Origin of the sequence: Streptomyces sp. NPDC051020, from assembly GCF_040683105.1 — a bacterium.
GTDB lineage: Bacteria > Actinomycetota > Actinomycetes > Streptomycetales > Streptomycetaceae > Streptomyces.
The window spans coordinates 1-56,894 of sequence record NZ_JBFBCG010000018.1; the positions used below are offsets into that span (position 1 = coordinate 1).

The 56,894-nt window shown below is 70.3% G+C and carries 49 protein-coding genes and 1 pseudogene (1 of these 50 running past the window's edge); 26 read left to right on the forward strand and 24 right to left on the reverse strand.

Annotated elements, in window-relative coordinates; all coding sequences use genetic code 11:
- Positions 1-451: 451 nt before the first annotated feature.
- The gene (locus AB0N06_RS12330; protein WP_366134611.1) at positions 452-1,696 is read right to left on the reverse strand and encodes a HAMP domain-containing sensor histidine kinase; all 1,245 of its coding nucleotides are present in this window, start codon (positions 1,694-1,696) and stop codon (positions 452-454) included.
- Between the two features lie 79 nt (positions 1,697-1,775).
- A pseudogene (locus AB0N06_RS12335) lies at positions 1,776-2,189 on the reverse strand (response regulator transcription factor); the annotation flags it as partial.
- 386 nt (positions 2,190-2,575) lie between these two features.
- Between AB0N06_RS12335 and AB0N06_RS12340 the strand changes: the two are divergent.
- The 4 genes from AB0N06_RS12340 (at position 2,576) to AB0N06_RS12355 (ending at position 7,817) form a co-directional block, all read left to right on the forward strand.
- On the forward strand, positions 2,576-3,829 hold the full coding sequence (locus AB0N06_RS12340; RefSeq protein ID WP_366134612.1) for a glycosyl hydrolase: 1,254 nt from the start codon (positions 2,576-2,578) through the stop codon (positions 3,827-3,829).
- Positions 3,830-4,081: 252 nt separating this feature from the next.
- Positions 4,082-4,675: a WHG domain-containing protein gene (locus AB0N06_RS12345; protein ID WP_366134613.1), complete on the forward strand. Its 594-nt coding sequence runs from the start codon at positions 4,082-4,084 to the stop codon at positions 4,673-4,675.
- The gene (locus tag AB0N06_RS12350; protein WP_366134614.1) at positions 4,672-5,508 is read left to right on the forward strand and encodes an alpha/beta hydrolase; all 837 of its coding nucleotides are present in this window, start codon (positions 4,672-4,674) and stop codon (positions 5,506-5,508) included. Before AB0N06_RS12345 ends, AB0N06_RS12350 begins: the two co-directional genes overlap by 4 nt.
- 482 nt (positions 5,509-5,990) lie before the next feature.
- Entirely contained in the window at positions 5,991-7,817 is a 1,827-nt protein-coding gene (locus AB0N06_RS12355; RefSeq protein ID WP_366134615.1) for a protein kinase, read from the forward strand.
- 63 nt (positions 7,818-7,880) lie between these two features.
- Here the strand turns inward: AB0N06_RS12355 and AB0N06_RS12360 are convergent, their stop codons facing one another.
- Entirely contained in the window at positions 7,881-8,093 is a 213-nt protein-coding gene (locus AB0N06_RS12360; RefSeq protein ID WP_366134616.1) for a DUF4287 domain-containing protein, read from the reverse strand.
- A 118-nt stretch (positions 8,094-8,211) separates the two neighbouring features.
- Between AB0N06_RS12360 and AB0N06_RS12365 the strand changes: the two genes are divergently transcribed.
- Positions 8,212-9,039 (forward strand): inositol monophosphatase family protein, encoded by an 828-nt coding sequence (locus AB0N06_RS12365; RefSeq protein ID WP_366134617.1) that lies wholly within the window; start codon positions 8,212-8,214, stop codon positions 9,037-9,039.
- Positions 9,040-9,379: 340 nt separating this feature from the next.
- Here the strand turns inward: AB0N06_RS12365 and AB0N06_RS12370 are convergent, their stop codons facing one another.
- On the reverse strand, positions 9,380-9,784 hold the full coding sequence (locus AB0N06_RS12370; RefSeq protein ID WP_366134618.1) for a VOC family protein: 405 nt from the start codon (positions 9,782-9,784) through the stop codon (positions 9,380-9,382).
- A 44-nt stretch (positions 9,785-9,828) separates the two neighbouring features.
- Positions 9,829-10,602 (reverse strand): nucleotidyltransferase domain-containing protein, encoded by a 774-nt coding sequence (locus AB0N06_RS12375; protein ID WP_366134619.1) that lies wholly within the window; start codon positions 10,600-10,602, stop codon positions 9,829-9,831.
- A gap of 137 nt (positions 10,603-10,739) precedes the next feature.
- Here AB0N06_RS12375 and AB0N06_RS12380 point away from each other — a divergent pair, with 137 nt between their 5' ends.
- The 4 genes from AB0N06_RS12380 (at position 10,740) to AB0N06_RS12395 (ending at position 14,922) form a co-directional block, all read left to right on the forward strand.
- A complete protein-coding gene (locus AB0N06_RS12380; protein ID WP_366134621.1) occupies positions 10,740-12,155 on the forward strand; it encodes an NAD(P)/FAD-dependent oxidoreductase in 1,416 nt (471 codons plus the stop codon).
- Between the two features lie 177 nt (positions 12,156-12,332).
- A complete protein-coding gene (locus AB0N06_RS12385; RefSeq protein ID WP_366134622.1) occupies positions 12,333-12,869 on the forward strand; it encodes an O-acetyl-ADP-ribose deacetylase in 537 nt (178 codons plus the stop codon).
- 49 nt (positions 12,870-12,918) lie between these two features.
- A complete protein-coding gene (locus AB0N06_RS12390) occupies positions 12,919-14,391 on the forward strand; it encodes an AlkA N-terminal domain-containing protein (protein ID WP_366134623.1) in 1,473 nt (490 codons plus the stop codon).
- A gap of 12 nt (positions 14,392-14,403) precedes the next feature.
- Positions 14,404-14,922 (forward strand): methylated-DNA--[protein]-cysteine S-methyltransferase, encoded by a 519-nt coding sequence (locus AB0N06_RS12395; protein WP_366134624.1) that lies wholly within the window; start codon positions 14,404-14,406, stop codon positions 14,920-14,922.
- Between the two features lie 152 nt (positions 14,923-15,074).
- Here the strand turns inward: AB0N06_RS12395 and AB0N06_RS12400 are convergent, their stop codons facing one another.
- Positions 15,075-15,659: a TMEM165/GDT1 family protein gene (locus AB0N06_RS12400; RefSeq protein ID WP_366134625.1), complete on the reverse strand. Its 585-nt coding sequence runs from the start codon at positions 15,657-15,659 to the stop codon at positions 15,075-15,077.
- Between the two features lie 349 nt (positions 15,660-16,008).
- Here AB0N06_RS12400 and AB0N06_RS12405 point away from each other — a divergent pair, with 349 nt between their 5' ends.
- Positions 16,009-16,419 carry a (2Fe-2S) ferredoxin domain-containing protein gene (locus tag AB0N06_RS12405; protein WP_366134626.1) on the forward strand — a complete coding sequence of 137 codons (411 nt, stop codon included), beginning with the start codon at positions 16,009-16,011 and terminating at the stop codon, positions 16,417-16,419.
- A gap of 173 nt (positions 16,420-16,592) precedes the next feature.
- On the opposite strand, the gene AB0N06_RS12410 is transcribed toward AB0N06_RS12405, so the two are convergent.
- Both AB0N06_RS12410 and AB0N06_RS12415 read right to left on the reverse strand, forming a co-directional pair.
- Positions 16,593-17,342 (reverse strand): Sir2 family NAD-dependent protein deacetylase, encoded by a 750-nt coding sequence (locus AB0N06_RS12410; RefSeq protein WP_366134627.1) that lies wholly within the window; start codon positions 17,340-17,342, stop codon positions 16,593-16,595.
- A 511-nt stretch (positions 17,343-17,853) separates the two neighbouring features.
- Positions 17,854-18,348, reverse strand: coding sequence for an NUDIX hydrolase (locus tag AB0N06_RS12415; protein WP_366134628.1), 495 nt, complete (start codon positions 18,346-18,348; stop codon positions 17,854-17,856).
- Between the two features lie 151 nt (positions 18,349-18,499).
- Between AB0N06_RS12415 and AB0N06_RS12420 the strand changes: the two genes are divergently transcribed.
- Positions 18,500-19,615 carry a glycerate kinase gene (locus AB0N06_RS12420; protein ID WP_366134704.1) on the forward strand — a complete coding sequence of 372 codons (1,116 nt, stop codon included), beginning with the start codon at positions 18,500-18,502 and terminating at the stop codon, positions 19,613-19,615.
- Between the two features lie 128 nt (positions 19,616-19,743).
- Here AB0N06_RS12420 and AB0N06_RS12425 read toward each other — a convergent pair whose 3' ends face one another.
- From AB0N06_RS12425 to AB0N06_RS12435, 3 genes are all read right to left on the reverse strand, one after another.
- On the reverse strand, positions 19,744-20,502 hold the full coding sequence (locus AB0N06_RS12425; RefSeq protein ID WP_366134629.1) for an SDR family oxidoreductase: 759 nt from the start codon (positions 20,500-20,502) through the stop codon (positions 19,744-19,746).
- A 50-nt stretch (positions 20,503-20,552) separates the two neighbouring features.
- Complete coding sequence (locus AB0N06_RS12430; protein WP_366134630.1) at positions 20,553-21,521, reverse strand: alpha/beta hydrolase; 969 nt, start codon at positions 21,519-21,521, stop codon at positions 20,553-20,555.
- Positions 21,522-21,623: 102 nt separating this feature from the next.
- The gene (locus tag AB0N06_RS12435; RefSeq protein ID WP_366134631.1) at positions 21,624-21,941 is read right to left on the reverse strand and encodes an antibiotic biosynthesis monooxygenase; all 318 of its coding nucleotides are present in this window, start codon (positions 21,939-21,941) and stop codon (positions 21,624-21,626) included.
- Positions 21,942-22,085: 144 nt separating this feature from the next.
- Between AB0N06_RS12435 and AB0N06_RS12440 the strand changes: the two genes are divergently transcribed.
- Positions 22,086-22,991, forward strand: coding sequence for an AraC family transcriptional regulator (locus AB0N06_RS12440; protein WP_366134632.1), 906 nt, complete (start codon positions 22,086-22,088; stop codon positions 22,989-22,991).
- Positions 22,992-23,147: 156 nt separating this feature from the next.
- The gene (locus AB0N06_RS12445; protein WP_366134633.1) at positions 23,148-23,783 is read left to right on the forward strand and encodes an SAM-dependent methyltransferase; all 636 of its coding nucleotides are present in this window, start codon (positions 23,148-23,150) and stop codon (positions 23,781-23,783) included.
- On the opposite strand, the gene AB0N06_RS12450 is transcribed toward AB0N06_RS12445, so the two are convergent.
- A complete protein-coding gene (locus tag AB0N06_RS12450; RefSeq protein WP_366134634.1) occupies positions 23,741-24,625 on the reverse strand; it encodes an AraC family transcriptional regulator in 885 nt (294 codons plus the stop codon). The two genes, AB0N06_RS12445 and AB0N06_RS12450, sit on opposite strands and share 43 nt — an antisense overlap.
- A 190-nt stretch (positions 24,626-24,815) precedes the next feature.
- Here AB0N06_RS12450 and AB0N06_RS12455 point away from each other — a divergent pair, with 190 nt between their 5' ends.
- From AB0N06_RS12455 to AB0N06_RS12475, 5 genes are all read left to right on the forward strand, one after another.
- Positions 24,816-25,358: a 2Fe-2S iron-sulfur cluster-binding protein gene (locus tag AB0N06_RS12455; RefSeq protein ID WP_366134635.1), complete on the forward strand. Its 543-nt coding sequence runs from the start codon at positions 24,816-24,818 to the stop codon at positions 25,356-25,358.
- Positions 25,355-26,341: a xanthine dehydrogenase family protein subunit M gene (locus AB0N06_RS12460; protein WP_366134636.1), complete on the forward strand. Its 987-nt coding sequence runs from the start codon at positions 25,355-25,357 to the stop codon at positions 26,339-26,341. The genes AB0N06_RS12455 and AB0N06_RS12460 overlap by 4 nt, the downstream gene beginning before the upstream one ends.
- Before the next feature lie 39 nt (positions 26,342-26,380).
- Positions 26,381-28,537: a xanthine dehydrogenase family protein molybdopterin-binding subunit gene (locus AB0N06_RS12465; protein WP_366134637.1), complete on the forward strand. Its 2,157-nt coding sequence runs from the start codon at positions 26,381-26,383 to the stop codon at positions 28,535-28,537.
- Positions 28,538-28,610: 73 nt separating this feature from the next.
- Positions 28,611-29,696 carry an XdhC family protein gene (locus AB0N06_RS12470; RefSeq protein WP_366134638.1) on the forward strand — a complete coding sequence of 362 codons (1,086 nt, stop codon included), beginning with the start codon at positions 28,611-28,613 and terminating at the stop codon, positions 29,694-29,696.
- A 148-nt stretch (positions 29,697-29,844) separates the two neighbouring features.
- Positions 29,845-32,319, forward strand: a complete 2,475-nt coding sequence (locus AB0N06_RS12475) for a SpoIIE family protein phosphatase (RefSeq protein ID WP_366134639.1) — start codon at positions 29,845-29,847, stop codon at positions 32,317-32,319.
- A 78-nt stretch (positions 32,320-32,397) separates the two neighbouring features.
- Here the strand turns inward: AB0N06_RS12475 and pssA are convergent, their stop codons facing one another.
- The 10 genes from pssA to AB0N06_RS12525 all read right to left on the reverse strand — a co-directional run bounded on the left by pssA (position 32,398) and on the right by AB0N06_RS12525 (position 44,342).
- The gene (gene pssA / locus AB0N06_RS12480) at positions 32,398-33,252 is read right to left on the reverse strand and encodes a CDP-diacylglycerol--serine O-phosphatidyltransferase (RefSeq protein WP_366134640.1); all 855 of its coding nucleotides are present in this window, start codon (positions 33,250-33,252) and stop codon (positions 32,398-32,400) included.
- A complete protein-coding gene (locus AB0N06_RS12485; RefSeq protein ID WP_366134641.1) occupies positions 33,239-33,886 on the reverse strand; it encodes a phosphatidylserine decarboxylase in 648 nt (215 codons plus the stop codon). Before AB0N06_RS12485 ends, pssA begins: the two co-directional genes overlap by 14 nt.
- Before the next feature lie 181 nt (positions 33,887-34,067).
- Positions 34,068-35,273 (reverse strand): acyl-CoA dehydrogenase family protein, encoded by a 1,206-nt coding sequence (locus AB0N06_RS12490; RefSeq protein WP_366134642.1) that lies wholly within the window; start codon positions 35,271-35,273, stop codon positions 34,068-34,070.
- A gap of 2 nt (positions 35,274-35,275) precedes the next feature.
- Positions 35,276-35,836, reverse strand: coding sequence for a MaoC family dehydratase (locus AB0N06_RS12495; protein ID WP_366134643.1), 561 nt, complete (start codon positions 35,834-35,836; stop codon positions 35,276-35,278).
- 2 nt (positions 35,837-35,838) lie between these two features.
- Positions 35,839-36,858 carry a CoA ester lyase gene (locus AB0N06_RS12500; protein WP_366134644.1) on the reverse strand — a complete coding sequence of 340 codons (1,020 nt, stop codon included), beginning with the start codon at positions 36,856-36,858 and terminating at the stop codon, positions 35,839-35,841.
- A complete protein-coding gene (locus AB0N06_RS12505) occupies positions 36,855-38,867 on the reverse strand; it encodes a protein meaA (RefSeq protein ID WP_366134645.1) in 2,013 nt (670 codons plus the stop codon). The genes AB0N06_RS12500 and AB0N06_RS12505 overlap by 4 nt, the downstream gene beginning before the upstream one ends.
- Position 38,868: 1 nt before the next feature.
- Positions 38,869-40,230, reverse strand: a complete 1,362-nt coding sequence (gene ccrA / locus AB0N06_RS12510) for a crotonyl-CoA carboxylase/reductase (RefSeq protein ID WP_366134646.1) — start codon at positions 40,228-40,230, stop codon at positions 38,869-38,871.
- A gap of 390 nt (positions 40,231-40,620) precedes the next feature.
- Positions 40,621-41,418 (reverse strand): GNAT family N-acetyltransferase, encoded by a 798-nt coding sequence (locus AB0N06_RS12515; RefSeq protein WP_366134647.1) that lies wholly within the window; start codon positions 41,416-41,418, stop codon positions 40,621-40,623.
- Positions 41,419-41,545: 127 nt separating this feature from the next.
- Positions 41,546-42,361 carry a TetR family transcriptional regulator gene (locus AB0N06_RS12520; RefSeq protein ID WP_366134648.1) on the reverse strand — a complete coding sequence of 272 codons (816 nt, stop codon included), beginning with the start codon at positions 42,359-42,361 and terminating at the stop codon, positions 41,546-41,548.
- A 199-nt stretch (positions 42,362-42,560) separates the two neighbouring features.
- Positions 42,561-44,342: a 3-hydroxybutyryl-CoA dehydrogenase gene (locus AB0N06_RS12525; RefSeq protein WP_366134649.1), complete on the reverse strand. Its 1,782-nt coding sequence runs from the start codon at positions 44,340-44,342 to the stop codon at positions 42,561-42,563.
- A 358-nt stretch (positions 44,343-44,700) separates the two neighbouring features.
- Here AB0N06_RS12525 and AB0N06_RS12530 point away from each other — a divergent pair, with 358 nt between their 5' ends.
- Positions 44,701-45,288, forward strand: coding sequence for an adenylosuccinate lyase (locus tag AB0N06_RS12530; RefSeq protein ID WP_366134650.1), 588 nt, complete (start codon positions 44,701-44,703; stop codon positions 45,286-45,288).
- A gap of 57 nt (positions 45,289-45,345) precedes the next feature.
- Here the strand turns inward: AB0N06_RS12530 and AB0N06_RS12535 are convergent, their stop codons facing one another.
- A complete protein-coding gene (locus tag AB0N06_RS12535) occupies positions 45,346-46,938 on the reverse strand; it encodes an alpha/beta hydrolase (RefSeq protein ID WP_366134651.1) in 1,593 nt (530 codons plus the stop codon).
- Positions 46,939-47,065: 127 nt separating this feature from the next.
- Positions 47,066-47,218 (reverse strand): hypothetical protein, encoded by a 153-nt coding sequence (locus tag AB0N06_RS12540; RefSeq protein WP_366134652.1) that lies wholly within the window; start codon positions 47,216-47,218, stop codon positions 47,066-47,068.
- A 149-nt stretch (positions 47,219-47,367) separates the two neighbouring features.
- On the opposite strand from AB0N06_RS12540, the gene AB0N06_RS12545 reads away from it, so the two are divergent.
- From AB0N06_RS12545 to AB0N06_RS12575, 7 genes are all read left to right on the forward strand, one after another.
- Complete coding sequence (locus tag AB0N06_RS12545) at positions 47,368-47,811, forward strand: SRPBCC family protein (RefSeq protein ID WP_366134653.1); 444 nt, start codon at positions 47,368-47,370, stop codon at positions 47,809-47,811.
- A gap of 187 nt (positions 47,812-47,998) precedes the next feature.
- Complete coding sequence (locus AB0N06_RS12550) at positions 47,999-50,467, forward strand: MFS transporter (RefSeq protein WP_366134654.1); 2,469 nt, start codon at positions 47,999-48,001, stop codon at positions 50,465-50,467.
- Positions 50,468-50,510: 43 nt separating this feature from the next.
- Positions 50,511-51,554, forward strand: a complete 1,044-nt coding sequence (locus tag AB0N06_RS12555; protein ID WP_366134655.1) for a chitinase — start codon at positions 50,511-50,513, stop codon at positions 51,552-51,554.
- 638 nt (positions 51,555-52,192) lie between these two features.
- Complete coding sequence (locus AB0N06_RS12560) at positions 52,193-53,026, forward strand: M55 family metallopeptidase (RefSeq protein WP_366134656.1); 834 nt, start codon at positions 52,193-52,195, stop codon at positions 53,024-53,026.
- Complete coding sequence (locus AB0N06_RS12565) at positions 53,019-54,362, forward strand: M20/M25/M40 family metallo-hydrolase (RefSeq protein ID WP_366134657.1); 1,344 nt, start codon at positions 53,019-53,021, stop codon at positions 54,360-54,362. Before AB0N06_RS12560 ends, AB0N06_RS12565 begins: the two co-directional genes overlap by 8 nt.
- Before the next feature lie 20 nt (positions 54,363-54,382).
- On the forward strand, positions 54,383-56,371 hold the full coding sequence (locus AB0N06_RS12570; protein WP_366134658.1) for a prolyl oligopeptidase family serine peptidase: 1,989 nt from the start codon (positions 54,383-54,385) through the stop codon (positions 56,369-56,371).
- On the forward strand, positions 56,368-56,894 hold the 5' portion of the coding sequence (locus AB0N06_RS12575; RefSeq protein WP_366134659.1) for an LD-carboxypeptidase. The gene runs 418 nt beyond the window's last position; the window shows 527 of its 945 coding nt (coding positions 1-527); its start codon is at positions 56,368-56,370; its stop codon lies off the right edge, out of view. The genes AB0N06_RS12570 and AB0N06_RS12575 overlap by 4 nt, the downstream gene beginning before the upstream one ends.

A 56,894-nucleotide genomic window follows, 5' to 3' on the forward strand; every position in this document is an offset into this window, starting at 1 on the left:
AGGGGAGACCCCACCCAAGGACTTCCGGCCGCCTTACGACCGCACGCACTGGACGACGCTCCTCACAGGGCAAACATTGCCGGTCACGGCACTGGGCCCCGGCGCCACCTCGTCCCGTCGAGCCACCGCAGTAGGTGGCTCGACGTGACGAAGGGAGGTCGTCACGGCGGACCGGCTGGACGACTGCGTGGAGGAGTGGACCGAGGACCTGGTCCGCAGCGCACCGCTCTCGGTTCGGGCCATCAAGGAGGCCACGCTCAAATCCGTCTACCTGTCCTTGGAGGAGGCTTTCACCACCGCATACGGCTGCGAGGAGCCGGGAGGTCGCGGCGAGCATTCCCGGCAGCGCGTACACCGAGATCCCCGGATGCGGGCACTACGGATACCTGAAGCAGGCGGCCGCCGTGAAGACGGCGCTCATCGATTTCTTCGGCGGTCGGCAGCCCTGATCTCAGCGGATCGGCGCGACCGCATGCTCGGACCCGTCGGCGGCAGGCTGGGGGCGGCTGCTCATGGCGGGGAACGTGACCGTGATGGACAGACCGCCCTCGCGCCGTGCCCGGGTGCTGATCGTGGCGCCGTGCGCATGGGCGATGGCCTGCACGATCGACAGCCCGAGCCCGAGCCCGAGCCCGAGCCCGAGCCCCTCGGCGCGCGCCTCCCGGGTGGCTTCCAGCCGCTGGAACGGCTGGAAGAGCCGGTCGACCGCGGGCGGCGGAACCACCGGGCCGGTGTTGGTGACCACCAGCGTCGCATGACCGTCCACCGTCCCTGTGGCCACGTCGATCCGGCCGAGCGGGGCGTTGTGACGGAGCGCGTTGTCCACCAGATTCGTCACCAGACGCTCCGTCAGATTCCGGTGGCCGGCCGCCATCGCCGGGGAGATGGACGGATGCAACGTGATGTTCCGGTACTTCGCATCGTCCCACCTGGCGTCGATCACCTCATGGGTCAGCCGGGCCAGATCGAACGGCTCACGGACATCGATCCCCGCATTGCCCCGGGTCAGTGTGAGTAGAGCCTCGATCAGCCGCTCCTGCTGACGCCCGGCGACCAGGATCCGCTCGTGCGCCCTGCGCAGCGAATCCACCGTCGCATCCGGGTCGACCAGCGCGACCTGCCCGAGCGCCCGCTGACGGGCCAGCGGCGTACGCAGCTCATGGGACGCGTTCGCGACGAACTGGCGCTGCGCCTGGAACGAGTCCTCCAGCCTGCCGAGGAGCCTGTCGAAGGTGTCGCCGAGCTCCGTCAGCTCATCACCGGGACCCTCCAGCGCCAGCCGCTGATGCAGGCTTGTCGCCGAGATGTCCCGCGCTGTCGCCGTGATCGTCCGCAACGGACGCAGCATCCGGCCGGCGACGACCCACCCCAGCACGACCGAGATCACCGACATCAGCGCGAGCGCTATGCCCGACTGGACGAGCAGTTGATGTATCACCTCGGACTTCTGATGCGCCAGAGCCTTCTCCTGCTGGGCCGACAGCACGTCCAGCGCGCCCTGCCTACCGCCTCTCTGCCCCGATCCCGGCGACACGAAGGGCCCGACGGCCCCACTGGGCGGCTTCACGCCCCCGCCGGGTGCGAAGGCGTAACCCTCGGCGGGCGCCCCCGAGACCGCGTGACGCACCAGGAAATATGTGGCCGCCAGCAGGGTCGCCCCGGAGACGAGGAACAGCACTCCGTACAGAAGCGTCATCCGAAGCCGTACGGTGCGACGAGGCAGATGCGGACGGGTCATGCGGCTCGTGAGCCGGGCGATGACAGGCATGGGCTCCTCAGATCCGGTAGCCACGCTTGGCGACGGTCTCGATGACAGCGGGATCGCCGAGCTTGGCCCGCAGCCGGCTGATCGTGATCTTCACGGCGCTGGTGAACGGGTCGGCGGCCTCGTCCCACACTCGTTCCAGCAGCTCCTCGGCCGACACCGCCCGACCCTTCGAGGCCAACAGCAGCTCCAGCACTCCGAACTCCTTGGGCGCCAGCTCCAGCGCCCGATCCCCCCGCCGGGCCTTGCGCCGAGCCGTGTCGACCTCCAGGTCACCATGGCGCAGCACCGGCGGAACAGCCGGATGGGCCCGTCGCGCCAGCGCACCGATCCGCGCCACCAGAACCGGGAAGTCGAACGGCTTGGGCAGATAATCGTCGGCCCCCAGGCTCAGCCCGTCCACCAGATCCTCCGCCGTGGACGCCGGCCCGGCCCGAACAGGCGCGCGGAGCGAGGAAGCGGTCCGAAGCCTCTAGGTGCTGTCCTGACGATCTTCGTGGATCAGCCCGGGGCGTCTGGTGCGGTGCATCGCAAGGCGGAGGATCGTCCTCGTACTGGACGTACTTGGGCGACGCAACGATCGCCGCCATGGCACCCGCATCGTCCATTGACTTTGCGCCGCGGGCATTGGAAAGTCTGCTGAGCGTACGCAGCCGGTGAGTCCACCCATGACCCGGCGCACCCCGCATCCTGCTCTTCGCCTGCCTGCAGCGCTCCTTCTTCCGGGGCGTCGGCGAAGGCGCCGTCAAGGGCTGCCTGCCCCCGAGCCGCGGCCACCCCGCACCACGAGAACCTGGACACCTGTACCGTATGTCTCACTCCCCGCTGCGCTTCGGCGTCAACTACACGCCGACCCAGGGCTGGTTCCACCACTGGCTGGACTTCGACCTCGACGCGGTCCGCGCCGACCTGGACTCGATCGCCGCACTCGGCCTCGACCACATCCGGGTCTTCCCGCTCTGGCCGCTCTTTCAGCCCAACCGCACCCTGATCCGGCCGCGCGCCGTCGAACAGCTGGTCCAGCTCGTCGACGCCGCCGCCGAGCGCGGGCTCGACGTCAACGTGGACGGACTGCAAGGCCACCTGTCGAGCTTCGACTTCCTGCCCGCGTGGACGCAGACCTGGCACCGGCGGAACATCTTCACCGACCCGGACGTGGTGGCGGGCCAGGCCGTGTATGTGCGTACGCTCGCCGCCGCCCTCGCCGACCGCCCGAATTTCATCGGGATGACCCTGGGCAACGAGATCAGCCAGTTCTCGGGCCCTCCGCACCCCGACCCGGACCCCATCACCCCTGCGCAGGCGAGCAGTTGGCTGCGTACTCTGCTCGACGCCTGCGGGGAGGGGGCGCCCGGCAAGATGCACCTGCATGCCGAGTACGACGCCGCCTGGTACCAGGACGACCACGCGTTCACCCCCGCCCACGCCGCCCGGATCGGCGCTGTCACCGCCGTGCACTCCTGGGTCTTCAACGGCACCGCCCAACGGCACGGCCGCACCGGCACCGCCACCGAGCACCACGCCGCCTATCTGATCGAACTGTCCAAGGCGTGGGCTGCCGAACCGCACCGGCCGGTCTGGCTGCAGGAGGTCGGTGCCCCCTCCCCACTCATCCCCGCGGAGCACGCTGCCGAGTTCACCGAGGCGACTGTTGCGAACGCACTGGACTGCGAGGACGTGTGGGGTGTCACCTGGTGGTGCTCCCACGACGTGTCCCGCGCTCTGGCCGACTTCCCCGAACTCGAATACGAGCTGGGTCTGTTGACCAACGATCGGCAGGTAAAACCGGCCGGGGAGGCCATCGCCCGGATGGTCGAGGAGCGGCGGGGGGCGGCCGTACGGCCGGCTCCCCGCACCACGGCCCTGGTGGTCGACACCGGCGACGACGAGACCGCGCCCCGTCGCTCGACGTGCGCTCCCGGCGGCGCGTTTTTCGAGGCGTTCGCCCGGCTCACCGCGGACGGGGTCCGGCCCACGGCCGTCCTCGCGAGCCAGGCCGGGAACACGGAGCACTTGGCCGCGCGGGGTATCACCGACGTCCTCACCCCGGACCAGGTTCGCTGAACCCTCCCGGTGCACCCCGCGCGCCCGGCATCCTGGCCAAGTTCGAGGCCTGCAACCACCGCTTCGTCCACGTGGTGGAGCCGGGCTGGGGCGTCGCGCTCGTCAACGACTCGACGTACGGCCACGGCCTGACCCGTCCCTCACCGCCCTTCGATCTGCTGCGGCACAGGCCGAGCCTCGTGTGGAGGCGTTACCCGATTGCAGATCCTAGGGTGCTTAGATTAAAACTAATATCCCTAGGAAGAGGTGTGCATGGCGCGGGCCGGACTGACGGCGGAGCGGGTGACAATTGCGGGCGCTGAGCTGGCGGACGAGGTCGGGTTCGATCACTTGACCATGTCTCAGGTGGCGCGGCGGCTCGGCGTGAGAGATGCGAGTCTCTACGCGCACGTTCGCAGTCTCGAGGATCTGCGTGGGCGGATCGCGCTGTTGGCGGCGGATGAGAAGACCATCCGTATCGCGGAGGCGACGGCCGGGCGGGCGGGTAAAGACGCGCTGGTCGCGTTTGCGGACGCCTGGCGGAACTACGCCCGCCGGCACCCGGGCCGCTATGTGGCGACGCAGATCCCCATCGAGATTGATCCTGAGCTGGCCGCAAACGCGCCCGGGCCGCGGCGTGCAGTCGAGCTGACATACAGCATGCTGCGCGGCTACGGATTGGCCGAGCCGGATCTGACCGACGCGGTCCGATTGCTGCGCAGCACGTTCCACGGATTCGTGGCTCTGGAGGCTGCGGGCGGCTTCGCGCACAAGCGTTCACCGCAGGAGTCCTGGGCCCGCGCCCTCGAGGCCCTGCACACCCTTCTGGAGCACTGGCCCCACTCCACAGAAGGAGACTCCGAATGACCGAGTCGACCGTCCAGACCTTGCGCGTGAACGGCGCAACCCTGCAGTACGAGGTGCGTGGCCAGGGCCCGCTCCTGCTTCTGATCCCCGGAGGAACGGGCGGTGCCGCCTCCATGGAGGCTGTTGCCGCCGACCTGGCCGACGCATACACCGTGGCCACCTACGACCCTCGCGGCATCTCCCGGAGCACGCTGGACCACCCCGAGGCCGAGCAGCGGGTGGAGGAGCACGCCGATGACGCGTTCCGGCTGCTGGAACTGCTGTCGCCCGGTGAGCCTGGCCGGGTGTTCGGCGCCAGCTCGGGGGCGATCGCGGCCCTGCATCTGCTCATCGCCCACCCGGAACGCGTGGAACGCGTCGTGGCGCACGAACCGCCAGTGGTGGAGGTTCTCCCGGACGCCGCCGTACACCGCGCGCTCCTCGCGCGTGTACAGAAGACGTTCCGAACCCAGGGGCTCATGCCGGCGATGGCCGTGTTCGCCGCAGGCATGCAGAAGGACGGTGACACCACCGAGCCTGAGGCCGAGGTCGAGCTCCCGCCGCAAGCAGCGGCGCGGGCCGAGCAGACCATGGGCGACCTGTCGTACTTCGTCGGACGGATCGTGCCGAGTTTCATGTCCTACGCCCCGGACATCCACCGGCTCAAGGCCTTGTCGGATCGGCTCGTACTCGCCTGCGGGCAGGACTCACGCGGCGAGCTGCCCTACCGGCCGGCCGCTTTCCTGGCCGAGTGTCTCGGCACGGAACTCCTGCACTTTCCCGGCGGGCATATCGGCCTGACCACGCATCCCGCCGAGTTCGGCGCACTCCTGCGCAAGGCACTCCGCGCCTGAAGAGACGAACCGCGGCCTGCCCGGATGAGCCTGCGCGCGGCGGCGCGGAGCCGGCCGGGGGTGGCATCGCTGACCGGGCCGCGGCCGCGGCTGCGTCCGAGACGTCCGTCGTGCAGTACGTCTGCCGCAGCCCGACCCGCGCGAGCATCACGTCCTCGGTGCGGACACCTGGTGGCGCTCGTGCCGTGATTCGCGGCGGCCCCTGGCCGGTGTGAGGCGGGTTCTCGCACGGCGGTCGAGCGCACGACATGCTCGCCCGCCGCACCGAGGGCCCGCCGCCTGCTCCGGCACCCCGGTGCGAAGCGTCAGAGGCGGGCCAAGGGGCGTCGGGCGATCGATAGTTTGCTCGATGGTCAAACGATCAGTAAGAACCGCCCCGCTCGCACAACGCGTCCCTCAACTTCGCCAGGTGCATCAACGGCGTCTATTCTCAGCGAGTTACGCCGTTGACCAGGCGGGAAGAGCGGGGGATTCACACCATCATGAGCGGTACGAACGGGGACGGACGCGACGAGCGGGACGACGGCGTCGACGGGGGTATCAAGCCGCTCGCCGTGAGCGATCCCGCGCGCATCGGGCCGTATCTGCTGCTTGGGCGGCTTGGTGCCGGTGGCATGGGGCGGGTGTTCCTCGCGCGGTCGGACAGCGGGCGGACCGTGGCCGTGAAGGTGGTGCACGAAGAGCACGTGTCCGACGAGCAGTTCAGGGCGCGGTTCCGAAGGGAGATCGAAGCGGCACGGAGGGTCGATGAGCGGTACACGGCGCCGGTGCTCGACGCGGGTCCGGGCGACGAACCGCCGTGGGTCGCCACGGGGTATGTTCCCGGGCTCTCCCTGGAGCAAGTCGTCCGAATGTACGGGCCGTTGCCGACTGCGTCCCTGCACTGCCTCGCCGACGGGTTGCTGAAGGCGCTCAAGGACATTCACGGCGCCGGGATCGTGCACCGCGACTTGAAGCCGTCCAACGTGATGCTCACCGTGGATGGCACGAAGGTCATCGACTTCGGGATCGCGCGGGCGCTCGAGACGTCCGTCGAGTCCTTGTTGACCAGTACGGGGATGGTCATCGGCTCACCGGGGTTCATGTCGCCGGAGCAGGTGCGCGGGCAGCGCGCGGGGGTCAAGAGCGACGTGTTCACCCTCGGGTGCGTGCTGACGTATGCGGCGACGGGGCAGCTGCCGTTCGGGCAGGAGGCAAGCAATCAGCACGCGGTGATGTTCCAGATCGTGGAGGGCGAGCCCGACCTGACGCGTGTCGAGGACGCCGCGCTGCGGGCTCTCATCGCCCGGTGCCTGACGAAGGGCATCGACCAACGGCCGGACGTCGACCAGCTGTTGGAGGACCCCGAGCGGCCGCGTCCCCGCGCCGCGCGCGGTGCCTGGCTGCCTGCCGGCGTCGTCGCGCACCTCGCGCAGCAGTCCGCACGGCTGCTCGACGCCGAGGCGGCGCCGCTGCGGGAGGAGCCCGTGGACCTGGCGACGGTCGGGCTGCGGCCGAAGAACGGGCCTCCCGAAGCCGTCCCGGCGGACAACGACACCACGACGCGACGGCGGGAGCAGGAACGGCGGCCCCGTCGGCGCCGCAGGCTCATCGTTCTGCCCATCGTTGCCGTCATCACCGTCGGCGGCGGCTCGATCGTCCTGCTCCAGACCTTCGGGGGCGATGGCGGGGACGGAACACACGCCCAGTCACCGGGCAGCAGCGCGAGCGCCACTCCGGACGGCAGCAACTCACCGAGCACGCCCAGCAGTTCACCTTCCAAGGAAGGGAAAGGGAAGGGCGGGGGTGACGGCAAGGGCAAGGGCGGCGAGAAGGGGCAGGACAGCGAGAAGGGGCCGGGTAGGCCGAACGCCCAGGGGAGCGTCAGCAGTTCATCCGGTGGCAGCAGTGGCTCCGACAGCGGCGGCGCCGGAACCCGCGGGGGGACCGGGTCTACGGGGTCGTCCGGCTCTACGGGGTCGGGCGGCGGAGATTCGTCCGGCTCCGGCGGCTCGTCCTCTGGCTCGCGGCCGCCCGCCCTGAAGAGCTACAAGGCTGCGTACACCAACTCCTGTGTCGGTGCGTGTGACATGCCGATCAAGGTGAGCTGGTCGGCGATCTCCCGAGCGACCAGGTACGACATCCACTACACCAACACAGGCAGCAACTTCACCAAGAAGAACGTCGACACCACCTACTCAACCGGCAACACCAGCTACACGATCAAGGGTCCGTACTCCGGTGACGAGATCTGTGTCACGGTGCGCGCGGCCAACGAGCACGGCGCCTCCGCCTGGGCGGAGACCTTGTGTGACACGGTGCCCTACTGACCGATCGGCCAGACCGTCGAGGCGAGCCGTGAGCGTCGAGGCGTTTCGGCGATCACGGCGCCATTACTTGCCCTTGTCTTCCGCGAGGGTGTGCGCGACGAGGGCGTTGGCGTGGCCGTGGCCGAGGCCGTGCTCGGCCTTGAGCCAGGAGACCAGCTCCATGTGCTTGGTCAGGGGCGAGGAGCGGATGAGGTCCTTCCACTCCGGGATCGGCCGGCCGTACGTCTTCTCGATCGACGGAAAGTAACTGGCGGGGCCCTTCGCGGTTTCAGTCATGATCATAGTCTGCCACGGTGCACCGGTCGTTGTCGGGTACGCCGTCGGTCGCTGACCGGCCACCTCCGCGTCATGACCAGGTCGTCGGGTTCCCGATGGACCGTGCTTAGCTGGAGCCATGATCGATGACTTCCTTGCCGGGGACCTGACCGAGGTCGAGGAGGCGGTCCGCGCAGCGGCCGCCGCCGAGATCATGCCGCGCTACCGACAGCTCGCCGCACACGAGATCGTCGAGAAGAGCGGTCCGCATGACCTCGTCACCACCGCCGACCGCCTTGCGGAGGAACACCTCACCGCGTCCCTGACGCGGCTGCTCCCCGGTTCAGTGGTCGTCGGTGAGGAGGCGGTCCACGCCGATCCGAAGGTGTACGACGCCCTGGGCGGCGACGCACCGGTCTGGATCGTCGATCCGGTCGACGGGACCCGCCAGTTCGTCCGCGGCGAACCCGGCTTCTGCACCCTCGTCGCCCTCGCCCACCGCGGCGAACTCCTTGCCTCGTGGACGTACGCCGCGGCCCTGAACGAGATGGCGGTCGCGGTACGCGGCCGGGGAGCCGTGCTCAATGGTGTGCCGATACGCTCTGGATCGCCCGCGCCCGGCGCCGCACTCGACGTCGCGATGTCGCACCCGGACTACACCACCGACGCCCAGAAGCAGGCCCTGCTGGGCCTGTTCATCGACGGCATCCACGCCCGTCCGTGCGGCTCCGCGGGCCTCGAATACCTGGCCGTCGCCCGCGGCGACCAGGACGCGGTCGCCTTCAGCTGGGAGTACGCCTGGGACCATGCGGCGGGCCTGCTCCTGGTCACCGAGGCGGGCGGCGCCCAGGCCACGCTCTCGGGTGCCCCGTTCCGCATCGCCGGGGGCAACGACCTGCCGTTCACGGCCGCCCGCGACAAGGCGACGGCCGAACGGATCCTGGCGGCGCTGCGTGCCGGGGGCTGACCTTCCCTGGCGGGGCCCCGGTCAGGCGATGAGCGCGCGGGTCACCGCGGCGAGCCGGGCCCGAGCCAGCGGGTCGTGCGGCTGCTCATGGGCGGTGGTGTCCGTGAACCGGTCGACGTACTGCCCGGAATGGGGTCCGGTGGCCCGGTCGGCACACCCGTGGCATCAGAGGATGCCTGGAATCCTGGCTCAGCAAAGCCGGCCGGAGAGCGCTGCGGATCGCCGACGAGCAGGCGGTACGGATCGAACGCCGGTTTGCCGACCCCGGAGGAACGCGACACCCTGCGCGACCTGCTCGCACGCTGCGTCACCGCCATCCGGAACGACTGAGCGGCAGCGGCTACGCCACTCGGTGCAGCACCAGGCAGAACGGGTGCCCAGCCGGATCGGCGTAGATCCGCCACGGCCGCTCGGCGTCCGCCTCCCCGCCCCCGCTCCCGTCGTCGAGCACGGCCGCGCCCGCCGCGACGACCTCCGCCTGCGCCGCGTCCAGATCGGGCACACCGAAGTCCAAGTGGAACTGCTGGGGCCGCGCCGGATCCGGCCACTGCGGCGGCCGGTGGTCCGCCACTCGCTGGAACGCCAGGACGAGACCGGCGTCTGTGTGCAGCGTCGACCAGTTCTCGTCGAGCGCCCACCGCCGGTCCGGCTCGTTCACCCGGCCGCCGAGGACCGACCGGTAGAACTCGGCCAGGCGTACGGGATCGGGGCAGTCAAGCACCACGCACTGAAGTTCGGCGATCATGTCAGCATCCTAAAATGCGCCCGGTCCGCGGCCGAACCCCTTTTTCACCCGAGAACCGCCCGCACGTCGCGGACCACGGACGCCGCCGTCTCCACCGCGGCCGAGTCCAGGCCGCGCAGTGCCCCACCGACGCGCTCGGCGAAGTCCGCCGGAGTCTGCGGCAGCAGCGCTGCCGCGGCCAGCGCCCCCTTCTCGTTCAGGCACCAGGTGCGGTGGTGGGCGTGGAGAGCCTGCGCCAGAATGCCGAATGCCCGCGACAGACAGAGCGCGACATGGAGCGTGTCCCCGGAGGACGCCGACTTGCGTGCCGCCGTGACGGAGAAGTCCGCCTCCCACGCGGCGTCGCAGAGCGCCCTGCGCAGGGGCTCCGGACAGTCGCGCGTCTGCTGTTGAAGTTCCGTCAATTCGCCGTAGGGGTCGGCAAGTACGCGGCCCAGGGCGACCTCGCCCGGATAGCAGGGCGACCAGAAGCCCAGCGGGTGGCCGGGCTGGACGCCCACCTCGAAGCGGCCCTCGCGGCAGTCGGACCAGACACTCTCGACCCGGTCCAGATCGCGAAGGATCCAGTCCACCGCCGTGCCGTCCACCCGCAGCCAGGCGCCGCCGTTGACCCATGGACCCCAGCCGCCCGGACCGGCCACCTCCACCGGGGAGCCCTGCGCCTGAAAGGCGAGTGCGGTCAGGGCGACCAGGTCGAGTGTCCCGCGGTAGTAGACGCCGAGATCCCAGTCGGAGTCCGGGCGATGCGTCGAGCGGGCGCGGCTGCCGCCGATGGCGACGGCCCGGACGCCGGACACCGCGGTCAGCCGGGCGGCCATGCCATCGACCATCGATGCGCCAGCTCGTTCTTCTGCCGATTCCGTATTCATCGGCCCGGACGGTACCCGCGGTTCGGCTGTCGGCGCAGCGGAATATCCTGGAGTTTCTTGCCGTCGGCTGACGAAGGAGTCCGAAGGTGCCATCGATGCTCGATGCCGTCGTCGTGGGGGCGGGCCCCAACGGACTGACCGCCGCAGCCGAACTGGCCCGCCGGGGCTTCTCCGTGGAAGTGTTCGAGGCGCAGGAGACGGTCGGGGGCGGCGCCCGCACCGAGGAGCTCACACTCCCCGGCTTCCGCCACGACCCGTGTTCAGCCGTGCATCCGCTGGGCATCGGCTCGCCCGCGTTCGCCCGGATGCCGCTCGGCCGGCACGGCCTGGAGTGGCTCCAGCCGGAGCTGTCGCTCGCTCACCCCTTCCCGGACGGCTCCGCCGCCGTGCTCACCGGTTCGGTGGGGGAGAGCGCCATGTCGCTCGGACCGCAGGACGCGGGGGCGTACCGCAGGCTGCTCGCCCCGTACCTCGGCCACTGGGACACGCTCGCGGAGGACTTCCTGCGCACGCCGTGGATCGGGCTGCCGCGCGATCCGTACCGCTGGGTCCGGTTCGGGCTGGACGCGATCCAGCCCGCCACGCTCCTCGCCCGCCGGTTCCGGGGCGCGAAGGCGCGCGGCCTGTTCGCCGGGCTCGCCGCCCACGCCATAGCCCCCACCAGCGGCCTTGCGACCGGCGGCATCGCGCTGCTCTTCGCCGTCGCCGCCCACGAGAACGGCTGGCCGGTGCCGCGCGGCGGCTCACAGGCCATCTCGGACGCCCTCGCCTCGTACGTGGGTGAACTGGGCGGCACGATCCGTACCGGCACGGAGGTCAAGCGCCTCGACGAACTCCCGCCCGCCCGTGCCTATGTCTTCGACACCTCGCCGACCGCCCTCGCGCGGATCGCCGGACTGGGTCAGGCCTACCGCGGCTACCGGTACGGCGCCTCCTGCTTCAAGATCGACTATGCGCTGTCCGGCCCCGTCCCCTGGACTGCGAAGGAGGCCCGGCGGGCCGGCACGGTCCACGTCGGGCCCACGGCGGGCGAGATCGACAGCGCGATGCGGGCGGCCGTGGCGGGCCGCGACCCGAGCGTGCCGTTCCTGATCACCGCACAGCCCAGCCTGGTCGACCCGTCCCGCGCGCCCGAGGGCCGTCACATCTTCTGGGTGTACGGACATGTCCCGGCGGGCTGGGAGGGCGACGCCACCGAGGTCATCGAGAGGCAGTTGGAGCGGTTCGCCCCCGGCTTCCGTGATCTGGTCCTCGCCCGCGCTGTCGCGGGCCCTCCCCAACTCGCCGCGCGCAACGCCAATTACGTCGGCGGCGACATCGCGTGCGGTGCGTTCGCCGGTCTGCAGACGGTGATCCGGCCCAAGCTCGCCCGCGTGCCGTACGCGACGGCGCACCCGGCGGTGTTCCTGTGCTCCTCGGCCACCCCGCCCGGGCCCGGCGTGCACGGAATGTCCGGCCACCACGCGGCGAAGGCGGTGTGGCACAGGCTCCGCGCGACCTGAGGGCAGGCCGAAGAGGCTGCGGGGCAAGCTGCCCGAGCACACCGCCCGGCGAACCTCGGCTGCCACCGGCGTCCTGCCCGGCCGGTCATGCGGCACGCCTGGCGCCTTGCAGGTGAACGTGCGGTACGGCGCAGCTCCTGTCCCGCGGAGCAGCCCCGGGAACGGCATGATGGGAGCATGCAGACACCCCCGCCCGTCACGGTGACCCTGGTCCGCGGCGACATCACCCTGCAGTCCGTCGACGCCATCGTCAATGCCGCGAACTCCTCGCTGCTCGGCGGCGGCGGAGTCGACGGCGCGATCCACCGGCGCGGCGGCCCGGAGATCCTCGCCGCCTGCCGCGAGCTGCGCGCCTCGCACTACGGAAAAGGGCTACCGACCGGTCAGGCGGTAGCGACCACGGCAGGGAAGCTCGACGCCCGATGGGTGATCCATACGGTCGGGCCGGTATGGAGCAGCGCCGAGGACCGCTCCGCGCTGCTGGCCTCCTGTTACCGGGAATCACTGGGGGTGGCCGCCGAGCTGGGTGCGCGGACCGTCGCCTTCCCCGCGATCTCGACCGGCATCTACGGCTGGCCCCTGGACGACGGCGCGCGGATCGCCGTCCGCACGGTCCTGGCGGAGGCGGGAGCTCCGGTGGAGGAGGTGCGATTCGTTCTGTTCGACGCACATGCGTACAGGGAGTTCGAAGAGGCCCTGGCAGCGGAAGGCTGATGTCGGATTTCCGCCAGCCCGGCGCTGTCGGGTGGCTCATGCTTGAGCCATGTACACCGACACCGAGCGCTGCGTACGGGCCGTCCAGTCCAAGGACGCCCGCTTCGACGGCTGGTTCTTCACGGCGGTCCTGACCACCAGGATCTACTGCCGTCCGAGCTGCCCCGTCGTGCCGCCCAAGGTCGAGAACATGACCTTCTATCCCAGCGCCGCCGCCTGCCAGCAGGCCGGGTTCCGGGCGTGCAAACGGTGCCGGCCCGACACCAGTCCCGGCTCCCCGGAGTGGAACGCCCGCGCCGACTCCGTCGCCCGTGCGATGCGGCTCATCGGGGACGGGGTTGTCGACCGCGAGGGCGTGCCGGGGCTGGCCGCCCGGCTCGGCTACTCCGCCCGGCAGATCGAGCGGCAGCTGCTCGCCGAGCTGGGTGCCGGTCCGCTCGCCCTGGCCCGCGCCCAGCGCGCCCAGACCGCCCGGCTGCTCATCGAGACGACCGAACTCCCCATGGCCGACGTGGCGTTCGCGGCCGGCTTCTCGTCCGTCCGTACCTTCAACGACACCGTCCGTGAGGTCTTCGCGCTCGCGCCGAGCGAGCTGCGCACCCGCGCTGCCCGGTCCGCGAAACCGCCGGCGACGCCGGGAGTGATCACGCTTCGGCTGCCGTACCGGGCCCCGCTCAATCCCTCCAACCTCTTCGGTCATCTCGCCGCGACCGCGGTCCCCGGCGTCGAGGAGTGGCGCGACGGCGCCTACCGCCGGACGCTCACCCTCCCGTACGGGCACGGCATCGTCGCCCTCACTCCGCGCCCCGACCACATCGCGTGCCGGCTCTCGCTCACCGACCCGCGCGATCTCACCCTCGCCATCAGCCGCTGCCGCTGGCTGCTCGACCTGGACGCCGACCCGGTGGCCGTCGACGATCAGCTGCGGGCCGATCCGCTGCTCGCCCCGCTGGTCGACAAGGCGCCGGGGCGGCGAGTGCCGCGTACCGTCGACGGGGCGGAGTTCGCTGTACGGGCGGTGCTCGGCCAGCAGGTCTCGACCGCTGCCGCCCGCACCCACGCGGCCCGCCTGGTCACCGCCCACGGCGTCTCCGTCGACGACCCCGAGGGCGGTCTCACCCACCTCTTCCCGACGCCGGAAGAGCTCGCCGGGCTCGACCCCGAGCAGCTCGCGCTGCCGCGCAGCCGCCGCACCACCCTCACGACCCTCGTCGGCGCCCTCGCCGACGGCTCGCTGCCACTCGGCACCGACACCGACTGGGAGAGGACCCGGGCCGAACTGATCACCCTGCCCGGCTTCGGCCCCTGGACCGTCGAGGTCATCGCGATGCGGGCGCTCGGCGACCCGGACGCCTTCCTCCCCACCGACCTCGGCATCCGGCGGGCGGCGGAGGAACTCGGTCTCCCGTCGACCCCCGCGGCGCTGACCGCGCGCGCGGCGGCCTGGCGTCCCTGGCGGGCGTACGCAGTCCAGTATCTTTGGACCGTCGACGATCACCCCATCAATCACCTTCCCGTATAAGGGAGTTCACTCATGACTGCGACACGCGCCGCGACCCGGCAGCACACGGTCGTCGACAGCCCGTACGGTCCATTGACCCTCGTCGCCACCGACGGCGTCCTCTCGGGCCTCTATATGACCGGGCAGCGGCACCGCCCGCCCGAGGAAACCTTCGGCGACCCGGACCCGCGCCCCTTCACGGAGACGGTCCGCCAGCTGGACGCCTACTTCGCGGGCGAGCTGCGGGAGTTCGACCTGCCTCTGCACCTGGACGGCACCCCGTTCCAGCGCAGCGTCTGGGAACAGCTCCGGTCGATCCCGTACGGCGAGACACGCTCGTACGGGGAACTCGCCGAAAACCTGGGCAAGCCGGGCGCCTCCCGCGCTGTGGGCCTGGCCAACGGCAAGAACCCGGTCGGGATCATCGTCCCCTGCCACCGAGTCATCGGAGCGTCGGGCAGCCTCACCGGCTACGGCGGCGGACTCGACCGCAAGCAGCGGCTGCTGGCCTTCGAGAACGGCACGGAGGGCGACACACCGGCGCTTTTCTAGGGCGTGTTTCGAAAGTAGCGTCCTCCGCCCGTAGGGCGGGCCAGACGCCGCCTGGCAGACGGGGCTTTCGAAACACGCCCCGGGCACGCCGAAGCCCGGCGGACGCACGGGGCGGCCGTCGGGCTTCGTGGTGGCTGCGTCATGGAACCGGCTCAGGCCATGAATATCTCGACGACCGACCAGATCGCCAGCCCCAGCATGCACAGGCCACCGATGTGCTGCACCGTCTTGAGCGGCACCCGCTTGGCGATGAAGCGCCCGGCGACCAGCGCCAGCGCCGAGACGGACATCAGAGCGGCCGCGGATCCGATGGCCGTGGACCAGGTGCCGTTGCTGGCGGCCAGGTTGGCGGTGGTGATCTGGGTGAGGTCACCCCATTCGCTGATGAACACCGCCATGAACGCGGTCGAGTAGACCGGCCAGAAGCCGGTCACGGTCTTGGTTTCGCTCTCCTCGTCGCCGTCGCCGCCCCCGTTGCGCAGCAGCATGAACGCGCCGAACCCGAAGAGGGCGGCCGAGACGAGCTTGACGATCCAGTCGGGCAGCAGCCCGATCAGACCGCCCGCGCCGACGGCGATCGCGACATGCACGAGGAACGCGGACGAGGTGCCGAACCAGACGTAGAGCGGCCGCATGCGCGTGCCCATGGCCAGCGACGCGAACATGGTCTTGTCGGGGAGTTCCGCGAGGAAGATCAGCCCGAAGGCGGTGACGATCGCCAGGGGGTCGAGATGCATTCCGGGTGGCTTTCTGTGAGAGCCGGGCCCGGGCCTTTCCGCGAAGCGCCACTCGGGCTTTTCGGAGGACCACTCGGCCCGGCATGACCGCAGCGCCCACAGGGTGTGGGCGTGTCATACCTGACCGAAGGTCTCGCCCGCCCGTAATGATCTACGAGCCCGGCCACCGGGAACCCGGGGGTTCCAGTGTGTCGACGACCGGTTTGCGGGGCTACTCCCCTTCGCAGCCACCCACCTTACCTCACCGGTTCACTCGGCCGCCGAGAGAGGGGTGCAGGTGTTCGATTGCGGAGAGTGCTCGATAGGGTCCCACGGTGATCATCCGCGCCACCACCTGGAGCGTTCCCGCATGAGCCGCCGCACGCGCAAGGCCTCCGCGCCCGCCCAGGGCGCGCCCCGCCCCACCATCAGCGTATGCCGCGGCTGCTGCTGCGGTACGCCGAAGATCCCGGACGTGGACCATGCCGGACAGCTCGCCACGCTGCGCCGGTCACTCGGCGAGGTCGCCACGGTGCGGGCCGTTGAATGTCTGGACGCGTGCGAGCAGGCCAATGTGATGGTCGTGCAGCCGTCGGCCGAGGGCAGGCGGGCGGGTGGCCGCCCGGTCTGGCTCGGGCTGGTCAACGACCCGGATGCCGTCGCCGACATTGTCACCTGGGTCGAGGCGGGTGGCCCCGGCCTCGCGGACGCCCCCGACATTCTCGACCTCTACACGTTCCGGCCCTCGCGCCGCATCGCGCAGGAACTGGACAGGGCCTAGGGCGTGTTTCGAAAGGAGCGTCGTCCGCCCGTAGGGCGGGCCGGGCGGCGTCTGGTGCGTGCGATCGCACGGCGGAGGGTCGCCCCGATACTGGGCGTATCGGGGCGGGCCCGACAACGCAGCGAGCGTGCGTGCCAGACGCCGCCCGGCAGGCGGGACTGTCGAAACACGCCCTAGCCGTCGGTCCCCGTGGCTGCCTCGGTGGACAGCCGCGCGAGCAGCGACGGCAGCGCGGTCCCGATGGGCTCGCGGATCGTCTCCTGCGCCAGTTCGTCGTACGGCGTCGGCTCGGCGTTCACCACGATCAGCCGCGCCCCGTGCTCCGCCGCGATCCCGGCCAGCGACGCGGCGGGCTGTACCTGCAGCGTCGTACCGACCGCGATGAACACGTCGCACGCCTTCGCGATCGACATCGCCTCGCTCAGCACCACAGGATCGAGCCGCTCACCGAACATGACGGTCGCCGACTTCAGGATGCCGCCGCAGACTGTGCACGCCGGGTCCTCCTCACCCGCCTCCACCCGGGTCAGCGCCGCAGCCATCGGCGAGCGGGCATGGCAACGGGTGCAGACCACCTGACGCGCGGTGCCGTGCAGTTCCAGCACCTTACGAGCGGGCATGCCGGCGAGCTGGTGCAGGCCGTCCACGTTCTGTGTGATCACCCGAACCGGGATGCCGGACTTCTCGAGCTCGGCGACGGCCCGGTGTGCGGCGTTCGGCTCGGCCTTGAGCGTGCGGTTCTTGCGCCGCATCTGCCAGGACCGACGCCGGATCTCCGGATCGTTCATGTAGTACTCGTACGTCACGAGCTTCTCGGCCTCGGGATCCCGCCGCCACAGCCCGTTCGGACCGCGATAATCAGGGATCCCGGAATCGGTGGAGATACCTGCGCCGCTGAGTATGGCTACGAGAGGGCTGTTCATAGGCTGAGAGTAGGACGCCTGCCTGCTCGGAGCGAGTGGGTATCGGGTGAGCCTGTTGGGTGTCGGTGATGCTGGTTACCGAGGTCGACTGCGCCGTCTGCCCGCAGAAGGATACGGCCATACAAATCGGCCCGACCGGCAAGTAGTTGCTCCCTTTGGCAGTCAAGAACGCAGGTCCGACGCCCGCTTCGAGTGGTCACGCGCACTGACGTGGGCGAGGCACTCGATCGGGTGATGGAGGCGCTGGCGGGGGTGAGCGAGGAGCAGCTGGTCGCCGAGCCGGCTGCGGCTGGTGCTTCTCGCTCTCGTCCGTCGGCGCCGTTGGCGGCTACCCGGGACGCCGCTACCGAGCCCTGTCGGTAGCTCTCGGATCGTCTCCAAGGTGGAGTGGGTGGTGCTGACAACTTCCTTACGGACGATTACTGTGACGACCTGTCGGAACAGCGGGACGCAGCGGCACACGATGCCGATACGGGATGAATGACCGTGAGTCAGGAGGTCTCAGGAGGTCTCAGGAGGCGACGGGTCTGCCGTCCTCCAGCTCCACGGCGCCCGCTCCGGAGTCGACCACCTCCAGCGCCGCCCGGACCCGGTGTCCGAGGGGACCGGGCAGATACCGGTCGAGTGCGATGCGTTCCACCAGCTTCCAGGAGAGGAGTTCCTCCTCCTGCAGCCGGATCGCCGTCAACTGCGCCTCGTCCAGGACCCCGCCGTCGTACAGGTAGGCGGCGATCGGAGGACGCTCGGGGCTGCGTGCCCAGTCGATCGCCAGCAGCCGTCCCGGCTCCAGATCGAGACCGATCTCCTCGACCGTTTCGCGGCGTGCGGCCTGCCGCGGTGTCTCGCCCTCGTCGGACTCGATCGTTCCACCGGGCAGGGCCCAGCCGTCCCGGTAGTTCGGCTCGACGAGCAGCACTCGTCCTTCCCTGTCCCGGAAGACGGTTGCCGCGGCGGCCAGCACCTTGGGCAGTCCTGCGATGTACGTGGCGTAGTCAATGGTGGTCACGTGCGCAGCGTAATGGGGGCCGGCACGTCCGCCGTTCCGCAGGTCCAGGGCCCGGACACCCATGGGCAGAGGGCCGGTGCTCCGGATAGGGTCGGGGCGGCGCGACTGCCTGTTCGAAAGCAAGGGATGCAAGGTGACGGACGGAGCAGTGATGGAGACCGCCCGCGTGCTCGTCGCGGCGGACAAGTTCAAGGGTTCGCTCACGGCGGTGCAGGTCGCGGAGCGGGTGACGGCCGGGCTGCGGCGCGTCGTACCCCAGGTGCAGGTCGAGACCCTGCCCGTGGCAGACGGCGGCGACGGCACGGTGGCGGCGGCGGTGGCCGCCGGATTCGAGCGGCGCGAGGCGCGGGTGACCGGGCCGCGCGGGGAGACCGTGACCGCGGCGTACGCCCTGCGGGGCACCACCGCGGTGGTGGAGATGGCCGAGGCCTCCGGCCTCCAGCATCTTCCGGTGGGGGTGTTCGCCCCCCTGACGGCCACGACGTACGGCTCCGGCGAGCTGCTGGCCGCGGCGCTGGACGCGGGCGCCCGGACCATTGTGTTCGGGGTCGGCGGCAGTGCCACCACGGACGGCGGCGCGGGCATGCTTGCCGCACTCGGCGCCCGCTTCCTGGACGCGGACGGCAAGCCCGTCAGCCCCGGGGGCGGTGGCCTCGCGGAGCTGGCCGAGGCGGATCTGACCGGCCTCGACCCGCGGCTGGCCGACGTGGACCTGATCCTTGCCAGCGACGTGGACAACCCACTGACCGGCCCGAAGGGCGCCCCGGCGGTCTACGGGCGGCAGAAGGGCGCGACCGAGGACGACATCGCGACCCTCGACGCGGCACTCACCCACTACGCGTCCGTCCTCGGCCCGGAACACGCGAAACTGCCCGGGGCGGGTGCGGCAGGCGGCATCGGTTACGGGGCGCTCATCGCTCTCGGCGCCCGGTTCCGCCCCGGCATCGAGGTCATGCTCGACGTCCTCGGCTTCGCCCCGGCGCTGGCCCGTGCCACGCTGGTGATCACGGGGGAGGGCTCCCTCGACGGGCAGACCCTGCACGGCAAGGCTCCCGCGGGCGTCGCGGCGGCGGCTCGCGCGGCTGGCCTGGAGGTGGTGGCGGTTTGCGGCCGCCTCGCCCTGCCCCCGGAGGCGCTGGGACGTGCGGGCATCCGGCGCGCGTACGCCCTCACGGACCTGGAGCCGGACCCCGCCGTGTGCATGGCGCAGGCGGGGCCACTGCTGGAGCGGGTGGCGGAGGGGATCGCGCGCGACTTCCTGTCGTGAGCGAACCCCGGTCGTGCTGAGCTGATCGGGCGGGGCGACGCGGGGGCGGGGCGACGCGCACCCGTTCCGGGGCCGGAACGGATGCGTTCCGGTTCCGTCGCCTCCCCGTCGCTCTTCCCGCCCCTCTCCTAGAGGTTGTAGCCGCCCGATACCTCAATGTTCTGGGCGGTGACCCAGCGGCTCTCGTCGGAGACCAGTGTGGCGATCATCGCGCCGATGTCGCCGGGTTCGCCGACGCGGCCGAGCGCGGTCTTCGCGACGAGGGCCGGAACGACCTCGGGGTAACGGGTGAAGGCGTCGTCGGCGATCCGGGTGCGGGTCGATCCCGGCGAGAGAGCGTTGACACGGATACCCCGCGGGCTGAATTCCTTGGCCATGTACCGGGTCAGCACGTCCAGGCCGCCCTTCATCGACGCGTAGGCCGAGTAGCCGGGCTCCGGGCTGGCCGTCGCCGCCGAGTTGCTGCTCGTGTTGACGATTGCCCCGCCGTCCGCCATCAGGGGCAGCAGCCGCTGCGTCAGGAAGTACGGTCCCTTGAGCAGGACCCGCATGAGCCTGTCGAACGTCTGCTCGGTCGTGTCCTCGATCAACGACGTCTGCGCGAAACCGGCGTTGTTGACCAGGTAGTCGAATGTGTCGCGCTGCCAGGTGTCGCGCAGCACGGCGGCCACCGTGTCGCGGAAAGCCGCGAAGGTGCCGGTCTCTCCCACGTCCAGCGGCAGCGCGACGGCAATACCGCCCTCCTTCTCGATGGCGGCGGTCGTCTCCAACCCTCCTTGCGGGTTGTTGCCGTAGGTCAGGATGACTCCGGTTCCGCGCTTGGCGATCTCGATCGCGGCGCTCTGTCCGATGCCGGAGCTGGCGCCCGTGACGATGGCGACCTTCATGGTGTTCCTCCTGGGTGCAGTCGTGTGTGTGCGTGAGTGAGTCGGCGGCGCTATGCGGCGGAGTCCGGGTGCAGGACTCGGGCGAGCCAGTCGGTGCGGGTCCGGCGGGCCGTGGCCGAGATGCGCGCCTGCGGGTACAGCGCGTCGAACCCGTGGAAGCCGCCCGCCCAGACGTGGAGTTCGGCCTGGCCGCCGGCCGCCCAGATGCGGGTGGCGTAGTCGGCGTCCTCGTCGCGGAAGACTTCGGCGGAGCCGGTGTCGATGTAGGCGGTCGGCAGGCCCGAGAGGTCGTCGGCCAGCGCGGGGGAGACGTACGGGGGTACCTCGTCGTCGGTGAGGTCGCCGAGCACACAGCGCCATCCGAACTCGTTCATCTCGCGGGTCCAGACACCGGGTCCGCCGGAGTACTGGCGGCTGGAGGCGCTGGTGTTGCGGTGGTCGAGCATGGGGCAGATCAGCATCTGTGCGGCAAGCGCCGGTGTGCCGAGGTCGCGGGCAAGCAAGGTGACGCCGGCCGCGAGACCGCCGCCCGCGCTGGCGCCCGCGACGACGATCCGGGCGGGATCGATGCCCAGTTCGGCGGAGTGTTCGGCGACCCAGAGCAGCCCCTGGTAGCAGTCGTCGACCAGGGCGGTGCCGGTGGCATCCGGCGCAAGTCGGTAGTCCACGGAGACCACAATCGCGCCGAACCGGTCAAGCCATTCCAGCGGGATGTCGATCTGCGAGAAGCGGTCGCCCATGACCATCCCGCCCCCGTGCATCCAGTAGACGCAGGGTGCGGCGGTGGTGCGATCGGTGTTCGCGGGACTGAACACCGACATGAGGATCGGGGCACCGTCCTTGACGGGCACGGTGACCTCGCGCCGGTCGACCTGTCGGTGGGCGAGAAGGGACTCGACGGGCGTCGACGGAAGCCGGCGCAGTTGCGCGAGAACTTCCGGGCTGAGCTGGGACATCAGTGGCATGTCGGCCAGTAGCTCACGCAGTTCGGGGTCCAGGTCGGGTCGTGCCGTGGTCATGCTTGCTGCCTTTCGTGGGGTGGTGCCGGAGGTCGGGCGAGGAGGGGGCTGCTCGGCAGGCGTCGAGGCGGCAGGGGGCCGGGGCGAGGGACGATCGCCGGATCAGAAGGCGGCCTTGCCGCAGACCGGCACGTAGTCGGTGTACTCGGACCCCTTGGCCAGCAGTCCGTCGATCTGCGCCACGATGGCCTGGGCGGCCTCACCGGCGAAGATCCGGTGGTGGTCCTCCTCGCTGGTCCAGCCCTCGGTGACGTGGACGACGTCGGGGTCGGACGCGGAACGGGAGACCAGGTAGACGACGCAGTGTTCGCTCGCGCCCGGGCTGCCCTCGTTCAGGCCGGTCAGCAGCAGGTCGACCAGCCGGTCGCCCATTCCGGGCCTGGCGGTCAGAGTGGCGTTGAAGCCGTAGTTGGCGATCATGGATGCCTTCTTCTTCGGTGATGGAGTGAGGTGATTCCATTCAACCGACGTGACCTGCGAAAACGTTAGAACGATGCTCGCTCGTACTTGCACGATCCTCGCGGGCACGGGAGCCGCAGCGTGGAATGGTGCTGCAATGGACGCATGTACCTGGAAGAGCTCCGCACCCTGCTGGCCCGGCATGCCCGGCCCGACTGGACCACCGCCATCGACGGCGTCCTCATCTCGAAGGTCGACCGGTCGGATCCGCCGGCGCCCTCGATGTCCGGCACGGTGCTCGCGGTCATCGCCCAGGGCGCCAAACGACTCGCCCTGGGGGAGCGGGTGTACGACTACGGGCCCGGGCAGTACCTGGTCGCATCCGTTGATCTGCCCGTCACCGGGCAGTTCACCCAGGCCGAACCCGAGCGGCCGGCCCTCGGCTTCGGTCTCACGCTGGAACCGTCCGCCGTCGCCGAACTGCTGCTTGAGGCCGGGCCCGGAGACACCCCCCGCGCCGGTGGGGGCGCGCCATCGGGCATCGCCGTCAGCGATGCTCCGGCCGCACTGCTCGACGCGGTGGTCCGTCTGCTGCGTCTGCTCGACGAGCCCCGCGACCGTGCCGTGCTGGCCCCGCTGGTCAAGCGCGAGATCCTGTGGCGCCTGGTCACGAGCGAGCAGGGTGCGACGGTTCGCCAGCTCGGCCTGGCCGACAGCGGCCTCAGCCACATCTCCCGGGCCGTGCGCTGGATCCGCGAGCACTACGCGCAGCCCTTCCGGGTCGAGGACGTCGCGCGCCTTGCCGGCATGAGCGTCTCCGCCTTCTACCGCAACTTTCAGGCGGTGACAGCGATGAGCCCCATCCAGTTTCAGAAGCAGATCAGGCTGCAGGAGGCCCGGCTGCTGCTCGCCACCCACCCGGGTGACGTCACCGGAGTCGGCCTGCGCGTCGGCTATGACAACCCGTCACAGTTCAGCCGGGAATACCGCCGCCAGTTCGGCGCGCCCCCCAGCCAGGACGCCGCCCGTCTGCGTCATACCGTGCGCACCCCGGCAGGTGTCCTTCCCTGAGCCGGGTGGACCGGGGTGGAGGATCGTGCAAGGGGCAGCGAGGATCCTTCTACGATTTTGGCAGGTCACATGGGTTCAATGGGGTCACAGACTCTCCCGCGGAGCATGAGATTACCTGTCCGCCCGCGGGCCCCATCGCACCGCAAGGATCCCAGCATGAGTGAAACCGCGCTCTTCGCCCGCGAGTTCCTGCGCAATCCGTTCCAAACGGCCTCCCTGATCCCGAGTTCGGCCCGCCTGGTCGAGCGGCTCGTCGCTGTCGTGCCCGAGCGGGGCGAGCCCGTGGTGGTGGAGCTCGGGCCGGGCACCGGGCCTGCCACCGAGGCGATCCAACGCAAACTGGCAGGCCGCGGCCGTCACATCGCGGTCGAACTGAATGAGCGGCTCGCCGCGCATCTGGTTCGGCGTTTCCCCCGCGCGGAGATAGTCACCGACTCCGCCTGGGAACTGCCTCGCATCCTGGCTGAGCGGGAGCTGCGCACCGCGGACGTGGTGGTGAGCAGCCTTCCTTGGTCGGCGTTCACCGGCCCGCACGGCAGCGCTCTCGTGCCGAAGATCGCCTCGGTTCTGTCCGAGAGCGGTGTGTACACGCAGTTCACCTACGCCTGGGCCAACTGGGCCTCTCCGAGCCGCCGCCGGCTCGCACAGCTGCGGCAGGCGTTCGAAGAAGTGGTCACCAGCAGGACGGTGTACCGCAACCTGCCTCCCGCCCTGGTGTATTCCGCCCGCCGGCCGCGTGTGGGAGCCGGTCAGTTCCCTGCGCCGGCGGCCGCGAATCGCGTCGCGTCCTGACTGGGTGGCGCGCCGAAGAGGCGCCGGTACTCCCGGCTGAACTGGGACGGGCTGTCGTATCCGACGCGGTATCCGATGTACGCGATGTCTTTTGGATGTGCCGCAAGGAGAAGGCGAGCCTGATGAAGTCTGATCTTCTTCTGGAACTGAATCGGACTCATTCCGGTGACGGCCTGGAAATTCCGGTAGAAGGCGGAAGTGCTCATTCCGATCAGCTCTGCCACGTCGTCCACCCGGAACGGCTGTCTGTAGTTTTCCCTGATCCAGTGCACGGCTCTGGCGATGTGCGAGAGCTTGCTGTCGGCGAGACCGATCTGGCGGACCGTCGCCCCCTGCTCGCTCGTGATGAGGCGCCACAGGATCTCGCGTTTGACGAGGGGGGCGAGCATGTCCCTGTCCCGCGGGCGGTCGAGCAGGCGCACCAGGCGCACGGCAGCGTCGAGGAGTTCGTCGGAAGCGGTGCTGACGGCGATGGCCGGGGGTGCGGTGCCGTTCGCCGGAAAACTGCCGGGCGCGGCCCGCAACATCATCTCGGCGACCTCCGAAGGCTGCAGGAGCAGGCCGAGCCCCAGCGCCGGCCGGCCCGCCGTGGCCCCGACGAAGTGACCGGAGACGGGCAGGTCCACCGATGCGACCAGGTACTGGCCGGGGCCGTACTCGTGCACGTACTCGCCCAGCGCGAGACGTTTGGTGCCCTGGGCGATCAGCGCCATGACTGTTCCGCTCATGGCCGCATGGGATGCCTGCGACTCCTCGCGGCCGATCAGCACGCCCTCGATGGCGGTCGTCGCGTCGGCTCGGGCGTGACGCGCCAACAGGGTCCGGAGCTCATCCAGCAGCATGCACCGATTGATACACCGAAGACGAGGACAGGTCCAGCGTTCCTTTCTGCCCCCGCGAGACGGCGGAGAGCATTGTGCAAGGCTTCGCGACTATCGGGCAAAGAAGTTGCGCAGGCGACCTGATTGAATCTCAGTCGTCCCCCAGGGTTTGTAATTCGCCGGCTCGTTGAGTTGAGGAGGGAGGAGCGGAATGACAGACGAAACCCACAGCGAAATTCTTCTTTGCGTCAATGGTCTGACGCATCGTCTGAAGAGCGACAACCGCAGGACGCTGCTCGACGCGCTCCGTGAGAGCACCGGTCACACAGGACCGAAAAAGGGATGCGACCGAGGGCAGTGCGGCGCCTGCACGGTGCTGCTGGACGGCCGGCGCGTGGTGTCCTGCCTGACGCTGGCGGTCGCCACCGACGGCTCGGACGTCACGACGGTCGAGGGGCTGGCCTCCGACGGTGAACTGCACCCGCTGCAGCAGGCGTTCGTCCAGCTCGACGGATTCCAGTGCGGGTACTGCACACCGGGGCAGCTCTGCTCCGCGGCCGGGATGCTGGCCGAGCACGCGGCGGGCTGGCCCAGCGCGGTCACCTCCGACGTGTCACCTGACGAACCGGCACCCGAGCTGGACGCAGCGGAGGTACGCGAGCGTCTGAGCGGCAACCTGTGCCGCTGCGGTGCGTACCCGTCCATCGTCCGCGCCGTGTTGGAGACCGCGTCCCGAACGGAGGCGACGGGATGAAGGAGTTCACCTATCAGCGGCCCGCACACGTACGTGACGCTCTTACCCTGGTCGCCGACGACGGCGCCCGGTTTCTGGGCGGCGGAACCAATCTCGTCGACCTGATGAAGGAAGGCATCGAGACACCCACGCGGCTCGTGGACGTGCGCCGCCTGCCGCTGGACGGCATCCGGGAGACATCCGGCGGAGGCCTCACCATCGGTGCGACGACGACCAACAGCGACCTGGCGGCTCACCCCGAGGTGCGCCGCCGGTACCCGGCGCTCAGCCAGGCAGTGCTGGCGGGCGCGTCGGGGCAGCTGCGCAACATGGCGACGGTCGGCGGCAACCTCCTGCAGCGCACCCGGTGCGGGTACTTCGCAGACCTCTCCCAGCCGTGCAACAAGCGCAGCCCCGGCAGCGGCTGCGCCGCGATCACCGGAGAGCACCACAACCACGCGGTCCTCGACTGGTCCGAGCACTGTGTGGCCACCCATCCCTCTGACATGACCGTGGCATTGGCCGCGTTCGACGCCCGCGTGCACTACGAGACTCTGGACGGGACCCACGAGATCCCGCTGTCCGAGTTCTACCTGCCGGTCGGTGTGAGCCCGCAGCGGGAAACGGCGCTGCCCCACGGCGCCCTGATCACCGCCATCACCCTGCCGGCCGGCGCGGCGAGCCCGCGATCGCGCTACCGCAAGGTGCGCGAACGCGCCTCCTACGCCTTCGCCAACGTGTCCGTCGCAGCCGCGCTGGACGTCAACGAGGGCGTCGTGCAAGGTACCCGGATCGCGCTCGGCGGCGTCGCCTCCCGGCCCTGGCGTGCCCACGCCGCCGAGGCAGCTCTGAGGGACGCCCCCGCCACCCCCGACCGCTTCCGAGCCGCCGCCGACGCGGAACTGACCGTCGCGCGGCCGCTGCGTGACAACGCGTACAAGGTCACGCTGGCCCGCAACCTCGTCGTCGCCGTCCTGACCGAGCTCGCCCACCGGGCCGAGTGACGAACCGGTCCCGTCACACGTCCTGAAGGAGATCACCACATGGACGACGCTTCTTCGACCAGCCTCTCCCCGACACCTCCCGCCCCATCGGTCGACACCAACGAACCACCGCTGGGAGCCATCGGCGCATCGCGGCCCCGGGTGGAGGGACCGGCCAAGGTCACCGGCGCGGTGCGTTACGCCGCGGACGAGCCGATGGGCGACCTGGCGCACGGCTGGGTCGTCACTTCCACGGTGACCCGCGGACGCATCCGCGAACTCGACACCTCCGCCGCGCTGCCCATGCCCGGCGTACTGGGCGTGATCGACCACCGCAACGCGCCCCGGCTCAACCCGGAAGCGGGATCGTTCTTCGGCCCCGACGGCGGCATGCACCTGCTGCAGAGCGAGGAGATCCCGCACTCCGGCCGGCCGATCGCACTGGTGGTCGCAAGGTCGGCGGAGCAGGCCCGGTCGGCGGCCATGGCACTACGGGTCACGTACGACGAGGAACCCCACGACGTCGACTTCTCGCCCGACCACCCCGCCGCCCGCCCGGCCACATCGCACTTCGGAGAGGACGCCACCGTCGGCGACGTGGACGCGGAACTCGCCGCGAGCGCGGTGGTCGTGGACGAGCGCTACGTCACCCCTGAGGAACACGGCGCCGCCATGGAGCCGCACTCCGCGACCGCCTGGTGGGACGGCGAGCGGCTGCAGATCGTCGACTCCAACCAGGCACCCTTCCTGGTCGCCATGACCGTGGCCACCCTGTTCCACCTGGACCCGAAGGAGGTGCGCGTCCAGTCCCTCCACGTGGGCGGCGGCTTCGGATCCAAGTCGGGGACGTGCGGCCCCCAGTTGGTCCTCGCGGTGATGGCCACGAAGATGTTCGACCTGCCGGTACGCGTCACCCTGACCCGCACCCAGGTGTTCCAGATCGTCTCGATGCGCCCGGCGACCGACCAGCGCGTACGGATCGGGGCGGACCCCGACGGCCGGCTGCGGGCCATCGACCACGCGGCGGCCTTCGAGATCTCCAAGCTCGCGGACTACCTCGAGAACTGCACCGAACTCACCAACACCCTCTACGCGGCGCGGGCGATCCGTACCCGGCGCACCGCTGTTCCGATCGACATCCTGCCGCCGTACTCGGTGCGCGGACCCGGCACGACTCCGGGCTCGTTCGCCCTCGAATCCGCCATGGACGAGGTCGCGGAGCGCCTGGGCATGGACCCCCTCGAACTCCGGCTGCGCAACGAACCCGCCGTCGGACCTGTCACCGGCCTGCCCTTCAGCCGCCGCAACCTCGTCGCCTGCCTCATGGAGGGTGCCCGCCGGTTCAGCTGGGCCACCCGCGACCATCGGCCGCGAACGCGCTGGGAAGGACATCTCCTCGTCGGCACCGGGCTGGCAGCCACGTCCTTCTCCGCGGGGGCGCTGCCCTCGTCGGCATCGATCACCGCCGAGACCGACGGGACCTTCACCGTGGCCGTCGGCGCCAGCGACATCGGCCAGGGCGCGCGCACCGCGCTGACCGCGGTGGCGGCGGAAACTCTGTGCGTACCCTCCGAACGGGTACGCCTGCTGATCGCCGACAGCGACCTCGGCCCCGCGTGGGGCGCCAGCGGATCCCGGGGGACCGCATCCTGGACGTGGGCGATCACCGAGGCCGCAGCCAAGCTCCGCTCCCAACTGGACGACGCCGCACGGCCCCAGACGGCCTCGTACGACACCACCGAGGCGCTCGGCAAGCTGCCTCTCATGGAACGGCACGCCTACAGCGCCGTGTTCTGCGAAGTGACCGTGGATCCGGCAACGGGCGAAGTACGGGTACGCCGGCTTCTAGGGATGTTCGCCGTGGGCCGCGTGATCAACCCACTGCTCGCGCGCAGCCAGCTCGTCGGCGGCATGATCATGGGGCTGTCGACGGCCCTGCACGAAGAAGGCGTGCGCGATGCGGCCACAGGACGCCACATCAACACCGACCTCGCCGGCTACCACATCGCCGCACACGCCGATGTACCCGACATCGAAGCCGACTTCGTACCCGACTACGAACCCGACATTCCGGCAGGAGTCAAGGGCGTCGGTGAAATCGGCACCGTGGGCACCGCCGCTGCGATCGCGAACGCCGTCTGGCACGCAACCGGCCTCCGCCAGCGATCCTTGCCCATCCGCCTCGACCGCGTACTCGAAGAACGGCCCGGATCGTGAGCCGCCCGCACCAGCCGGCACCCCGAGCGCGGCCGTCTCGGCCCGGGCCCAGCACCTGACCAGGGAGGCAAACGTGCTACGCGAAGTCTGGCCCTTCGTCGACACCAACCGCCAGGCGGGCCGGCCCGTCGTGCTGGCCCGCCTGGTGGGCCGGGACGGGCCCGGATCACGACCGCTGGGCGCCACTATGGCCATCGCCGACGACGGCACATGGCGCGGCTCGCTGTCGGGCGGCTGCGTCGAGGGCATCGTCCTGGACAAGGCCCGCGCCGTCCTGGCAGGCGCCCCGCCCCACATGACCGCCGTCAACCCGGGGGAGGACCTGCTGCCCTGGGAAGACGCCCCGGCCTGCGCCGGCGAACTGCGTGTCCTCATCACGCCCGCACCACCCGAGCCGATCCACTCCGCCATCAGCACAGCCCTGGCCGAGGACCGCCCGCTCGCGGTGCGGGTCGGTCTGCGACCGCCCCAGCGTTGGTCGACAGCAGCCGCAGTCGACCAACTACCCGACATAGGAGCCGCGTTCACCGAGGAACTGACGCGCCGACCACGGCTACTGCTGGTCGGTGCCACAGATCTCGCCGCAGTCCTGGCCACCCTGGCCAGAACGTTGCACCGCAAGGTCGTCGTCCTCGACCCACGGCCGGGGCACGTCGCCTCCGGAGCGTTCATCGGCACCACCGCCGACATCGTCCGTTCCTGGCCCGACGACTGGATCGCCCGCCACCCACTCGTTGCATGCGATGCCGTCGTCGCACTCAGCCACGACCCGCGCATCGACGACCGCGCCCTGCGTGCGGCTCTGGCTGGTCCGGCCGGGTACGTCGCCGCGCTCGGCAGCCGGGCCACCCACGCGCAACGTCTGCGGCGCCTGACCAACACTCCCGGACTGGACCGCCTGGCCGGCCCGGCGGGCCTCGATCTCGGCGGGGCGTCCCTCGCCGAGAGCGCCCTGTCCATCCTCAGCGAGCTTGTCGCGGTGGACAACGGACGCGGCGGGCGCCGCCTGCGCGACGGCAGCCTGCCCGTCCGGGCCGCCAGGGCCGCAGCGCACGCCCATTTTGTGAGCTCCTCCAAGGGTTGTCCCGTCATCCCTGGCGGGCGCACGACGACCGGCGTTGATCGACAAGGGTTGCCGAGGTCCGCAATGGACTCATAGTCCGTCGGCCGTGGGTTCGAGTCCCACCCGTCCGGCGGCCCCCGCCTCGCGCATCCTTCCCGCTCGGGGCACCGAGGTGCGCCGCAGGTCGGCCGGGGCGCATCCTGGCTGTGTGACCTCGTACGGCCTGCCCCCGTACCCTCCGCCCGTGAAGGTGGCGGCGCCGGGGAGGGCGAGCGGCGGCGGGGTGCCGGACGAATTGTCCCTGGTGCTCGCGCAGGCCGCAGTGAGCGCGATCGAGTCCGCCGGTGGGTATGCCGGTGGCGTATATCTGCGCTCCGGTTACCCCGAGCTGCTGCGCCTCTCCGTGCTCGCCGGGCTGCCGACCCAGCTCTTCCACCCCTGGTGGCGCATGCATGTGAACCGGCCCTTTCCCGTGGCCGAGGCGTACCGCTCGGGCAAGCCCGTCCACCTCGCTGACGTCGACGAGGGCATGCGCCGGTTCCCGCAGCTGATGGCTGGCATGCCGTTCCCGTTCGGTTCGCTGTACGTGCCCGTCGTGGGCGGCCGGGAGAAGTTCGGCGTCCTCGTGGTGCTGCGCCCGGCCACCCCCGGCAAATCCGTCTCGCACGCCGACCGGCGCGCGCTCCGCGACATCGCCCAGCGGCTCGGCGCGGAGCTCGCCGGACTGGCGGCCGGGGGCACCAAGGTCGTATGGGACGGCGAGCCGGTCCCCGTGCAGCTACCCTCCGTCACCATGCCACCGGTACGGATCGGACACTTCGACTGGGACCTCGAAACCGGTGCCGTCGACGCCGACGCGGAGCTGTGCGGGATCCTCGGCACCGAGCCCGCGCGGTTCCCGGGCACCATCGACGCCCTGACGGCACTGCTGGCACCGGAGGACGTGTACGGACTGTGGACCCTCGCCCGCCGGGCGGCGAGCGCGGGCGGACCGGTCGTACGCAGGATGCGATTGCGCGGCCCCGACGGCCGGACCAACCTTCTGGAACTCTCCAGCCGCTGGGCCCAGCCACCGCGCAGCGGCGCGGCCGGGACGCTGACCGGATTCCTGGTGGACCTCGGGGCCGGACCGGTCATCGCCGAGGCCGCCGACCGGCTCCCGCACGGCATCTTCTCGCTCGACCGGCTCGGACGGATCACGTACGTCAACCAGCTGGCGGAGAAGCTGCTCGGCCGGCAGCGGGCCGAGCTGGTCGGAAGCCTCCTGTGGGAGGCTCTGCCGTGGTTCGGGCGTCCCGACTATGAGGACCACCACCGGGCCGCACTGCTGTCCCACGAACCCGTGCACTTCCTCGCGCGCCGTACTGAGCGGGACTGGCTGGCGGTGTACCTGTACCCGGGCCACGACGGCGTGACCGCCACACTTTCCGCCACGGAAGAGCCCTCCTTCCCGCCGGGCGACTCCGTCGCAGGCCACGAGGGCCTGGATTCCCCGACGGAGGTCGCGGCCGCGGTGTACCGTCCTGTCGCCCTCGCGATCGCGCTGACGGAGGCCGTCACCGCCCGCCAGGTGTCCGCGGTGGTCACCCAGGAGCTGCTCCCCGCGTTCGGCGGCAGGCAGCTGGCGATCTACCTCCTGCGTGAACGCCACCTCTACCTGGCCTGGGAGACCGGCTTCCCGCACGGCTTCCTGAACCGCTTCGACGGCGTCGCACTCGACGCCCATCTGCCCGGCGTCGAGACGCTCACCTCCGGCCGCCCCATCTACTTCGAATCCATGCAGCACCTGGCCTCCGCCTACCCCGACATTCCCCTGGGCTCGAGCGTCGGCGCCCGCGCCTTCCTGCCGCTCATCGCCTCCGGGCGGCCCGTCGGCTCCTGCATCCTCGGCTTCGACCAGCCACGCGGCTTCAGCCCCGAGGAACGCACGGTTCTCACCGCGCTCGCCGGACTCATCGCCCACGCCCTCAAACGAGCCCAGCGGTACGACACCGAGTCGGCCGTGGCCCGCGGCCTGCAGAACGCCCTGCTGCCGCAACGGCTGCCCGTACTCGACCAGGTCGACACCGCGGGGCGGTACCTCCCTGGCACCCAGGGCATGGACATCGGCGGCGACTGGTACGACGTCATCGAGACCGACCGGGGGCTGGCCCTGGTCATCGGGGACGTCCAGGGGCACGGTGTCGCCGCCGCGGCGACGATGGGCCAGCTGCGCAGCGCCGTACGCGCCTTCGCGCTCAGCGGGCACGACCCGCAGGAAGTGATGTGCGGCACCAACCGGCTGCTCATCGACCTCGACCCCGGCCAGATCGCCAGCTGCTGCTACATCGTCCTCGACCTCGCCACCGGTCGGACGCAGCTCGTCCGGGCCGGGCACCCGCACCCCCTGCTGCGCCACCCGGACGGCACGACCGAGGTCCTGGAACTCCCCGGCGGGGTGGTGCTCGGCGTCACCCCCGACGCCACCTACCCCGTCAGCAGCCTGCGGCTGCCCCCGGGCGCGATCCTGGCGCTGTACACCGACGGACTGGTCGAGCAGGCGGGGGCCGATATCGACGACGGAGTCGAGCGGTTGCGCGGCATCATCGAGGCAGCCGACGCTCCGTCCCTCGCCGGCATGGCGGACCTGGTGATCAGAGAGGCGAGACGGGAGCCCGACCGCCCCGACGACATCGCCGTCCTGCTCGCCGCCCGCTGGGTCGGCGCGCAGGACGCGTAGCGGGTCCCCGGCCGGACATGCTCGAGGGCCCGGGTGCTGAGGAAGCACCCGGGCCCTCGTATGTCTTGTTCTGTATTGCTAGGGCAGCTGAGCCGCCCGGGCCTCGCGCCGGTTGCCGCGGAAGGTGTTCACCCGCCGCGCCGTCGCGAAGAGCGGGATGACCGCTCCCAGGACCACCTGCAGCGCGCAGCCGGTCTGCAGGAGCAGGCGACCGCTGGGGGCGTCGAACGCCCATGCGGCGAGCAGACCCATCGCGGCAACGATCCAGCTGAGCATCGCCACCGCGAGGACCCCCCGCGGCTTCGGGTACTCGACCCGGCTGACCATCAGCCACGCCACTCCGATGATCGCGACGAGCGTCGGTACGAAGGGCAGCTCCAGGAGCACGATCGAGACGACCGTGAGCGCTCCGAAGGGGCTCGGCATGCCCTGGAACATGCCGTCCTTCATGGTCACGCAGGAGAATCTGGCCAGTCTCAGCACTACGGCCAGCAGGACGACGATCGCCGCGAGCGCCGACACCCGCTGGTATGCGTCGTCCGCGACCATGCCGTACACGAGCACGAAGTACGCCGGGGCCAGTCCGAAGCTGATCAGGTCCGAGAGGTTGTCCAGCTCCGCGCCCATCGGCGAGGAGCGGAGCTTGCGCGCCACCAGCCCGTCGAAGAGGTCGAAGACCGCGGCGAGGAGCATCAGGATCACGGCGGTGGCCGCGGAGTGCCGGGCCATGCCGCTCTCGTCGCTGCCCGTGAGGTGCGGGATGAGGATTCCCGTGGTGGTGAAGTACACCGCCATGAAACCGCACGTGGCGTTACCGAGAGTAAGGGTGTCCGCTATTGACAGCCGCAGTGAGAGCGGCATGTCCTCGACGTCGTCCTCGCACTCGCTCTCGGGCACCCAGCCGGCTTGCGTGTCGGGATCAATCACGGTCAATTCGAGTCACCCCCGCGGTGGTGGCCTGGCCGACCTCGACCGCGACCTCGACGCCCTCCGGAAGGTAGATGTCGACTCGGGAGCCGAAGCGGATCAGACCGATGCGCTCGCCCTGCTCGACCTTCGTGCCCTGCGGGAGGTACGGGACGATGCGACGGGCGACCGCACCCGCGATCTGCACCATCTCGATGTCGCCGAGCTCCGTGTCGAAGTGCCAGACAACGCGCTCGTTGTTCTCGCTCTCCTTGTTGAACGCCGGAACGAACCCACCGGGGATGTGCTCGACCGACGTCACGGTGCCGGCCAGCGGCGCACGGTTGACATGGACGTTCAGCGGGCTCATGAAGATCGCGACGCGGGTGCGTCCGTCCTTCCACGGCATGATGCTCTGCACCACACCGTCGGCAGGAGAGATGACCCGGCCCTGGGTGATCTCGCGCTCGGGGTCGCGGAAGAACCACAGCATGCCCGCCGCCAGGGCGGTGGTGGGCACGGCCACCGCGGCCCAGCGTCCGGACCTGCGGGCCCGGGCGATGCTGAGGGCCGCGGTGGCGACGGTCGGGAGGAGCCACGGCGAAGCTCCGCGCGCAAGGCGGACTCCGCCGCGTGGTGCAGAGGTTTGGCTGTCGGGCATGGATGACCTTCGTAGCGGATGAGGCCGCGCTGGCAACGGGGGACGGCGGCTTTTCCGGCGATGTTATCGGTTGCGGGCCGCAACTGGGCAAGCCAGCAGCCGAGTCGGACGGCTTGAAGGCACCGGCAAAGGTTGACTGGGTGTGATCTTCTTCGCGGCCAAATCGCCCCGAAGGGGACAATCAGCCCTGGAATCGGTACTCCTCGAGGAGTCGGCGCCCGATGATCATTTTCTGGATCTCGGCGGTACCTTCACCGATCAACAGCATCGGAGCCTCCCGGTAGAGGCGCTCGATCTCGTACTCCTTGGAGAAGCCGTAGCCGCCGTGGATGCGGAAGGCGTCCTCGACGACTTCCTTGCAGTACTCGGAGGCAAGGTACTTCGCCATCCCTGCCTCCAGGTCGTTTCGTTCCCCGGAGTCCTTTTTGCGTGCTGCATTGACCATCATCGCATGGGCGGCTTCGACCTTGGTGGCCATTTCGGCCAGTTTGAACTGGATGGCCTGGTGCTGGGCGATCGGCTTTCCGAAGGTGTGGCGTTGCTGAGCGTAGGAAACGCCAAGTTCGAATGCACGCTGCGCGACACCGCAACCACGCGCGGCCACATTTACCCGGCCGACTTCGACGCCGTCCATCATGTGGTAAAAACCGCGGCCGGTGGTGCCGCCGAGTACGCGATTGGCCGGAATGCGCAGTCCGTCCATGATGAGTTCGGTCGTGTCGACGCCCTTGTAGCCCATCTTGTCGATCTTTCCGGGGATGGTGAGCCCCGGCCGGACCTCACCGAAGCCCGGTTCCTTCTCCACCAGGAAGGTCGTCATCGACTTGTGCGGGGCCGTTCCCTCGGGGTGGCCTTCGTCACTCCGGCACAGTACGGCGACGAGCGAGGACGTGCCGCCGTTCGTCAGCCACATCTTCTGGCCGTTCAGGACGTACCCGTCGCCGTCCCTGATGCCCTTGGAGGTGATCGCGGAGACGTCGGAGCCCAGGGCCGGCTCGGACATCGAGAACGCGCCCCGGACCTCGCCCTGCGCCATGCGGGGCAGGAACGTGTCCTTCTGCTCCTGGGTGCCGTGCTGCTTGAGCATGTACGCCACGATGAAGTGCGTGTTGATGATTCCCGAGACGCTCATCCAGCCGCGGGCGATTTCCTCCACGCAGAGCGCGTATGTGAGAAGCGACTCACCCAGACCCCCGTACTCCTCGGGAATCATCAGCCCGAACAGACCGAGTTCCTTGAGCCCCTCGACGATCTCCGTCGGGTACTCGTCGCGGTGCTCCAGCTGGGTCGCGACAGGAATGATCTCCTTGTCGACGAAATCCCGGACCGTGGAGAGGATTTCCTGTTGAATGTCGGTCAGGCCGGCGGTCTGGGCGAGTCGCGTCATGGCTACTTCTCCACGTTCTTCTGCGAAGGCTGGTTCAGCTCCGGGCGGCCGGGCTGCTCTCCCCCAGGGCCTGAATGGCCTGGGAGGTGCCCCCTTCCGCGCTCCTTGATGTACGTCTCGGTGGGGACCATCACCTTGCGGCGGAACACGCAGACGAGCGTCCCGTCCTGCTTGTAGCCCCTGGTCTCCACGTGAACGATTCCGCGGTCGCTCTTGGACTTTGACGGAGTCTTGTCGAGAACGGTCGTCTCGCCGTAGATCGTGTCGCCGTGGAAGGTCGGCGCGACATGCTTCAGCGACTCGACCTCCAGATTGGCGATCGCCTTTCCGGAGACGTCCGGCACGGACATGCCGAGCAGCAACGAGTAGATGTAGTTGCCGACCACAACGTTCTTGCCGAAATCGGTCGTCTTCTCCGCGTAGTTGCTGTCCATGTGCAGCGGGTGATGATTCATGGTCAGTAGGCAGAAAAGATGGTCGTCGTACTCGGTGACCGTCTTTCCGGGCCAGTGCTTGTACACCGCACCGACCTCGAATTCCTCATAGGTACGTCCGAACTGCATGATCAGGCCTCCGGCGCTTCGAACTTGGAGGTGCGCTGCATACCGGCCGCGCGGCCCTTGCCCGCGATGACGAGCGCCATCTTCCGGCTGGCCTCGTCGATCATCTCGTCGCCGAGCATCGCCGAACCCTTCTTGCCGCCCTCTTCCGAGGTGCACCACTCGTATGCGTCGAGGATCAGCTCCGCGTGGTCGTAGTCCTCCTGCGAGGGCGAGAACACCTCGTTGGCCGCGTCGACCTGACCGGGGTGCAGCACCCACTTGCCGTCGAAGCCCAGCGCCGCCGCACGGCCTGCGACCTCGCGGTACGCGTCCACGTCACGGATCTGCAGGAAGGGGCCGTCGATCGCCTGGAGGTCGTGCGTACGGGCCGCCATCAGAATGCGCATCAGGATGTAGTGGTACGCGTCCGCGCCGTAGCCGGGCGGCTGCTGACCGACGACCAGGGTCTTCATGTTGATCGACGCCATGAAGTCGGCCGGGCCGAAGATCAGCGTCTCCAGGCGCGGCGAGGCGGCGGCGATGTCGTCGATGTTCACCAGGCCCTTGGCGTTCTCGATCTGCGCCTCGATACCGATCTTCCCGACCTCGAAGCCCATCGTCTTCTCGATCTGGGTCAGCAGGAGGTCGAGCGCGACGACCTGCTGGGCGTCCTGCACCTTCGGCAGCATGATGCAGTCGAGGTTCTGGCCCGCGCCCTCGACGACCGTGATCACATCGCGGTACGTCCAGTGCGTCGTCCAGTCATTGACGCGGACGACCCGGGTCTTGCCCGTCCAGTCGCCCTTGTTCAGCGCGTCGACGATGTGGTGCCGGGCGCCCTCCTTGGCGAGCGGAGCGCAGGCGTCCTCGAGGTCCAGGAAGACCTGGTCGGCGGGGAGGCCCTGGGCCTTCTCCAGGAACCGCGGGTTCGAGCCGGGCACGGCCAGACACGAGCGGCGGGGACGCAGGCGGTTCGGGAAGTGCGCGGCGGAGCCGCTCCCCGGAAGGGTGGTGGCGGGAGACGGGTGCGCGGGCTGGGTCATGCGGGGACCTCCAGAGGGTCGAGCTTGTTCGCTTTCCGGATCTCGTCGACGATACGGCCGATGATCTCCGTGATACCGAAGTCCTTCGGGGTGAAAACGGCCGCGACACCCGCCTCGATCAGCACGGCGGCGTCGGCGGGCGGAATGATCCCGCCCGCGATCACCGGGATGTCGTTCGCGCCGGCCCCGCGCAGCCGGTTCAGCACGTCCGGCACCAGCGCGGCGTGCGAGCCGGACAGGATCGACAGCCCGACGCAGTGCACGTCCTCGGCGAGTGCCGCCGAGACGATCTGTTCGGGGGTCAGCCTGATCCCCTGGTAGACGACCTCGAACCCGGCGTCACGGGCCCGTACGGCGATCTGCTCGGCGCCGTTGGAGTGCCCGTCCAGGCCCGGCTTCCCGACCAGCAGCCGCAGCCGTCCGGCGCCGAGGTCCTCGGCGGTGCGAGCGACCTTCTCCCGTACGAGAGCGAGCGGCGTGCCGGCCTCCGCGGTGACGGCGACCGGGGCGGACGAGACACCCGTCGGGGCCCGGAACTCGCCGAACACATCGCGCAGCGCCCACGACCACTCGCCGGTGGTGACACCCGCGCGGGCGCACTCCACGGTCGCTTCCATCAAGTTCTCGGTGCCGGCCGCGGCCTTCTTCAGCGCCGCGAGGGCCTCGGAGGCGCGCGCCTCGTCACGGTGGTCGCGCCAGTCGTGGAGCGCCGCGATCACCCTCGCCTCATTGGCGGGGTCGACCGTCATGATCGCGCCGTCGAGGTCCGCCGTGAGCGGGTTCGGCTCGGTCGTCTCGTAGATGTTGACGCCGACGATCTTCTCCTCGCCGCCCTCGATCCGGGCCCGCCGCCGCGCGTGCGAGGAGACCAGTTCCGACTTCAGATAGCCGGACTCGACGGCCGCCATCGCGCCGCCCATCTGCTGGATCCGGTCGATCTCCGCGAGGGACTCGGTGACCAGGGAGTCGACCTTGGCCTCGATCACATGCGATCCGGCGAAGATGTCCTCGTACTCCAGCAGATCACTCTCGTGCGCGAGGACCTGCTGGATGCGGAGCGACCACTGCTGGTCCCAGGGCCGGGGGAGCCCCAGCGCCTCGTTCCAGGCGGGCAACTGCACGGCCCGGGCGCGGGCGTCCTTGGAGAGGGTCACGGCCAGCATCTCCAGGACGATGCGCTGGACGTTGTTCTCCGGCTGCGCCTCGGTCAGTCCGAGCGAGTTGACCTGGACGCCGTAGCGGAACCGGCGCTGCTTGGCGTCGGTGATGCCGTACCGCTCGCGGGTGACCTGGTCCCAGATGCGGCCGAAGGCACGCATCTTGCACATCTCCTCGATGAAGCGGACGCCGGCGTTCACGAAGAAGGAGATGCGGGCGACCACATCGCCGAACTTCTCCTCCGGTACCTGGCCCGAGTCGCGCACGGCGTCCAGGACCGCAAGGGCCGTCGACATGGCGTACGCGATCTCCTGGACCGGAGTGGCACCCGCCTCCTGCAGGTGGTAGCTGCAGATGTTGATCGGGTTCCACTTCGGGATGCGGTTGACCGTGTACGTGATCATGTCGGTGGTCAGCCGCAGCGAGGGGCCGGGCGGGAAGACATGTGTCCCGCGCGAGAGGTACTCCTTGACGATGTCGTTCTGCGTGGTGCCCTGGAGCTTCGTGGCGTCGGCGCCCTGCTCCTCGGCGACCACCTGATAGAGGGCCAGCAGCCACATCGCGGTGGCGTTGATCGTCATCGAGGTGTTCATCTGTTCCAGCGGTATGTCCTGGAACAGCCGCCGCATGTCGCCGAGGTGCGAGACGGGCACGCCGACCCGGCCGACCTCGCCGCGGGCGAGGATGTGGTCGGGGTCGTAACCCGTCTGGGTCGGCAGGTCGAAGGCGACCGACAGACCCGTCTGGCCCTTGGCGAGGTTGCGCCGGTAGAGCTCGTTGGACGCCTCGGCGGTCGAGTGACCGGCGTACGTCCGCATGAGCCACGGGCGGTCCTTCTGGCGCCCGGCCACGTCAGGCATCCCTGAAGCGGTTGATGGCGTCGATGTGCTGCTCGCGCAGCTCCTCGTTGCGGACGCCCAGGCCCTCGCGCGGGGCCAGCGCCAGGACGCCGACCTTGCCCTGGTGCAGGTTGCGGTGCACGTCGTACGCGGCCTGGCCGGTCTCCTCCAGGGAGTAGACCTTCGACAGCGTCGGGTGGATCTTGCCTTTGGCGACCAGTCGGTTGGCCTCCCACGCCTCGCGGTAGTTGGCGAAGTGCGAGCCCACGATCTTCTTCAGCGACATCCACAGGTAGCGGTTGTCGTACTCGTGGTTGTAGCCCGAGGTCGAGGCGCAGGTGACGATCGTGCCGCCCTTGCGGGTCACGTACACCGAGGCGCCGAACGTCTCGCGGCCCGGGTGCTCGAAGACGATGTCGACGTCCTCGCCGCCGGTCAGCTCACGGATGCGCTTGCCGAACCGCTTCCACTCGCGCGGGTCCTGGTTGTGCTCGTCCTTCCAGAATGTGTAGCCCTCGGCGTTGCGGTCGATGATCGCCTCTGCGCCCATCTTCCGGCAGATGTCCGCCTTCTGCTCGCTGGAGACGACACAGATCGGGTTGGCGCCACCGGCCAGCGCGAACTGCGTGGCGTATGAACCGAGTCCGCCGCTGGCGCCCCAGATCAGTACGTTGTCGCCCTGCTTCATGCCGGCGCCGTTGCGCGAGACGAGCTGGCGGTACGCGGTGGAGTTGACCAGGCCCGGAGCCGCGGCCTCCTCCCAGCTGAGGTGCTGCGGCTTCGGCATCAGCTGGTTGGACTTGACGAGCGCGATCTCGGCGAGGCCGCCGAAGTTGGTCTCGAAGCCCCAGATCCGCTGCTCGGGGTCGAGCATCGTGTCGTTGTGGCCGTCCGAGGACTCCAGTTCGACCGAGAGGCAGTGCGCGACGACCTCGTCACCGGGGTGCCAGGCGTTGACGCCGGGGCCGGTGCGCAGGACGACGCCCGCCAGGTCGGAGCCGATGACGTGGTACGGCAGGTCGTGGCGCTTGGTCAGCTCGCTGAGCTTTCCGTAGCGCTCCAGGAACCCGAAGGTGGAGAGCGGCTCGAAGATCGAGGTCCAGACGGAGTTGTAGTTCACCGAGCTGGCCATGACGGCGACCAGCGCCTCACCGGGCCCGAGCTCCGGAACCGGCACCTCGTCGAGGTGCAGCGACTTGCGAGGGTCCTTGTCGCGGGTGGCGAGCCCGGCGAACATCTCCGTCTCGTCCTTGTGCACGGTCACCGCGCGGTACGACTCAGGGATGGACAGGGCCGCGAAATCTGCGGCGGTGCCCGCGGCGGAGCCGCCCTTTGATTCCGTCTGCGATTGGATCGCGTCCAGGATTTCCTTCACGGTGTGCCTCCGGGATGGGGTCTCCCCTGCTCGAGCGGAGTCGAGAGCTTGGGGAATGCGTCGAGGGACGCTTGAGAGTCCCTGCCAACGGGGGTGCTGTGCGGTGTGGAGGTGCTGCCGTCGGTTCGGCTGGTAAAGCTTCGGCTTGCTCTGGTGGAGCAGAAGGGATTGCCTGTGACGCAGGCGCCCGGGCGCGCAGCACATGGCTTGCGGGGACAGTCGGCGTACGTGAGGTTCCTGCACGCCGGCCGCCCGGACACCTTCAACGTATGGCACTCCGTGACACCTGGCAAGGCACTCGGTGCCAACAATTTCTCTCCGTTGTCATCCGCTGGGCACGCATGAGCAGCAACGAGTCTGTTTCGCGTTGTTCTGTCCCTCCGTATCCGGTCAGGCCGGGCGCCGGTACACATACGGCGTGGTGGTGGACAGGGCCCGGAAACCGAGCCGCTGGAGGATCGGCCTGCTCAGGTCGGTCGCGTCGACCTGCAGATACCGGAAGCCGCGCTCGGCGGCGATCCGGGCACGGTGGGCGACCAGCGCCCGGTAGATGCCCCTTCCGCGCCACGGCTCCACGGTCCCGCCGCCCCAGAGCCCCGCAAAGCCGGTGCCCGGGTACAGCTCCATCCGGGCCGAGCTCACCGGCTCGTCGCCCGCCATGGCCAGCACCCCGAAGAAGCTGTCCGGGGCCTCGGCCAGCCGCGCCAGCACCTGGTGCCTCAGCCACGACCCGTCCGAGCCGAACGCCCGCTCGTGGGCCGCGGCCATCAGCTCCACACCGCCCGCATCCGATACCGTGCGCAGCGTGACCCCCTCGGGGAGCTCAACGGCCGTCGGGACGTCTGCGACCCGGGCGACCAGGAGGGTCTCCGGCGGCTCCGCGACGAAGCCGGCGTCCACCAGCCGCTGCCCCAGGTCGGCCGGCCGGTCGTGCGCGTACAGCTTCCACTCGAACTCGTCGTGGCCGAGCGCCGTGAAGTGCTCCACCTGCTCGGCGATGGCCGCATCCGCCCGTAGGCCGTCCAGACCGGGGGCCGACCAGATGACACCGTTCCAGTCGTCGGCCGACCCGGCCTGCCGCACGACATCGGCGGTGCGCTCGACGCGGACGCCGGGCCCGTCGGGGCGGGCGTGCTCGCGCAACTCGCGGTCGAAGAGAGTCAGCAGGAGGTCGCGATCATGAGTCATCCGCCCACCGGAACACGGCGGTACGGGCGCGGCAACCGGATTTCTCCACCCGGACGCGTGAACGCCGGACGGGCTCGGCTGTGAGCCCGTCCGGCGACGGTGGAGCGGCCGGCCGGCAGGCCCCCGCTCAGCGGTCCCTGAGCGCCTGCTGGATCGTGCGCATCACTTCGTCGAGCGGCGCGTCCGTCCGTGCCACCGCGACGAGCACGTCGCCCTCGGTGCTCACCGAAGCGGCGGGCGCCGGCGTCGATTCGGCCCCGGCGATGCGCCCGGCCCCGATGCCCGTCCCGAACGTGTCCCGGACGATCGCGAAGGCGTGGTCGAGCTGGGCCTCCACATCGCCCTGGCCACCCGCCCGCAGCCAGCGGCGCAGCACATGGTTGTGCGCGGTGACGACGGCCGACGCCGCGACCTCCGCCAGCAGCGGGTCGTCGTTGCCGACATGGTGGTCGCGCTCGTCGAAGTGGCCCAGCAGATAGCGTGTGAACAGCCGCTCGTAACGGGCCACCGAGGCGATCTCGGCCTCCCGCAGCGTGGGGACCTCACGGGTCAGCTTGTAGCGGGCCACCGAGACCGCGGGCTTGGCCGCGTACATCTTCATGACTTCTTTGATGCCGCGGCAGACGGTGTCGAGCGGGTGCTCGTGCGCGGGGGCGGCATTGAGGACGGCCTCGGCCCGGACGAGAGTGTCGTCGTGGTCGGGGAAGATCGCCTCTTCCTTGGAGCGGAAGTGCCGGAAGAAGGTCCGCCGGGCGACACCTGCGGCGCCCGCGATCTCGTCGACCGTCGTGGCCTCGTACCCCTTCGTGGCGAAGAGCTCCATCGCCGCGGCGGCCAGTTCGCGGCGCATTTTGAGCCGCTGGGCGGCGGCGCGCGTTCCTGCGGCACTTTCCGGGGCGTCGGGCGCGGCGGAGACACGGGGGGACCTGGCGGGCTGGGACATGGTGTGAACGTACTGCATCGGAGCAGGAGAGCGCGCCTGCGGGGGCGGGCCGCCCGGCCGTACGTCCCACGTCGGGGGTTGCGCGGGCGGATCGAGCAGCCCTCCCCATCCGGCTCCCGGCCCGGGAGCCGCCGGTGCTCCGGCCGGGCATGCACGCCCGGCCGGAGCACCGGTCCGCCGTTCAGGCACCTGCCGGTCCTCAGCGCCGGGCATATTCGCGGAAGCCGCGCCCCGTCTTGCGGCCGAGGCAGCCGGCCGCCACCAGGTGCTCCAGCAGCGGCGCCGGGGCCAGGCCCGGGTCGCGGAACTCGCCGTGCAGCACCTTCTCGATGGCGAGCGAGACATCGAGCCCGACGACGTCCAGGAGCTCGAACGGGCCCATCGGGTAGCCGCCGCCCAGCTTCATCGCGGCGTCGATGTCGTCGAGGGTCGCGTAGTGCTGCTCGACCATCTTGATCGCGTTGTTGAGGTACGGGAACAGCAGCGCGTTCACGATGAATCCGGCCCGGTCCCCGCAGTCCACCGGGTGCTTGCGGATCTTCCCGCACACCTCACGGACGGTTGCGTGAACATCGTCCGAGGTCAGCACCGTACGGACCACCTCGACCAGCTTCATCGCGGGTGCCGGGTTGAAGAAGTGCATCCCGATGACGTCCTGCGGACGCGAGGTCGCCCGCGCGCACGCCACCACCGGCAGCGACGAGGTGGTCGTGGCGAGCACCGCGCCCGGCTTGCAGATCTTGTCCAGCGTGCCGAACAATTGCTGCTTGACCGCCAGATCCTCGGCGACCGCCTCGACCGCGAGGTCGACATCGGCGAACGAGTCCAGCGAACCGGCGGCGGTGATCCGGCCCAGGGTCTCGTCCCGCGCCTCCGCCGTCAGCCGCCCCTTGGTGACCGAACGCTCCAGCGACTTGGCGATCCTCCCCTTCGCGGTGTCCGCCTTCTCCTGGCTGCGCGCGGCGAGCACCACGTCGTAACCGGCCTTCGCGAAGACCTCCGCTATACCCGAGGCCATCGTCCCGGAGCCCGCGACGCCCACCGACCGGACCGTGCGCCCGGCATCCGCTCCGGCGCTCTCCAGCGGCGTCTGCACGTCCGGTACCACCGTCTGGCTGCCCGGCGCCACGTACGTGTAGAAGCCGCGGCCCGACTTGCGGCCGGTCAGACCTGCCTCGCTGAGCTGCTTGAGGATCGGGGCGGGGGCGTGCAGCCGGTCGTGCGACGCGGAGTACATCGCCTCCAGGACGGTACGGGCGGTGTCGACGCCGATCAGGTCGAGCAGGGCGAGGGGGCCCATCGGCAGCCCGCAGCCCAGCTTCATGGCCGCGTCGATGTCCTCACGGGAGGCGTAGTTCGCCTCGTACATCGCGGCGGCCTGGTTGAGGTAGCCGAAGAGGAGCCCGTCGGCGACGAAACCCGGCCGGTCGCCCACCGCAACCGGTTCCTTGCCGAGCTCGCGGGCGAGCTCCGTGACCGCCTCGACGGCCGGCGGCGCGGTCAGCACCGAGGAGACCACCTCGACCAGCTTCATCGCGGGCGCCGGGTTGAAGAAGTGCAGGCCCAGCACGCGCTCGGGGTGCTGCGACTCGGCCGCAAGCCGGGTCACCGACAGGGCGTTCGTGCCGGTCGCCAGGATGGTGGTGGGGGAGACGATCGCGTCGAGTTCGCGGAAGAGCTGCTGCTTGAGCTCGTACGACTCGGGCACGACCTCGATGACGAGCTGGGCGTCTGCCACGGCCTGCAGGTCGCAGAAGGTACGGAACCGGGCGAGCGCGTCCAGGCGCTCCGTCTCGGTGATCCGCTCCTTCTGCACGGCGCGGGCGGTGGAGGCCTCCAGGGCGGCGACGGCCTGACGGGCGGCCGCGTCGCTGACGTCGATACCGATGACCTCGCGGCCGGCCCGGGTCAGGACCTCGGCGATGCCGATGCCCATGGTGCCGAGACCGACGACGGCGATGGTGGAGAGAGGGGTGTCCATCACGGGACTCCAGAGGATGAGTGACGACTGAGTGGGCGCACGGCGCGCACGGATCGGCTGGGGCCACAAGGGTCCACACCAGCGCATGGCGTGCGGGAATTGCGTGTCGTGGTGTTCCTGGCCGGGGTGCGGGAGGCACGCCCGGACAGGAGAGGGGGCGACGGACTCTGTCCCGGAGTCGCGTCTCACAAAGCTGCCGAACCGACAAGCACTCCGGGTGGCTGCGTCACCAGGCCACTGGAGTCGGCGGGGATGGTGTCCCGCTCACATGAGATTAACCGGCGAGTAACGAGCGCGCCAGCCCCGATTCGCTGTGCGTCGGGTCACACTCACCGTGGCCACCGATACCCTCAGGGTCATGGACGAGGAGTTCCGGTCGTTGACCGACCGGCTGGCGGACGAGGCGGGGGAGTCGGCTGCGTACCGCAGACTGCTCGCCACCGACGACGACGAGGAACTGGCCCGGGTCCTCGTCGAACGGGAGCGACCGCTCTGGGCGCGTGAGATCGCCGCGTTCCGGCTCGGCTGCGGCGGCGACCGACGGGCCTTCGAGGCACTGATCCTGCTGCTCAACCACCGCGACCCGGAGCGCTGCGTCTCCGCGGCCCACGCCCTGGTGCGCCTGGGCGACCCCCGCACCCCGCGTGCCGCCGCCGCGCTCGCGACGAACACCCTGCGCACCGCGTACGCCCTGCACCCGGTCCGTCTGCTCACCGCCCTGCGGGCCCCCGAGTCCGTCCCGGCGCTGATCAGCACGCTGGAGCGGCTGCTGGGGCCGGACGAGCCGCACTGGCGCGTCGCGCTGGCCTGTGTGGAGGGTCTGGGGCAGCTCGGCGACGCGCGGGCCCGCCCGGTCCTGGAGGCGGCACTGCCGCACCCCAGGCTGGCCGGAGCGGCGGAACGGGCGATCAGCCGACTGCCGTCGCCGGGCGCGCCCGGCGACTGAGGACGGAACAGCGGACGGCCGGGGCCGGCTCCCTTCGCCGGACCCGACCCCGCCCCGTCAGCCGTGGAAGCCGAGCAGCCCGTGCAGCGTGCCGCCCTTGCTGCCCGCGCGCGTCGCCGACTTCGCCGCCTCGGCGGTCAGCGGCTTCGGGTCGGGCGACGTCCCGCACACCGCATCCACGTCGCCGAGGCTGCCGTCGCCGCGAGGGACGGTGCCCTTGGCGAGATAGTCCGCCAGGTATGTGTCCAGGCATGCGTTGCCGCTCAGCGTGACACCGTGGTTGCCGCCGCCCTGCTCGACGACCAGGCTGGAGCCGCGGAGCCGCCGGTGCAGGGTGACCCCGCCCGCGTACGGTGTGGCCGCGTCCTCCGTGGCCTGGAAGAGGAGCGCCGGCGGGAGCGCGTGGTTCGAGACCCGCACCGGATTCAGCGGCGCCACCGGCCAGGAGGCGCACGGCGCGTTGTACCAGGTGTTGCTCCAGGCGTAGAACGGCGCTTTGGCGTGCACCTTCCAGCTGTCGTTGCGCCAGGTGTTCCAGCTCAGCGGCCACCGGGAGTCGCGGCACTGCACGGCCAGGTACACCGAGTACCCGTTGTCGCCCTTCGCGTCGACGGCACCGAGCCGGTCGTACGCGGCGACGAGCGCGTTCTGGTCCTTGTGGTTCACGTACGCGGCGAACGCGTCGGCCAGATAGGGCCAGTACCCGTTGTAGTAGCCGCCCGGCAGGAAGGTCTCCTCCAGCTCGCTCGGGCCGACTTTCTTGCCCGCGGGCTGTTTCCGCACCGCGTCGCGCATCCGGTACCAGGCTGCCTCGACCCTCGCCGGGTTGTTGCCGAGCCGGTACGTCTCGTCGTGCTTCGCCACCCATGCGGCGAACGCCTTCTGGCGGGCGTCGAACGCGTAGTTCTGGCCGATGTTGTCCTGGTACCAGACGCCTTCCGGGTCGACGTTCGAGTCGAGCACCAGCCGCCGCACCCGCTGCGGGAACAGCTTCGCGTACACCGCGCCCAGGTACGTACCGTATGAGTACCCGAAGTAGTTGATCTTCGGGGCGCCGGTGGCCTGCCGGATCACATCGAGGTCCTTGGCGGCGCTGACCGTGTCCATGTACGGCAGCAGGTCGGGGTACTTCCTGCCGCACTCCGCGGCGAAGTTGCGCGCCCGGTCGCGGCGGGTCCGCTCCTTGGCGAGGGTCCGCGGCACCGAGTCGGGCCGCGGCGGCTTGAAGTACTTGGGTACGCAGTCCAGCGCCGGGGAGCTCTTCCCGACCCCACGCGGGTCGAACCCGATCACGTCGTACTGCGCGGCGACGTCCTTCGGGAGCGAGGAGGCCACGAACCCGGCCATGGTCAGCCCGCTGCCGCCAGGACCCCCGGGGTTGACGAAAAGCGGACCCTGCGAGGTCTTCGCGGTGTGCGGGATCCGGGACAGGGCGAGCGTGATCCGCCGGCCCGACGGATTGTCATGATTGAGCGGTGTACTGACCTTTGAGCACTGCAGTTTCGGATACGCCTTGGTGCCACAGCGGGTCCAGCGGAGTTGCGCGGCATGCGGTGCGACGTCGGTGGCGGCCGCCGGGGACGGCACGGCGGTCACCAGACCGGCGACCGTCGCACCGACGGCGATCAGAATTCCTGAACGATTCGTCATATGGCCTCCCGTGGTGGGGGAATGCGGCTGCGTGTGGCACAGCCCCCGCCGCATGCTCCCCGCATTCGGACACGGAAGGACATGATCGAGTGAGAGTTGACCCGTTTGCCGGGGTGGTGACGGAGGCTCAGAGCAGGATCGGCGCGGTGGACCCGGGACCGTCCGGCGGCGGCCGCCGGACGGGCCCGTTGTCGAAGGTGCGCGTGGTCACCGCGTCCGCGGCGAAGGGCGTGCCCGTCCGGGCCTCGCGGGTGTTCTCGGCCGGATTGTCTCCGTGCACGGACGCCTCCTCGGCAGCACTGGAAAGAGAATGGAATGCCTGTTCCCGTGATCGTTTTTCCCCTTCGTCCCGGCTCGGATTTTGAGCGGCGTGCCGGAGGTGATTGGCTCAGCACACCCCCGAACAACCGAAGTGCTGGAGGAACAGCCATGGCGCAGGTCGAGGCCACGACAGAGCGGATCATCGCGGCGGACGCGGAGACGGTGTTCGACGCGCTGGCCGACTACCAGGAGGTCCGGGGCAAGGTCCTGCCCGGCCACTTCAGCGAGTACGAGGTCCGCGAGGGCGGTGACGGCGAAGGCACCCTCGTCCACTGGAAGCTCCAGGCCACCAGCAAGCGGGTCCGCGACTGCCTGCTCGACGTGACCGAGCCGACCGACGGGCAGCTCGTCGAGAAGGACCGCAACTCGTCGATGGTCACCACGTGGACCGTCACCCCGGCCGGTGAGGGCCGGTCCAAGACCGTCGTCTCGACCGTCTGGAACGGCGCGGGCGGCATCGGTGGATTCTTCGAGAGGACCTTCGCGCCCAAGGGTCTTGCACGCATCTACGACGAGCTGTTGCAGAACCTCGCGACGAAGGTCGAGAAGTAGCCTCACGTATCGCTGACCGGCCTCACCGGTTCGGGTGGTTTTCCGGGCCGGTCGGTTGTGCGCCGTAGTGGCTCCCACCGGGGGATAAGCCCCCCGAGTGCGCCGTCAGCGCCCCCCGTCGCGTTTGCCCTCCCTTGTCGCGCAATGCGAGAAATGGGCGGCGCAGATGCGACGAGGGGAGCGGCACGTGGCGGGTGGAATCACTCTGGTGAAGGACGAGCCGGACGGTGCGGAGGGCGACGTCGAGGCGGCGACCGTGGATCCGCACGGTGCTCGGACCGCCGCCCTGCCCGGTGCGGGGACTCCGCCCTCGCCGCCACCGGGTCCCGACGCCGCGGAGATCAGCCCCCGCCGGATCCGGCTGGTCTTCCTCGGGTTGATGCTCACCCTGCTCCTCGCGGCGCTCGACCAGATGATCGTCGCCACCGCACTGCCGAAGATCGTCGGTGAGCTGCACGGCCTGGAGAAGATGTCCTGGGCCGTCACCGCCTATCTCCTCGCCTCCACCATCGGGCTGCCGATCTACGGCAAGCTCGGCGATCTCTTCGGCCGCAAGAGCGTCTTCCAGTTCGCCATCGTCGTCTTCGTCGTCGGCTCCGCGCTGGCCGGCTGGTCCCGGACCATGGACGAGCTGATCGCCTTCCGTGCCGTCCAGGGCATCGGCGGCGGCGGGCTCATGATCGGGGTCCAGGCGATCATCGCGGACGTCGTACCGCCCCGCGAGCGCGGCCGTTTCATGGGGCTGATCGGCGCCGCCTTCGGTCTCGCGTCCGTCGCCGGACCGCTGCTCGGCGGGTTCTTCACCGACCACGCTTCCTGGCGCTGGTGCTTCTACATCAACGTCCCGTTCGGACTGGTCACACTGGCCGTCATCACCGTCGTACTGAAACTCCCCAAACCCGACGTCCGGCCCCGGCTCGATGTGCTCGGCGCGCTGCTGCTGGCCGCCGCCTCCACCTGCGTGGTGCTGCTGACCAGTTGGGGCGGTACGGAGTACGCCTGGGGCTCGCGCACCATCCTCGGGCTGGCCGCCGGGGCCGCCGGAACGGCTCTGCTCTTCCTGGTCGTTGAGCGCCGCGCGCCCGAACCGGTGATCCCGCTGAGGCTGTTCCGCGACTCGATCTTCAATGTGACCGCGCTCGTCGGCGCGGTCGTCGGCGTCGCACTGTTCGGCGCCGCCAGCTATCTGCCGACGTTCCTGCAGATGGTCGACGGCGCCACCGCCACCGAATCCGGGCTGCTGATGCTCCCGATGATGGGCGGCATCGTCGGCGCGTCCGTCGTCTCCGGCCAGCTGATCTCCCGTACCGGCCGCTACCGCGTCTACCCGATCGTCGGGAGTGCGATCTCGGTCGTCGGCATGTGGCTGCTCTCCCGCCTCGAAACCGACACCCCACGCCTGGAATACAGCATCGCGCAGGCCGTTCTCGGTATCGGGATTGGCCTGATCATGCCGGTGCTCGTCCTTGCCGTGCAGAACTCCGTACCACCCGCCGACCTCGGTACCGCCACCAGCGCGAACAACTACTTCCGGCAGATCGGCGGCAGCGTCGGCGCCGCCGTCTTCGGAACGCTCTTCGCGGGCCGTCTCGCCGACGCCCTCGCCGTCCGCCTCCCCTCCGGCGCCGACCTCCCCGACCCCGAGTCGATCACCCCGCAGCTGGTCCACGCCATGGAGCCGGCCCTCCGCGACAGCTACATCCAGGCGTACGCCGACGCGATGCCGCGGATCTTCCTCTACCTCGTGCCGGTGCTCGCACTCGGCCTCGTCATCGCCTTCTTCCTCAAGGAGAAACCGCTGGTGTCCCACCACAGCCCCGAATCCGCAGCCGCCGAGTCCGCCGCCCCCATCCCGGCCGCCCGCACCACCCAGGCCCCTCCACCTCCCGTCTACCTGTCGGGCGTCCCGGTGTGCGGCTGCGTCCAGCACCCCGACGGTACGAAGGTCCCACGCGCCGCCCTCACCCTGATCGACATCCAGGGGAAGCAGGTCGGTCGCGGCGCGAGCGGCGACGACGGGCGGTACGCGCTGAGCGTGCCCGGCTCCGGTTCGTACGTCCTCATCGCGGCGGCCGGAGGGCACCAGCCGCAGGCCGTCAGCGTCACCGTCGGCGAGCGGCCCGTTGAGCTCGACGTGGTGCTCGGCGGTGCGGGCCGGCTGGCCGGGACCGTCCTCACGGCCGACGGGATCCCGGTGCGGGACGCCGCCGTCACGCTCACCGATGTGCGCGGCGAAGTCGTCGCGTCCACCCGCAGCGGCCGTGAAGGCGGCTATGTGATCTCGGAGTTGGTGGCCGGCGAATACACCCTCGCCGCCAGCGCCCCCGCCTTCCGGCCCGCCGCGCTGCCGGTCAGTGTGCAAGCGGCCAGGGAGACCCGGCAGGACATCGAACTGGCCGGCGGAGCGGTGCTGCGCGGCGTCGTACGGGCGAGCGGCGGACGCCTCGTCGAGGACGCCCGGGTCACGCTCCTGGACGCGGCGGGCAATGTCGTCGACACCCTGACAACCGGGCCCGACGGGGCGTTCCGCTTCGTGGACCTGTCGACCGGCGAGTACACCGTCATCGCGGCGGGGTACCCGCCGGTGGCCACTGTCCTCCAGGTCGCAGGCGGCGGACGCACCGAACGCGACTTGCAGCTCGGTCATGAGGACTGACGCCGCGCCCCTTCGCCGCTTTGGACCGGTTGGTTTTATGCGCATGTCACCGAAGCGCTCTCCGGGCGGCGCGCCGCGTCGCACGAAGCGGGTGACCGCCGCCGTCGCCGCACTCGTCGCACTCGGGCTCACCTGCTCGGCCTGTACGACGGGGGCGGCGGCGAACCGGGGCGGAACCTCGACCCCTCACCCCGGCGGCCCCGCGGCCTCCACCGTCACCACTGCCTACACCCCGTACGTCAGCGCCACGACCGCGGCCGACACCGACTCCGTCGGCTCCCCCGACACGTACAACCTCGCCTTCGTCGTCGCCGGCGACGACACCTGCACCCCGCTCTGGGGCGGCACCGCCGAGGCCACCAGTGCGTCGGTGACCTCACGCGTCGCCCGGCTGACGTCGACCGGCGCGGACGTCCGGGTCGCGTTCGGCGGGGCCGCGGGCACCGAGCTGGCGCTCGCGTGTGACAGCGCCGAGAAGCTGGCCGACGCCTACGCCCAGGTGCTCGACGCCGTCGGTGCCACCAAGGCCGACTTCGACATCGAGGGCGCCGCACTCACCGACCGGGCGTCGATCACCCTCCGCGACAAGGCGCTCCGCCTCCTGCAGAAGCGGAGGCACCTCGATGTCACGTACACCCTGCCCGTGATGCCGGACGGCCTGCAGCCCACCGGTACGGGCCTCCTGAGCGACGCCGCCGGGCAGAAGGTCGACATCTCCGCAGTGAACATCATGGCCATGAACTACAGCTCGTCCCACGATGGTGACATGAGCGACTACGCGCGACAGGCCGCCGAAGCCACCCATGACCAGCTCACCGACGTACTCGGCCTGTCGGACACCGAGGCCTGGCAGTCGCTGCACATCACGGTGATGCTCGGTGTCAACGACGTGGCAGGGGAGACGTTCACCCTCGCCGACGCCGCATCCCTGCGCGCTTTCGCCCGGCGGACCGGTGTCGGCGCGCTTTCCATGTGGGCCACCTTCCGCGACCAGAAATGCACCGACGAGGACACCTCGACGGCGAACGCGACCTGCAGTGGAGTCGAGCAGAAGCCGGGAGCGTTCGCGAGCGCGTTGGGGGGATGACGGCCGTCAGCGCCCGGCGTCACTCAGTACGTCAACCGTGCGGGCTGTGCCGCGCGGGTGCGGCGATGCAGGAGCACACGGTGGGGGAGGACGAGGACTCTGCCGAGCGGCCGGCCCCTTCCCCGGGGGCGCAGGACGAGCTCGTGACAGGTCACCCGATCCGCCGGTCGGCGTGCAGTCGTGAGCCGTCTTCACCCGGACGGTCGACCGATGTCCACGCCACTGCACCCCGGGCCGCGCGCTACCGACCGGGCCCGGAAACGCTGGGTGCGTCGTTCCCCGTCCCATCGACGGCGGCTCATCACCACGGCGTGACCCGGGGGACCGCCGCGTGCCCCACGGACGGGCCACGGCGCGCCGACCGGGGCCCGGGTACGGGATCCGGACCGTTGGAGGCCCGGCACCGGGACCCCTGCGCCGACTGGCCGTCCGACTGACCCGGCAGTGGCCTGGACCTCTGGAGCTGACAACACCTCTGGCCTGGGGCTCCGCCGCCGCGTACGGTGTTGCCGCATGAAGATCTCCCGTCGCGAACGGCCGCTTCGGGAGCCTGTCGGGCGTTCCTCCGGGGCCGAGGCCGGCAATCGCTGTCGCGGCCGGGACGCATGCCTGCTCACTTGCGAGAGGACCGATACACCGTGAAGATCCTCATCAGCGCGGACATGGAAGGCGCCACGGGCGTGACCTGGCCGGCCGATGTGCTGCCCGGGACGCCGCAGTGGGAGCGCTGCCGATCGATGTTCACCTCCGATGTGAACGCGGCAGCCCTCGGCTTCTACGACGGGGGCGCCGACGAGGTGCTGATCAACGAGGCCCACTGGTCCATGCGCAACCTGCTGCTGGAGCGGCTCGACGAGCGGGTCCAGATGCTCACCGGGAGGCACAAGTCCCTCAGCATGGTGGAGGGCATCCAGCACGGTGACGTCGACGCGATCGCCTTCGTCGGCTACCACACGGGAGCCGGTTCGGAGGGCGTGCTCGCCCACACGTACCTGGCCAACTCCATCACCGGCGTCTGGCTGAACGGGGTCCGCGCCAGCGAGGGACTGCTCAACGCGCATGTCGCCGCGGAGTACGGCGTGCCCGTCGTCCTCGTCACGGGCGACGACCTGACCTGCGTGGACGCCGGCGGATACGCCCCCGCCGCCCGCAAGGTCGCGGTGAAGGACTATGTGTCGCGGTACGCCGCGGTGTGCCGAACCCCCGCTCGTACCGCGGCCGATATCCGCGCTGCCGCCAAGGAGGCCACCTCGCTCGCCGGGCGCGTCGAACCGGTGCGGGGCGGCCCGTTCACGGTGGAGCTGGAGTTCGACGCCGAGCATCTGGCCACAGCGGCCACTGTTGTTCCCGGCGTGGTGCCCAGTGGCGAGCGGCGCGTCGCCTACACCAGCGCGACGATGTACGAAGGTATTCGCACGTTCAAGGCGGTGACGACGATCGTGTCGTCCGCCGTGGAGGAACAGTATGGCTGAGGCGACCACCCCCCAGGACTCCGTCGACGGCCTGGCACTCGACGAATCCGTGACGTTCACGTCCGAACTGATCCGGATCGACACGACCAACCGGGGCGGCGGCGATTGCCGGGAGCGCCCGGCGGCCGAGTACGTCGCCGAACGGCTGGCCGCCGCCGGACTGGCACCCCAGCTGCTCGAACGCACCCCGGGCCGCACCAACGTGGTCGCCAGGATCGAGGGCACCGACCCGTCCGCCGACGCGCTCCTCGTCCACGGGCATCTCGACGTCGTGCCCGCCGAGGCCGACGACTGGACCGTGCACCCCTTCTCCGGGGAGGTCCGCGACGGTGTCGTCTGGGGCCGCGGCGCCATCGACATGAAGAACATGGACGCGATGGTCCTCGCCGTCGTCCGCGCCTGGGCCCGGGCCGGTGTCCGGCCCCGCCGGGACATCGTGATCGCGTACACCGCCGACGAGGAGGCCAGCGCGGAGGACGGCTCCGGCTTCCTCGCCGACCGGCACCCCGAACTCTTCGAAGGGTGCACGGAGGGCATCAGTGAATCCGGCGCCTTCACCTTCCACGCCGGACCGGGGATGTCGCTCTACCCCATTGCCGCGGGCGAGCGCGGGACCGGGTGGCTGAAGCTCACCGCCCACGGCAAGGCCGGGCACGGCTCAAAGGTCAACAGGGCCAACGCCGTCACCGCACTCGCCGCGGCCGTCGCCCGGATCGGCACGCACGAATGGCCGGTACGGCTCACCCCGACCGTACGTGCCGCCCTCACCGAGATCGCCGCCCTGCACGGCATCCGCGCCGATGTCGACGCCCCCGGGTTCGACGTGGACGAACTGCTCGGAAAGCTCGGACCGGCCGCGGCCCTGGTCGAGCCGACCGTCAGGAACAGCTCCAACCCGACGATGCTCGAGGCCGGGTACAAGGTCAACGTGATCCCCGGCCGTGCCCTCGCCTACATCGACGGCCGGACGGTGCCCGGTGGCGAGGACGAGTTCCACGCCACCCTGGACCGGCTGACCGGACCGGGCGTCGACTGGGAGTTCCACCACCGCGAGGTCGCTCTGCAGGCGCCGGTCGACTCACCGACGTACGCGAAGCTGCGCGCCGCCGTCGAACGCTTCGACCCGGACGGCCATGTTGTGCCGTACTGCATGTCGGGCGGCACGGACGCCAAGCAGTTCTCCCGGCTCGGCATCACCGGCTACGGCTTCTCACCGCTGAAGCTCCCGGTCGGCTTCGACTACCAGGCGCTCTTCCACGGCGTCGACGAACGCGTGCCCGTGGAGGCACTGCACTTCGGCGTCCGCGTACTCGACCACTATCTGCGCACGGCCTGACCCGCACGGGGGGATTGAACATGGTGTCCACGGAGGCCTACGGAACATGGCCGTCGCCAATCGACGCACGGCTGGCCGCCTCGCACGACGGCCGCCCGGAGTACGTCGGCGCGGTCGGCGACGAGATGTGGTGGACGGAGCCGCGCCCGGCCGAGGCGGGCCGCCGCGCACTGGTCCGCCGCCGGGCGGACGGGACCACCGAATCCGTGCTGCCCGTTCCGTGGAACGTACGCAGCCGCGTCATCGAGTACGGCGGACTGCCCTGGGCCGGTGGAGCGCGCGCCGACGCCGGCCCGCTGATCGTCTTCGTGAACTTCACCGACCAGCGGCTGTACGCGTACGCCCCCGACGGACCCGACGAACCATGGCCACTCACACCGGTCTCGGCCGTCGGCGGCGGACTGCGCTGGGTCGACCCGCAACTGCGCCTCGACCGGGGCGAGCGGGGCGAAGTGTGGTGCGTCCTGGAGGAGTTCACCGGCGAGGCGCCCACCGATGTGCGCCGGGTGATCGCCGCCGTACCACTGGACGGATCGGCGGCCGACGACCGCGGCGCGGTACGCGAACTCTCCGACGGCCGGCACCGCTTCGTGACCGGGCCGAAGCTGTCGCCCGACGGGCGGCGCGTCGCGTGGATCGCCTGGGACCATCCGCGGATGCCGTGGGACGGCACCGAGGTGATGCTCGCCGACATCACCGACGACGGCACGTTCCGCAGCGCCCGGAGCTTCGGCGGCGGATCCGGGGAATCGGTGCCGCAGGTCGAATGGACCACCGACGGACAGCTTCTCTTCGCGAGCGACCGCAGCGGCTGGTGGAACCTGTACCGCGCCGATCCGCACCGGGGCGCGGTGGCGCTCTGCACACGGGAGCAGGAGTTCGCCGGGCCGCTCTGGAAGATCGGACTCAGCTGGTTCCGCCCGCTGGAGAACGGACTGATCGCCACCATCCACGGCCAGGGCACCACCACCCTCGGCATCCTCGACCCGGAGACCGGCGAACTCGCCGACACCGCCGGGCCCTGGACCGCGTGGGCCGAGACGCTCGCCGTTCACGGCAGCCGGGTCGTCGGCGTCGCCGCGAGTCCGCAGAGCGCGTACGAGGTGGTGGAGCTGGACACCGCGACGGGCCGCACCCGGATCATCGGCGCGCAGCACCGCGACGCGGTCGACCCCGCGTACTACCCCGCACCGCAGAACCGCACCTTCACCGGGCCCGAAGGCCGTGACATCCACGCCCACATCTATCCGCCCCGCAACCCCGAACGCGAGGGGCACGAAGGCGAGTTGCCGCCCTACGTCGTGTGGGCGCACGGTGGCCCCACCGGCCATGCCGCGCTCGTCCTCGACCTGGAGATCGCCTACTTCACCTCGCGCGGCATCGGCGTCGCCGAGGTCAACTACGGCGGCTCCACCGGTTACGGCAGGGCCTACCGCAACCGGCTGCGCGAACAGTGGGGCATCGTCGACGTGGAGGACTGCGCCGCAGTCGCCCGGGCGCTGGCAGCCGAGGGCACGGCCGACCCGGACCGGCTCGCCATCCGCGGCGGCAGCGCCGGCGGCTGGACCACCGCCGCGTCGCTGACCAGCACCGACGTCTACGCCTGCGGCACCGTCAGCTATCCGATCCTCGACCTGACCGGCTGGGGCACCGACGAGACCCATGACTTCGAGTCGCAGTATCTGGAGTCCCTGATCGGCCCGCTCGCCGAGGTCCCGGATCGCTACCGCGCGCGGTCGCCGATCAACCGCTCCGACGAGCTGACCACACCGTTCCTGCTGCTCCAGGGGATGGACGACGTGATCTGCCCACCGGTCCAGTGCGAGCGGTTCCTGACCGCCATCGAAGGGCGCGGCATCCCGCACGCGTATCTGACGTTCGAGGGGGAGAGCCATGGATTCCGGCGTGCCGACACCCTGATCGCCGCACTGGAGGCCGAACTCTCCCTCTACGCCCAGACCTTCGGCATCGACCGCCCCGACGTGCCACGACTGGAGCTGAAGAAGTGACGCTGACTCCCCTGACCCGCGCCGCCCGCCTGCGACCGGGTGCCAGGGTCGCCGTCGTGTCGCCCAGCGGACCGGTGCCGGGCGACCGCCTCGAGGCGGGTCTGGACGTGCTGCGCGGCTGGGGCCTGGAGCCCGTCGAGATGCCCCATGTCCGCGATGTACACCCGGAGTTGGGCTATCTCGCCGGTACGGACGAGGCGCGCGCCCGCGACCTGGAGCAGGCCTGGTGCGACCCGTCTTTCGACGCGGTGCTGTGCGCCCGCGGCGGATACGGGGCGCACCGCATGGTCGACCTGGTCGACTGGGCGGCGATGCGCGCGGCCGGGCCCAAGGTGTTCGTCGGCTACAGCGACATCACCGTGCTGCACGAGGCGTTCGCCCTGCGCATGGGGCTCGCGACGCTGCACGGCCCGATGGTCGCCGCGGAGACCTTCCTCAAGGACCCGGACACCCAGGAGTCGCTGCGGGCCACCCTGTTCGAGCCGGAGTCGGTACGGACCCTCGGCCTTCGTACGGCCGAGGT

Excerpts from the sequence above, each read along its gene's own strand:
- AB0N06_RS12330 (WP_366134611.1), bottom strand. The coding sequence starts at position 1,696 with ATGACGCTTCTGTACGGAGTGCTGTTCCTCGTCTCCGGGGCGACCCTG.
- AB0N06_RS12340 (WP_366134612.1), top strand. The coding sequence starts at position 2,576 with ATGTCTCACTCCCCGCTGCGCTTCGGCGTCAACTACACGCCGACCCAG.
- AB0N06_RS12345 (WP_366134613.1), top strand. The coding sequence starts at position 4,082 with ATGGCGCGGGCCGGACTGACGGCGGAGCGGGTGACAATTGCGGGCGCT.
- AB0N06_RS12350 (WP_366134614.1), top strand. The coding sequence starts at position 4,672 with ATGACCGAGTCGACCGTCCAGACCTTGCGCGTGAACGGCGCAACCCTG.
- AB0N06_RS12355 (WP_366134615.1), top strand. The coding sequence starts at position 5,991 with ATGAGCGGTACGAACGGGGACGGACGCGACGAGCGGGACGACGGCGTC.
- AB0N06_RS12360 (WP_366134616.1), bottom strand. The coding sequence starts at position 8,093 with ATGACTGAAACCGCGAAGGGCCCCGCCAGTTACTTTCCGTCGATCGAG.
- AB0N06_RS12365 (WP_366134617.1), top strand. The coding sequence starts at position 8,212 with ATGATCGATGACTTCCTTGCCGGGGACCTGACCGAGGTCGAGGAGGCG.
- AB0N06_RS12370 (WP_366134618.1), bottom strand. The coding sequence starts at position 9,784 with ATGATCGCCGAACTTCAGTGCGTGGTGCTTGACTGCCCCGATCCCGTA.
- AB0N06_RS12375 (WP_366134619.1), bottom strand. The coding sequence starts at position 10,602 with ATGGCCGCCCGGCTGACCGCGGTGTCCGGCGTCCGGGCCGTCGCCATC.
- AB0N06_RS12385 (WP_366134622.1), top strand. The coding sequence starts at position 12,333 with ATGCAGACACCCCCGCCCGTCACGGTGACCCTGGTCCGCGGCGACATC.
- AB0N06_RS12390 (WP_366134623.1), top strand. The coding sequence starts at position 12,919 with ATGTACACCGACACCGAGCGCTGCGTACGGGCCGTCCAGTCCAAGGAC.
- AB0N06_RS12395 (WP_366134624.1), top strand. The coding sequence starts at position 14,404 with ATGACTGCGACACGCGCCGCGACCCGGCAGCACACGGTCGTCGACAGC.
- AB0N06_RS12400 (WP_366134625.1), bottom strand. The coding sequence starts at position 15,659 with ATGCATCTCGACCCCCTGGCGATCGTCACCGCCTTCGGGCTGATCTTC.
- AB0N06_RS12405 (WP_366134626.1), top strand. The coding sequence starts at position 16,009 with ATGAGCCGCCGCACGCGCAAGGCCTCCGCGCCCGCCCAGGGCGCGCCC.
- AB0N06_RS12410 (WP_366134627.1), bottom strand. The coding sequence starts at position 17,342 with ATGAACAGCCCTCTCGTAGCCATACTCAGCGGCGCAGGTATCTCCACC.
- AB0N06_RS12420 (WP_366134704.1), top strand. The coding sequence starts at position 18,500 with ATGGAGACCGCCCGCGTGCTCGTCGCGGCGGACAAGTTCAAGGGTTCG.
- AB0N06_RS12425 (WP_366134629.1), bottom strand. The coding sequence starts at position 20,502 with ATGAAGGTCGCCATCGTCACGGGCGCCAGCTCCGGCATCGGACAGAGC.
- AB0N06_RS12430 (WP_366134630.1), bottom strand. The coding sequence starts at position 21,521 with ATGACCACGGCACGACCCGACCTGGACCCCGAACTGCGTGAGCTACTG.
- AB0N06_RS12435 (WP_366134631.1), bottom strand. The coding sequence starts at position 21,941 with ATGATCGCCAACTACGGCTTCAACGCCACTCTGACCGCCAGGCCCGGA.
- AB0N06_RS12440 (WP_366134632.1), top strand. The coding sequence starts at position 22,086 with ATGTACCTGGAAGAGCTCCGCACCCTGCTGGCCCGGCATGCCCGGCCC.
- AB0N06_RS12445 (WP_366134633.1), top strand. The coding sequence starts at position 23,148 with ATGAGTGAAACCGCGCTCTTCGCCCGCGAGTTCCTGCGCAATCCGTTC.
- AB0N06_RS12450 (WP_366134634.1), bottom strand. The coding sequence starts at position 24,625 with ATGCTGCTGGATGAGCTCCGGACCCTGTTGGCGCGTCACGCCCGAGCC.
- AB0N06_RS12455 (WP_366134635.1), top strand. The coding sequence starts at position 24,816 with ATGACAGACGAAACCCACAGCGAAATTCTTCTTTGCGTCAATGGTCTG.
- AB0N06_RS12460 (WP_366134636.1), top strand. The coding sequence starts at position 25,355 with ATGAAGGAGTTCACCTATCAGCGGCCCGCACACGTACGTGACGCTCTT.
- AB0N06_RS12465 (WP_366134637.1), top strand. The coding sequence starts at position 26,381 with ATGGACGACGCTTCTTCGACCAGCCTCTCCCCGACACCTCCCGCCCCA.
- AB0N06_RS12485 (WP_366134641.1), bottom strand. The coding sequence starts at position 33,886 with ATGCCCGACAGCCAAACCTCTGCACCACGCGGCGGAGTCCGCCTTGCG.
- AB0N06_RS12490 (WP_366134642.1), bottom strand. The coding sequence starts at position 35,273 with ATGACGCGACTCGCCCAGACCGCCGGCCTGACCGACATTCAACAGGAA.
- AB0N06_RS12495 (WP_366134643.1), bottom strand. The coding sequence starts at position 35,836 with ATGCAGTTCGGACGTACCTATGAGGAATTCGAGGTCGGTGCGGTGTAC.
- AB0N06_RS12500 (WP_366134644.1), bottom strand. The coding sequence starts at position 36,858 with ATGACCCAGCCCGCGCACCCGTCTCCCGCCACCACCCTTCCGGGGAGC.
- AB0N06_RS12515 (WP_366134647.1), bottom strand. The coding sequence starts at position 41,418 with ATGACTCATGATCGCGACCTCCTGCTGACTCTCTTCGACCGCGAGTTG.
- AB0N06_RS12520 (WP_366134648.1), bottom strand. The coding sequence starts at position 42,361 with ATGTCCCAGCCCGCCAGGTCCCCCCGTGTCTCCGCCGCGCCCGACGCC.
- AB0N06_RS12525 (WP_366134649.1), bottom strand. The coding sequence starts at position 44,342 with ATGGACACCCCTCTCTCCACCATCGCCGTCGTCGGTCTCGGCACCATG.
- AB0N06_RS12530 (WP_366134650.1), top strand. The coding sequence starts at position 44,701 with ATGGACGAGGAGTTCCGGTCGTTGACCGACCGGCTGGCGGACGAGGCG.
- AB0N06_RS12535 (WP_366134651.1), bottom strand. The coding sequence starts at position 46,938 with ATGACGAATCGTTCAGGAATTCTGATCGCCGTCGGTGCGACGGTCGCC.
- AB0N06_RS12545 (WP_366134653.1), top strand. The coding sequence starts at position 47,368 with ATGGCGCAGGTCGAGGCCACGACAGAGCGGATCATCGCGGCGGACGCG.
- AB0N06_RS12555 (WP_366134655.1), top strand. The coding sequence starts at position 50,511 with ATGTCACCGAAGCGCTCTCCGGGCGGCGCGCCGCGTCGCACGAAGCGG.
- AB0N06_RS12565 (WP_366134657.1), top strand. The coding sequence starts at position 53,019 with ATGGCTGAGGCGACCACCCCCCAGGACTCCGTCGACGGCCTGGCACTC.
- AB0N06_RS12570 (WP_366134658.1), top strand. The coding sequence starts at position 54,383 with ATGGTGTCCACGGAGGCCTACGGAACATGGCCGTCGCCAATCGACGCA.